The following is a 57671-nucleotide window of genomic DNA, read 5'->3' on the forward strand; positions in this document are numbered from 1 at the left end:
GTCCGAGATGGACGGGGTATCAACATATCTGGCGTTGACTTTTGGCACGCTGTTGAGTTCTCAAGGAACGGACGCTTCCTTTGAAACCGTTTCACCGGTCTCTCCGGGCGCTTCCCTTCGGTGTTTCCAACCTTACCAGATCCGTTTTCCGTTCCGTTTCCGGTCCGAATTCCGTTTCCGGTGGCCGTTGGAGGGCCTTCCCTTTCGGTGTCCCCGACTTTATCAGAATTTCTCTGAGTCGATTTCCACCCCCGCCGGTGGGCTCCTCCGGAGACCGTTGCGTCCTCGGGGTTCCCCTCTGGCGGAGCCGTAAACGTACTGGAGCGGGGCTCCTCGATGCAAATCGAGGAGCCCCGCCGGGTGTTCAGCGCCGGTGTGGTGCTGAGGAGGTGTCAGGCCAGACGTCAGACCTCGACGACCACAGGAAGGATCATCGGGCGCCGTCGGTAGCTGTCGGAGACCCACTTACCGACCGCGCGCCGTGCCAACTGCTGGAGCTGATGCGCGTCCACGACCCCGTCGGAGGCCGACTTCACCAGGGCATCCTCGATCTTCGGGATGACCGCGGTGAAGGCCGAGTCCTCGATCCCGGAGCCCCTTGCGTGGATGTGCGGGCCACCCACGACCTTGCCGGTCGAACTGTCGACCACCACGAAGATCGAGATGATGCCCTCCTCGCCGAGGATGCGGCGGTCCTTGAGCGAGGATTCCGTGACATCGCCGACCGAGAGGCCGTCCACGTACACGTATCCCGCCTGCACCTTGCCGACGATCTTGGCGATGCCGTCCACAAGGTCGACCACGACACCGTCCTCGGCGATGACGCAACGGTTCTTCGGAACCCCGGTCAGCGCGCCCAGCTCGGCGTTGGCGCGCAGATGGCGCCATTCGCCGTGCACCGGCATCAGGTTCTTGGGCTTGCAGATGTTGTAGAAGTACAGCAGCTCGCCGGCCGAGGCGTGGCCGGAGACATGGACCTTGGCGTTGCCCTTGTGGACGACCGTGGCGCCCCATCGCGTCAGTCCGTTGATGACCCGGTAGACCGCGTTCTCATTGCCGGGGATCAGCGACGAGGCAAGGATCACCGTGTCGCCCTGGACGATCCGGATCTGGTGATCGCGGTTGGCCATCCGGGACAGCGCGGCCATCGGCTCGCCCTGGGAGCCCGTGCAGACGAGCACCACTTCGTCGTCCGGCAGGTCGTCGAGGGTCTTCACATCCACCACGAGACCGGCCGGCACCCGCAGATAGCCGAGGTCACGTGCGATGCCCATGTTGCGGACCATCGAGCGGCCGACGAAGGCGACCCTGCGTCCGTGCTCATGCGCCGCGTCGAGGATTTGCTGGATGCGGTGCACATGGCTGGCGAAGCTGGCGACGATGATGCGCTTCTGCGCGTTGCCGAAGACCTGGCGCAGTACGCCGGAGATATCGCGCTCGGGCGGTACGAACCCGGGGACCTCTGCGTTGGTGGAGTCCACCAGGAGCAGATCGATGCCCTCCTCGCCGAGCTTGGCGAAGGCGGGCAGATCCGTGAGGCGGCCGTCCAGCGGCAGCTGGTCCATCTTGAAGTCGCCGGTATGCACCGCCATGCCGGCCGGGGTGCGGATGGCGACCGCGAGAGCGTCCGGGATGGAGTGGTTGACCGCGATGAACTCGCACTCGAAGGGGCCGATCCGCTCGCGGTGCCCCTCCTCGACCTCGAGGGTGTACGGGCGGATCCGATGCTCCTGCAGCTTCGCCTCGATCAGGGCGAGGGTCAGCTTGGAGCCGATCAGCGGGATGTCGGGCTTCTCGCGCAGCAAGAAGGGGACGCCGCCGATGTGGTCCTCGTGCCCGTGGGTCAGGACGATGCCGTCGATGTCGTCGAGGCGGTCCCGGATGGATGTGAAGTCCGGCAGGATCAGGTCGACTCCGGGCTGCTCCTCCTCGGGGAAGAGCACCCCGCAGTCGACGATCAGCAGCCGGCCACCGTACTCGAAGACCGTCATGTTCCGGCCGATCTCGCCGAGGCCGCCGAGCGGGGTGACACGCAGGCCGCCCTCGGGGAGCTTCGGCGGAGGGCCAAGCTCAGGATGCGGATGACTCAAAAGACTCTCCTCACCACACGCGCCACATGCCCCCTGGGCACATGGCGCGCGTGACATTCGTGCACTTGCTGATGTGTCTGTATGCAGTTGTGAAGTATGAAGGTGCGACCAATCGCCTCTTTGCTTAGAGCTGTACCCCGCCCGCGGCGAGATCGCGCTTCAGCTGTTCCGTTTCCTCGGCGGTCAGCTCGACCAGCGGCAGGCGCAGCGGCCCGGCGGGCTGGCCCTGAAGGGCGAGCGCGGCCTTGACCGTGATCACTCCCTGGGTGCGGAACATGCCGGTGAAGACCGGCAGCAGCTTCTGGTGGATCTCCGTTGCCTTCGCGACGTCGCCCGCGAGGTGGGCCTCCAGCATCGCCCGCAGCTCGGGACTGACCAGGTGGCCGACCACGGAGACGAAGCCGACCGCGCCGACCGACAGCAGCGGCAGGTTCAGCATGTCGTCGCCGGAGTACCAGGCGAGGCGCGAGCGGGCGATGGCCCAGCTGGCGCGTCCGAGGTCGCCCTTGGCGTCCTTGTTGGCGACGATGCGCGGGTGCTCGGCGAGCCGGACGATGGTCTCGGTGCCGATCGGGACACCGCTGCGGCCCGGGATGTCGTAGAGCATGACCGGCAGGCCGGTGGCGTCTGCGATGGCGGTGAAGTGCCGGAGGAGACCTTCCTGCGGAGGCTTGCTGTAGTACGGCGTGACCGCCAGCAGCCCATGGGCACCGGCCTGCTCGGCCGCGCGGGCGAGCTCGACGCTGTGCCGGGTGTCATTGGTACCGGCTCCGGCCACGACGTGGGCGCGGTCCCCGACCGCCTCCACCACGGCGCGTACGAGCTGGGCTTTCTCCGCATCGCTGGTGGTCGGGGACTCGCCGGTGGTGCCGTTGACGATCAGGCCGTCATTGCCGGCGTCCACCAGATGAACGGCGAGTCGCTGGGCGCCGTCGAGATCGAGTGCGCCGTCAGCGGTGAATGGCGTGACCATGGCGGTCAGCACCCGCCCGAAAGGGGTCTGCGATGTGGATGTCGGTGCCATGGGGCCCACGCTACTCGTAGCGTGCCTCACGGCGCTCGCTCGGGGCGGCGGACGGAGCGAAGAGATGGGACCCGGCACTGCCTGCTCGGGGGTTCAAGCAGTGCCGGGCCCGTTTGTTCAGCCTAGATGAACTTCTCGAAACGCCGCAATACGGACACTTCGCCCGGTGATCCGTCCGGGGAGCGGGCCCGGCCGGGGCTACGGGGCCACTCGGCCGTTGGCGTTGAAGGCCGCGTGGGTGAGCGGCATCAGCCGCGACCAGGCCGCCTCCATCTTCTCCCCCACCATCTCGATCTCCCGCTGCGGGAACGAGGGCACCGCGGCCTGCTCGTGCTGGGTACGCAGGCCGAGGAAGTGCATCAGCGAGCGGGCGTTGCAGGTCGCGTACATCGAGGAGAACAGGCCGACCGGCAGCACCGAACGGGCCACCTCGCGGGCCACTCCGGCGGCCAGCATCTCCTGGTACGCCTCGTACGCATGGCGGTACGCGTCCTCCATCACCCGGCCGGTCAGCTCGTGCTGCGCCGCGGTGCCCTCGACGAACTCGTACTTCCCCGGGCGGCCCTGCTGGACCAGCTTGCGCGCCTCCCCCGGCACGTAGAACACCGGCTCCAGGCGACGGTAGCGACCGGACTCCTCGTTGTACGACCAGCCCACGCGGTGCCGCATGAACTCGCGGAAGACGAAGATCGGGGCGCTGATGAAGAAGGTCATCGAGTTGTGCTCGAACGGGCTGCCGTGGCGGTCCCGCATCAGGAAGTTGATCAGCCCCTTGGAGCGCTCCGGGTCCTTGTTGATCTCCTCGAGGGACTGCTCGCCCGCGGTCGACACCCGCGCGGCCCACAGCACATCGGAGTCGGCAGCGCTGTGCTTGACCAGCTCGACGGTCACATCACTGCGGAAGCCGGCCTTCTCGGTCTCGGCGGGGATCTCGGTCACGCGCGGGTCCTTCCGTGGTGCATCGCTCGGGGCGGCGCCCAGCTTACGGGCCACCGCCGACAGTCCCGCTCCGCCAAACTTTCTGACAGAAAGTGGACGGATCAGGGCACCCAATCGCTCATTCACACGTCCTACACATTGAAGTACTCACGTTCGAGGTTCCAAGGAGAGCCCGCAGATGTCCCGCCGGCGAGAGCCCGTGCCGTTCGCCTTCGTCGCCGAAGCCGACCGTTTCCGCAGCAATGTCACCCCACCGTCCCGCCCCCGCGCCACACCGTCCCAGATAGCCGGGCGGACTCTGATCGGACTCACGATCATCGCGGGGTTCATCGGCTCGCTGATGTTCGGGATGCCCGCCCTCGACAGCCAGTCGCACCCCACCCAACAGATCCAGCGGCCCGAGGCGTCCGACGGACGCTGACCGGCGCTGGGATAGCCTCACCCAGCACAGGCCCATCCGGACATGTGTGTGAGTGAGGACCTTCCGTGCCCCTGCCCTTCCTGACCGCCGACCGCGCCCACGATGAAGACGCGGCGGCCGGAGCGGACCCGCTCGGCTACGAAGACCGGGACCGCTGGCGCCGTCCTTACCGACCGGGGCCCTGGAGGGTCGGGGGCGCCGCTCTTCTGCTCCTGCTCGCCTCGTACGTCCTCTTCTCCGCCATGATCATCGCGATGGCGGGATCGCTGCCCGCGGCGGGCATCTGCGCCGCCGTCGGGGCGCTGATGATCGTGACAGCCGTAAGGCTGGTGCGCATCGGCGTCGAGGTGAGCGCTCAGGGGCTGCGCCGGATCGGCCTCGTCCGCAGCACCACCGTGCGATGGCAGGACATCGCCGCGATACGCACGGTCCAGCAGCCGGTCCGGTGGCTGGGCCTGCCGCGGACCGTCCAGGGCCAGGCGGTGCTGCTCGAACCGGTGCGCGGCGGAGCGCCGGACACCGTGTTCACCACCCATGGCGCCGACTTCCTGGGCCATGCGAAGAGCTTCGAGCGGGCCGCCGACGCGATCGAGGGCTGGGCCGCCGCCCACCGCTGAGCCGTACCGCCGCGGGCGGCCCCGGGGTCAGCCCCCGGCCGCCCGCACCGGCTTGCCGTCGTGCAGGGCGATGGCGCGCTGCATCGCCTTACGGGCGCGAGCGGTGTCCCGGGCGTCGTGGTACGCCACGGCGAGCCGGAACCAGGACCGCCAGTCGTCCGGCGACTGCTCCGTCTCGGCCCGGCGCTTGGCGAAGACGGCGTCCGCCGAGTCCCGGTCGATCCGCCCGCCGGGCGTCCGTACCAGCTCGTCGACCGGAAGGCCGCCCTCCGCCTCCAGCTCCCGGGCGAGCTGGTCCGCGCTCCGCGCGAACTGCGTGGTCTGCCACAGGAACCAGACGCCGATGAGGGGCATCACCAGCACCGCCAGGCCGAAGACGATCGTGACCGGGGTGCCCTCCCGGATCAGCAGCACCCCGCGGTCGCCGACCAGCACGAAGTAGACGACCAGGACGGCCGCGAGAGCGAAATACGTGATCTTTGCGCGCACCGCTGTGCCCTCAGTCCAGATCCAGGAAGTGTTCCAGGCCGAAGGTCAGGCCGGGGGTGGTCACCACGCGGCGGACGCCGAGCAGGATGCCGGGCATGAAGCTGCTGTGGTGGGTGGAGTCATGGCGAATGGTGAGCGTTTCGCCCTCGCCGCCCAGCAGGACCTCCTGATGGGCGAGGAGCCCCCGCAGCCGCACCGAGTGCACCGGCACCCCGTCCACGTCGGCGCCCCGCGCGCCGTCGAGCGCCGTGGTGGTGGCGTCCGGCTGCGGGGCGCAGCCGGCCTCCCGCCGGGCCTCGGCGATGAGCTGCGCGGTGCGCGCGGCCGTGCCGGAGGGAGCGTCCACCTTGTTGGGGTGGTGCAGCTCGATGACCTCGACCGATTCGAAGAACCGGGCGGCCTGGCGGGCGAACCGCATGGTCAGCACGGCACCGATGGAGAAGTTCGGCGCGATGAGCACGCCGGTGGTCGGCGAGGCGTCGAGCCAGCCGCCCAGCCGCGCGAGGCGCTCGTCCGTCCAGCCGGTGGTGCCGACGACGCCGTGGATGCCGTGGCGGACGCAGAACTCGAGGTTGTCCATCACCGAGGCCGGTTCGGTGAGCTCGACCGCCACCTCGGCGCCCGTCTCGACCAGGGTCTCGAGCCCGTTTCACCGGTCTCTCCGGGCGCTTCCCTTCGGTGTTTCCAACCTTACCAGATCCGTTTTCCGTTCCGTTTCCGGTCCGAATTCCGTTTCCGGTGGCCGTTGGAGGGCCTTCCCTTTCGGTGTCCCCGACTTTATCAGAATTTCTCTGAGTCGATTTCCACCCCCGCCGGTGGGCTCCTCCGGAGACCGTTGCGTCCTCGGGGTTCCCCTCTGGCGGAGCCGTAAACGTACTGGAGCGGGGCTCCTCGATGCAAATCGAGGAGCCCCGCCGGGTGTTCAGCGCCGGTGTGGTGCTGAGGAGGTGTCAGGCCAGACGTCAGACCTCGACGACCACAGGAAGGATCATCGGGCGCCGTCGGTAGCTGTCGGAGACCCACTTACCGACCGCGCGCCGTGCCAACTGCTGGAGCTGATGCGCGTCCACGACCCCGTCGGAGGCCGACTTCACCAGGGCATCCTCGATCTTCGGGATGACCGCGGTGAAGGCCGAGTCCTCGATCCCGGAGCCCCTTGCGTGGATGTGCGGGCCACCCACGACCTTGCCGGTCGAACTGTCGACCACCACGAAGATCGAGATGATGCCCTCCTCGCCGAGGATGCGGCGGTCCTTGAGCGAGGATTCCGTGACATCGCCGACCGAGAGGCCGTCCACGTACACGTATCCCGCCTGCACCTTGCCGACGATCTTGGCGATGCCGTCCACAAGGTCGACCACGACACCGTCCTCGGCGATGACGCAACGGTTCTTCGGAACCCCGGTCAGCGCGCCCAGCTCGGCGTTGGCGCGCAGATGGCGCCATTCGCCGTGCACCGGCATCAGGTTCTTGGGCTTGCAGATGTTGTAGAAGTACAGCAGCTCGCCGGCCGAGGCGTGGCCGGAGACATGGACCTTGGCGTTGCCCTTGTGGACGACCGTGGCGCCCCATCGCGTCAGTCCGTTGATGACCCGGTAGACCGCGTTCTCATTGCCGGGGATCAGCGACGAGGCAAGGATCACCGTGTCGCCCTGGACGATCCGGATCTGGTGATCGCGGTTGGCCATCCGGGACAGCGCGGCCATCGGCTCGCCCTGGGAGCCCGTGCAGACGAGCACCACTTCGTCGTCCGGCAGGTCGTCGAGGGTCTTCACATCCACCACGAGACCGGCCGGCACCCGCAGATAGCCGAGGTCACGTGCGATGCCCATGTTGCGGACCATCGAGCGGCCGACGAAGGCGACCCTGCGTCCGTGCTCATGCGCCGCGTCGAGGATTTGCTGGATGCGGTGCACATGGCTGGCGAAGCTGGCGACGATGATGCGCTTCTGCGCGTTGCCGAAGACCTGGCGCAGTACGCCGGAGATATCGCGCTCGGGCGGTACGAACCCGGGGACCTCTGCGTTGGTGGAGTCCACCAGGAGCAGATCGATGCCCTCCTCGCCGAGCTTGGCGAAGGCGGGCAGATCCGTGAGGCGGCCGTCCAGCGGCAGCTGGTCCATCTTGAAGTCGCCGGTATGCACCGCCATGCCGGCCGGGGTGCGGATGGCGACCGCGAGAGCGTCCGGGATGGAGTGGTTGACCGCGATGAACTCGCACTCGAAGGGGCCGATCCGCTCGCGGTGCCCCTCCTCGACCTCGAGGGTGTACGGGCGGATCCGATGCTCCTGCAGCTTCGCCTCGATCAGGGCGAGGGTCAGCTTGGAGCCGATCAGCGGGATGTCGGGCTTCTCGCGCAGCAAGAAGGGGACGCCGCCGATGTGGTCCTCGTGCCCGTGGGTCAGGACGATGCCGTCGATGTCGTCGAGGCGGTCCCGGATGGATGTGAAGTCCGGCAGGATCAGGTCGACTCCGGGCTGCTCCTCCTCGGGGAAGAGCACCCCGCAGTCGACGATCAGCAGCCGGCCACCGTACTCGAAGACCGTCATGTTCCGGCCGATCTCGCCGAGGCCGCCGAGCGGGGTGACACGCAGGCCGCCCTCGGGGAGCTTCGGCGGAGGGCCAAGCTCAGGATGCGGATGACTCAAAAGACTCTCCTCACCACACGCGCCACATGCCCCCTGGGCACATGGCGCGCGTGACATTCGTGCACTTGCTGATGTGTCTGTATGCAGTTGTGAAGTATGAAGGTGCGACCAATCGCCTCTTTGCTTAGAGCTGTACCCCGCCCGCGGCGAGATCGCGCTTCAGCTGTTCCGTTTCCTCGGCGGTCAGCTCGACCAGCGGCAGGCGCAGCGGCCCGGCGGGCTGGCCCTGAAGGGCGAGCGCGGCCTTGACCGTGATCACTCCCTGGGTGCGGAACATGCCGGTGAAGACCGGCAGCAGCTTCTGGTGGATCTCCGTTGCCTTCGCGACGTCGCCCGCGAGGTGGGCCTCCAGCATCGCCCGCAGCTCGGGACTGACCAGGTGGCCGACCACGGAGACGAAGCCGACCGCGCCGACCGACAGCAGCGGCAGGTTCAGCATGTCGTCGCCGGAGTACCAGGCGAGGCGCGAGCGGGCGATGGCCCAGCTGGCGCGTCCGAGGTCGCCCTTGGCGTCCTTGTTGGCGACGATGCGCGGGTGCTCGGCGAGCCGGACGATGGTCTCGGTGCCGATCGGGACACCGCTGCGGCCCGGGATGTCGTAGAGCATGACCGGCAGGCCGGTGGCGTCTGCGATGGCGGTGAAGTGCCGGAGGAGACCTTCCTGCGGAGGCTTGCTGTAGTACGGCGTGACCGCCAGCAGCCCATGGGCACCGGCCTGCTCGGCCGCGCGGGCGAGCTCGACGCTGTGCCGGGTGTCATTGGTACCGGCTCCGGCCACGACGTGGGCGCGGTCCCCGACCGCCTCCACCACGGCGCGTACGAGCTGGGCTTTCTCCGCATCGCTGGTGGTCGGGGACTCGCCGGTGGTGCCGTTGACGATCAGGCCGTCATTGCCGGCGTCCACCAGATGAACGGCGAGTCGCTGGGCGCCGTCGAGATCGAGTGCGCCGTCAGCGGTGAATGGCGTGACCATGGCGGTCAGCACCCGCCCGAAAGGGGTCTGCGATGTGGATGTCGGTGCCATGGGGCCCACGCTACTCGTAGCGTGCCTCACGGCGCTCGCTCGGGGCGGCGGACGGAGCGAAGAGATGGGACCCGGCACTGCCTGCTCGGGGGTTCAAGCAGTGCCGGGCCCGTTTGTTCAGCCTAGATGAACTTCTCGAAACGCCGCAATACGGACACTTCGCCCGGTGATCCGTCCGGGGAGCGGGCCCGGCCGGGGCTACGGGGCCACTCGGCCGTTGGCGTTGAAGGCCGCGTGGGTGAGCGGCATCAGCCGCGACCAGGCCGCCTCCATCTTCTCCCCCACCATCTCGATCTCCCGCTGCGGGAACGAGGGCACCGCGGCCTGCTCGTGCTGGGTACGCAGGCCGAGGAAGTGCATCAGCGAGCGGGCGTTGCAGGTCGCGTACATCGAGGAGAACAGGCCGACCGGCAGCACCGAACGGGCCACCTCGCGGGCCACTCCGGCGGCCAGCATCTCCTGGTACGCCTCGTACGCATGGCGGTACGCGTCCTCCATCACCCGGCCGGTCAGCTCGTGCTGCGCCGCGGTGCCCTCGACGAACTCGTACTTCCCCGGGCGGCCCTGCTGGACCAGCTTGCGCGCCTCCCCCGGCACGTAGAACACCGGCTCCAGGCGACGGTAGCGACCGGACTCCTCGTTGTACGACCAGCCCACGCGGTGCCGCATGAACTCGCGGAAGACGAAGATCGGGGCGCTGATGAAGAAGGTCATCGAGTTGTGCTCGAACGGGCTGCCGTGGCGGTCCCGCATCAGGAAGTTGATCAGCCCCTTGGAGCGCTCCGGGTCCTTGTTGATCTCCTCGAGGGACTGCTCGCCCGCGGTCGACACCCGCGCGGCCCACAGCACATCGGAGTCGGCAGCGCTGTGCTTGACCAGCTCGACGGTCACATCACTGCGGAAGCCGGCCTTCTCGGTCTCGGCGGGGATCTCGGTCACGCGCGGGTCCTTCCGTGGTGCATCGCTCGGGGCGGCGCCCAGCTTACGGGCCACCGCCGACAGTCCCGCTCCGCCAAACTTTCTGACAGAAAGTGGACGGATCAGGGCACCCAATCGCTCATTCACACGTCCTACACATTGAAGTACTCACGTTCGAGGTTCCAAGGAGAGCCCGCAGATGTCCCGCCGGCGAGAGCCCGTGCCGTTCGCCTTCGTCGCCGAAGCCGACCGTTTCCGCAGCAATGTCACCCCACCGTCCCGCCCCCGCGCCACACCGTCCCAGATAGCCGGGCGGACTCTGATCGGACTCACGATCATCGCGGGGTTCATCGGCTCGCTGATGTTCGGGATGCCCGCCCTCGACAGCCAGTCGCACCCCACCCAACAGATCCAGCGGCCCGAGGCGTCCGACGGACGCTGACCGGCGCTGGGATAGCCTCACCCAGCACAGGCCCATCCGGACATGTGTGTGAGTGAGGACCTTCCGTGCCCCTGCCCTTCCTGACCGCCGACCGCGCCCACGATGAAGACGCGGCGGCCGGAGCGGACCCGCTCGGCTACGAAGACCGGGACCGCTGGCGCCGTCCTTACCGACCGGGGCCCTGGAGGGTCGGGGGCGCCGCTCTTCTGCTCCTGCTCGCCTCGTACGTCCTCTTCTCCGCCATGATCATCGCGATGGCGGGATCGCTGCCCGCGGCGGGCATCTGCGCCGCCGTCGGGGCGCTGATGATCGTGACAGCCGTAAGGCTGGTGCGCATCGGCGTCGAGGTGAGCGCTCAGGGGCTGCGCCGGATCGGCCTCGTCCGCAGCACCACCGTGCGATGGCAGGACATCGCCGCGATACGCACGGTCCAGCAGCCGGTCCGGTGGCTGGGCCTGCCGCGGACCGTCCAGGGCCAGGCGGTGCTGCTCGAACCGGTGCGCGGCGGAGCGCCGGACACCGTGTTCACCACCCATGGCGCCGACTTCCTGGGCCATGCGAAGAGCTTCGAGCGGGCCGCCGACGCGATCGAGGGCTGGGCCGCCGCCCACCGCTGAGCCGTACCGCCGCGGGCGGCCCCGGGGTCAGCCCCCGGCCGCCCGCACCGGCTTGCCGTCGTGCAGGGCGATGGCGCGCTGCATCGCCTTACGGGCGCGAGCGGTGTCCCGGGCGTCGTGGTACGCCACGGCGAGCCGGAACCAGGACCGCCAGTCGTCCGGCGACTGCTCCGTCTCGGCCCGGCGCTTGGCGAAGACGGCGTCCGCCGAGTCCCGGTCGATCCGCCCGCCGGGCGTCCGTACCAGCTCGTCGACCGGAAGGCCGCCCTCCGCCTCCAGCTCCCGGGCGAGCTGGTCCGCGCTCCGCGCGAACTGCGTGGTCTGCCACAGGAACCAGACGCCGATGAGGGGCATCACCAGCACCGCCAGGCCGAAGACGATCGTGACCGGGGTGCCCTCCCGGATCAGCAGCACCCCGCGGTCGCCGACCAGCACGAAGTAGACGACCAGGACGGCCGCGAGAGCGAAATACGTGATCTTTGCGCGCACCGCTGTGCCCTCAGTCCAGATCCAGGAAGTGTTCCAGGCCGAAGGTCAGGCCGGGGGTGGTCACCACGCGGCGGACGCCGAGCAGGATGCCGGGCATGAAGCTGCTGTGGTGGGTGGAGTCATGGCGAATGGTGAGCGTTTCGCCCTCGCCGCCCAGCAGGACCTCCTGATGGGCGAGGAGCCCCCGCAGCCGCACCGAGTGCACCGGCACCCCGTCCACGTCGGCGCCCCGCGCGCCGTCGAGCGCCGTGGTGGTGGCGTCCGGCTGCGGGGCGCAGCCGGCCTCCCGCCGGGCCTCGGCGATGAGCTGCGCGGTGCGCGCGGCCGTGCCGGAGGGAGCGTCCACCTTGTTGGGGTGGTGCAGCTCGATGACCTCGACCGATTCGAAGAACCGGGCGGCCTGGCGGGCGAACCGCATGGTCAGCACGGCACCGATGGAGAAGTTCGGCGCGATGAGCACGCCGGTGGTCGGCGAGGCGTCGAGCCAGCCGCCCAGCCGCGCGAGGCGCTCGTCCGTCCAGCCGGTGGTGCCGACGACGCCGTGGATGCCGTGGCGGACGCAGAACTCGAGGTTGTCCATCACCGAGGCCGGTTCGGTGAGCTCGACCGCCACCTCGGCGCCCGTCTCGACCAGGGTCTCGAGCCCGTCGCCCCGCCCCAGCGCGGCGACCAGCTCCAGGTCCTCGGCGGCCTCCACGGCTCGTACGGCCTCGGCGCCGATCCGGCCCTTGGCGCCGAGGACGGCCACACGCAGCTTGCTCATCGATCCTGTTTCCTTCGATCCGGGAGGCTTCGGCACGGGCTAGGCGACGGCCTCGTCCAGACGGGCCGCCTGCTTGTCCTTCAGCGGGCCGATGACGGACAGCGAAGGACGCTGTCCCAGTACATCGCGCGCCACCTCGCGCACCTCGTCCGGGGTGACCGCCGCGATCCGCTCGAGCATGTCGTCCACCGACATCTGCTCGCCCCAGCACAGCTCGCTCTTGCCGATCCGGTTCATCAGCGCGCCGGTGTCCTCCAGGCCCAGCACGGTGGAGCCGGCGAGCTGGCCGACGGCGCGCCGCAGCTCCTCGTCGCTCAGGCCGTTCTCCGCGACCTGGGTGAGCTCGTCGCGGCAGATCTTGAGGACGTCGTGCACCTGGTTCGGACGGCAGCCGGCATAGACGCCGAAGAGTCCGCAGTCGGCGAAGCTGGAGGTGTAGGAGTAGACGCTGTAGGCGAGCCCGCGCTTCTCCCGGACCTCCTGGAAGAGCCGGGAGCTCATACCGCCGCCGAGCGCGGTGTTGAGCACCCCGAGCGCCCAGCGGCGGTCGTCGGTGCGCGGGATGCCGGGCATGCCGAGGACGACATGGGCCTGCTCGGTCTTACGGTTCAGCAGCCCGACCTTGCCCGCCGTACGGATCGCACGGATGCCGGAGCGCGGGGCGACCGGGACCGCGTCGGTACGGGACAGGGCGCCCGCCCCGTCGAACGCCGCGTGCACCTGGCGCACCACGTCGTCGTGGTCCACATTGCCCGCGGCGGCGACGACCAGGTGTGTCGGGTCGTAGTGCTTCCGGTAGAAGCGGGCGATCTGGTCGCGGCCCAGGGCGTTGACGGTGTCGACGGTGCCCAGGACCGGGCGGCCGAGCGGGGTGTCGCCGAGCATGGTGTGGGCGAACAGGTCGTGCACACAGTCGCCCGGGTCGTCCTCGGTCATCGCGATCTCTTCGAGGACGACACCGCGCTCCGCGTCCACATCCGCCGCGCCGATCACCGAGCCGGTCAGCATGTCGCAGACGACGTCGATGGCCAGCGGCAGATCGGTGTCGAGCACCCGCGCGTAGTAGCAGGTGTACTCCTTGGCGGTGAACGCGTTCATCTCGCCGCCGACCTCGTCGATGGCGGCGGAGATGTCCAGCGCGCTGCGCCGCCGGGTGCCCTTGAAGAGCAGATGCTCCAGATAGTGGGTGGCCCCGCCGAGCGTCGGGGTCTCGTCGCGCGAGCCGACGTGCGCCCAGATGCCGAAGGTCGCCGAGCGCACGGACGGGAGGGTCTCGGTGACGACGCGCAAGCCCCCGGGGAGGGTCGTCCTGCGGACCGTGCCGATGCCGTTCTCGCCCTCGAGAAGCGTTTGGGTACGGGCGACGGCCCGCGCCTCCGAGGAGGTGCGGGCCGTCGTCTCGTCGTCGCGGGACGTCACTTGGCGGCTTCGTCCTTCGTCTGGGGCTGCGCTTCGGCGCTCGCCTCGTCCGCATCCGCGTCCGAGCCCTCTTCGTCCTCGAGGACCGGGATGAGGGAGAGCTTGCCGCGCTGGTCGATCTCGGCGATCTCGACCTGGACCTTGGCGCCGACCTTCAGCACGTCCTCGACGTTCTCCACGCGCTTGCCACCGGCCAGCTTGCGGATCTGCGAGATGTGCAGCAGGCCGTCCTTGCCCGGGAGCAGGGAGACGAAGGCACCGAAGGTGGTGGTCTTCACGACCGTGCCCAGGTAGCGCTCGCCGACCTCCGGCATGGTCGGGTTGGCGATGCCGTTGATGGTCGCGCGGGCGGCCTCGGCGGCCGGGCCGTCGGCGGCACCGATGTAGATGGTGCCGTCGTCCTCGATGGTGATGTCGGCGCCGGTGTCCTCCTGGATCTGGTTGATCATCTTGCCCTTGGGGCCGATGACCTCACCGATCTTGTCGACCGGGATCTTGACGGTGATGATCCGCGGCGCGTTGGGGGACATCTCGTCCGGGACGTCGATGGCCTCGTTCATCACATCGAGGATGTGCAGCCGGGCGTCGCGGGCCTGCTTGAGGGCCGCGGCCAGCACGGACGCCGGAATGCCGTCCAGCTTGGTGTCCAGCTGCAGCGCGGTGACGAACTGCTTGGTGCCGGCGACCTTGAAGTCCATGTCGCCGAACGCGTCCTCCGCACCGAGGATGTCGGTGAGGGTGACGTAGTGGGTCTCGCCGTCGATCTCCTGGGAGATCAGGCCCATGGCGATGCCCGCGACCGGCGCCTTCAGCGGCACACCGGCGTTGAGCAGCGACATCGTCGAGGCGCAGACCGACCCCATGGAGGTCGAGCCATTGGAACTCAGCGCCTCGGAGACCTGGCGGATGGCGTACGGGAACTCCTCGCGCGTCGGCAGCACCGGCAGCAGCGCCCGCTCGGCCAGAGCGCCATGGCCGATCTCGCGGCGCTTGGGGGAGCCGACGCGGCCGGTCTCACCGGTGGAGTACGGCGGGAAGTTGTAGTTGTGCATGTAGCGCTTGCGCGTCTCGGGCGCGAGCGTGTCCAGCTGCTGCTCCATGCGGAGCATGTTCAGCGTGGTGACGCCCAGGATCTGGGTCTCGCCGCGCTCGAACAGCGCTGAACCGTGGACCCGCGGAATCGCCTCGACCTCGGCGGCGAGCGTACGGATGTCCGTGACGCCACGGCCGTCGATGCGCTTCTTCTCCTTGATGACGCGCTCGCGCACCACGGTCTTGGTCAGCGCGCGGTACGCCGCGGAGATCTCCTTCTCGCGCCCCTCGAACTGCGGCAGCAGCTTCTCGGCGGCCACGCTCTTGACGCGGTCCAGCTCGGTCTCGCGCTCCTGCTTGCCCGCGATGGTCAGCGCCTGGGCCAGGTCGTCGCGGACGGCGGTGGTGAGCGCCTCCAGGACGTCGTCCTGGTAGTCGAGGAAGATCGGGAACTCGGCGGTCGGCTTGGCGGCCTTGGCGGCGAGGTCCGCCTGCGCCTTGCACAGGACCTTGATGAAGGGCTTGGACGCCTCCAGGCCGGCGGCGACGATCTCCTCGGTGGGAGCCTCGGCGCCGTCCTTCACCAGCTGGATGGTCTGCTGGGTGGCCTCGGCCTCGACCATCATGATCGCGACATCGCCGTCTTCCAGCACCCGGCCGGCGACGACCATGTCGAAGACGGCCTCCTCCAGCTCGGAGTGGGTCGGGAAGGCCACCCACTGGCCCTTGATCAGGGCGACGCGGGTACCGCCGATGGGGCCGGAGAAGGGCAGCCCGGCCAGCTGCGTGGAGCAGGAGGCGGCGTTGATCGCGACCACGTCGTAGAGGTGGTCGGGGTTGAGCGCCATGATCGTCTCGACGACCTGGATCTCGTTGCGCAGGCCCTTCTTGAAGGACGGGCGCAGCGGGCGGTCGATCAGACGGCAGGTGAGGATCGCGTCCTCGGAGGGGCGGCCCTCACGACGGAAGAACGAGCCGGGGATGCGCCCCGCCGCGTACATCCGCTCCTCGACGTCGACCGTGAGCGGGAAGAAGTCGAGCTGGTCCTTGGGGTTCTTGGAAACGGTGGTGGCCGACAGCACCATGGTGTCGTCGTCCAGGTAGGCCACGGCCGAACCGGCGGCCTGACGGGCCAGGCGGCCCGTCTCGAAACGGATGGTGCGGGTGCCGAAGGTGCCGTTGTCGATGACTGCTTCGGCGTAGTGGGTCTCGTTCTCCACCAGGGAAATCTCCTCTTCTGCGTCCCTCGTCCGTGTGACGGGGGACGGTGGTGGAGCAGCGCCCCTGGCCTTGCGGGCCGGCGGCCGGGCCGGTCTTCGATCGAAGCCACCGGAATTGCCAGTTCCGGGAGCCACTACCGAGGACCGGCTCCTGTGGCGCCGGTGCGGCGGGAATGAGGCGCTCCTCCTCGTTCGTTATGGCGTTGTTGGGACCAGACTACAAAGCTTCGGCCGTCATCACGACGGCTGTGCTCTCCGGCCCCTACGGTACGTAGCGAGCACGCTACGCACCGGTGCGAAGGCCGTACGGGTCACCTTTGGCTGAAACCGTACGGCGCCGTGTATGGCAAAGGGAGCGGCCCCCATAGCGGGAACCGCTCCCTCCTTGGCGTCTTACTTGGCGCCCGCCGCACCCCGGCGGATACCCAGGCGCTCGACCAGCGCACGGAAGCGCGTGATGTCCTTCTTCGCCAGGTACTGCAGCAGCCGGCGGCGCTGGCCGACCAGGAGCAGCAGACCACGGCGGGAGTGGTGGTCGTGCTTGTGGGTCTTGAGGTGCTCGGTGAGGTCGGAGATGCGGCGCGTGAGCAGCGCGACCTGGACCTCGGGGGAGCCGGTGTCGCCCTCCTTGGTGGCGAACTCGGTCATGATCTGCTTCTTGGTAACGGCGTCGAGCGACACTCGGTACTCCTTGCTTTCGTATCAGCCGCCGAGTGCCCCTGGTCGTTGTCTCAGGGGATCTTCCGTGACTCGGGAGGCGGGGTCCGCTGGGCGCTGTCTCCCGAGACTCGGAGCCTCCGGGGACGCGTACGCAAACGGCCAGCACACAGACTACCAGCGTCTTGGCGGGGGGTGGGCGGGGGCTGGTGGGGGTGGCCGGGTGGGGGCGCTGGTGGGGCCGGGGGCGGTGGGGCTAGAAGACGGGCATGGCGGTCAGGGTGCCGGACTGCAGTGCGAACACGCGGTTCCCGGCTGCCGTGAGCCGCCAGCCTCCCTCGGCCCCCGGGGCGTACGGCCAAGCGATGCTTCCGCTGCGGACATCGACCGCCACCACGCCCTGGTCCCCGCGCATGTCGACGGCCGCCCACACACTGCCACCCTCGGCGACGGGGGCGTCAAGGGGACGGTCGCCGGCCGCGAACGGCAGCGTCCACATCTCCGCCCCGTCATCCGCACGCCGCGCCGAGAGGTCGTTTCCGTCCACGGCGTACACAACGCCCTTCCGAACGGCCGGCGCGCTCCAGCCGCTCCCGCTCTGTCCGGCGCGGGCCCACTCCTCCTCACCGCTCGCCAGGGCGAGTGCCCTCAGGTTCTTCCCGCCGAGGTGGACGACGCCGTCCGCGACGGCGGGAGCGAGTGCGGTGGTGGACCCCTGCTCGTGCGGGCCCCAGGCGGTCCTGCCCGTGCGGGTGTCGAGGGCGGACACGCTGCCGTCGGATCCGTGGATCACCAGGCGGCCCTCGGCGACCGCCGCTTCGGCCGGCGCCTTGGCGGATGTCCTTACGGGCGCCGGGACCGTCCACAGAGTGCTGTGCGAGGTGAGGTCTACGGCACGTATCCCACCGCCGCGTGTGGCGAGGTACGCCGCGCCCTCGTCGGCGCCGAGCAGCACCGCCACGTCGGCACCCGGCGCCGACCACCGCTTCCTGCCGTCCTTGGTGCCCAGCGCGAGCAGCGCCCCCTTGGTGTCGGCCGTAAGGATGACGTCGTCGGACGCGGCGAGCACGCGGGCGGTGGCAGCGCCAGTGCGTTCGGAGGTCCACCGCCGCTTCCCCCTCCGCACGTCGTACGCGCGAAGAGCACCGCTCGGGGTCGCGACGACCACGAGGTCGTGGACGGGCAGCGGAGCGGGCAGATCGGTACCGGACGGCTCTGCGACGCGCACCGGACCCCACAGCGGCTGTGGGGCTGTTCCTTCGTCATAGCGCGCCAGCGGCTCGGCCTCCCAGGGCCGCCCGCCGGCCTCCGCCTCGTCGCCGCGCAGCAGCCACCACGCGACGCCTCCGCCACCCGCCGCGAGCACGGTGCCGCCCGCGGCGAGCGTGCCGATGAGCCGCCGCCGGGAGGGGCCCGTCCGGTCGCCGGGCAGCGCGGCCATGCGCCGGGCATCCACCTCGCGCCGTGCGATGTCCTGCGCGAGCGGTCCGCTCCTCCAGGCCCGGTCCGCGCCCCGGGGCGGCGCCAGCGCCTGGCCGAGCCAGTCGAGGCCGGGGCGGCCCCCGGGATCCTTGGACAGACAGGGCTCGACCAGAGGCCGCAGCGCGCCGGGCACCGAGCCCAACTCCGGCTCGCCGTGCACCACCTGGTACTGCACGGCGGCTACATGGCCGCCCTCGTAGACCGGCCGTCCACCCGCCGCGTAGGCGAGGACCACCCCGAGGGAGAACACATCACCCGCGGGGCCGGTCCGCTGCCCCAGGACCTGCTCGGGCGCGGCGTAGCCGGGGGTGGCGACGGTCTGTCCCGTGGTGGTCAGGGTCAGCCCGTGCTCGGGCCGGGCGATCCCGAAGTCGATGATCCTCGGGCCGCGCGAGGTCAGCACGATGTTGGACGGTTTGAGGTCGCGGTGGACCAGCCCGGCACCGTGGATGTCGTGGAGCGTGCGGACCAGCGCGGCTCCCAACGCCCTTACGGCAGGCTCCTCCAGGGCGCCGTACCGCTCGACGGCCTGGTCGAGCGTGGGCCCGGCGAGGAACTCCGTGGCGATCCACGGCCGCCCGCCCTCGGTCTGCGCCGCGAGCACCCGCGCCACACCGTCGCCCCGCACGGCCTGCGCCGCGTGCGCCTCGCGCACGAAACGCTGGGCCATGTGGGGGTCGTGAGCCACTTCGGGCCGCAGTACCTTCACGGCGGCCGTCCGGCCCTGTCCGTCCCGCCCGAGGTAGACCTGGCCCATGCCGCCCGCGCCCAGAACGCCGATGAGGCGGTACGGGCCCAGGCGCAGCGGATCGCCGGTGCCGAGGGGTTTCATGACGAAGGGTCTCCTGGTCGATGGGGGCTGGTCGGGATCAACGAGGCCGCGGGACGGCCGGGCGGGCCGAGTGCCAGGTCATTCCAGCGGGATGGCGCATACGGTCTTGCCGCTGGTGATGACGACCAGGCCCGCGCGGCGGTGCGCCTGCATCACGGAGGCGGATACGCCGTCCTTGTCACCGGAAGGGCCCTGGAAGGTCCACGCCGCGCGATGGGTGCGGAGGTCGACAGCCCTGGCCCATCGGTCCTTCTCCGGCGAACCGTAGAAGTACTTCTCACCGACGACCGGGGTGGATTCATAGGCCTCGGAGGCGGTCGCCTGGTCGGCTGCCGCGCTCTCCTGCCACAGGAGCCGCCCGCTCTTCGCGTCCAGGGCGATAAGGCCGTTCCTCCGCTCGACGCTGTAGACCACGCCATCCTTGACGACCGGCGGGCCGTAGTGCTCCATGCTCGGGTCGTAGCTCTCCCCGGATGTCCGTTCGGCGCCGAACCGCCATGCGGTCGCGCCGTCGGTGGTGCGCAGTGCGAGAAGCTCCCGCCCACCGGTGAACAGGCGATCTTCAGTGACGGCGAAGCACCTGTCCAGGGCGATCACCGCGTCCGATCCGAGCGGAATCCGCTTCGACCAGCGCTGGTCCCCGCCGCGTGGGTCGATGGAGATGGCCTGCTCCCCCGAGAAGCGCAGGAGTGAGGCACCGGCGGGTACCGCGGCGATGGGGTCGCTGGTAGCCGCGGCGATGGCTCGGCTCCACAGTCGTTTCCCGGTGCGCAGACTGATGGCCTGCCGCTTCTCGCCGCCTTTCGCGTATCCCTCGGCGAACAAGGTGCCGTCCATCACGGCGAGAAGTTTCGGTTCGAGGCCCAACGCGCCGGTACGAGCGATCGGGGTTTGGAGATTGCCCGTCTCGAGGTTGACGGGAGCGATCGTGGTGGCGCCGCTCCGGTCGTCCGCCTCGCAGGCGAGGAGCCGGTCCCCGTCGACGACGACGGGGACGGTCCGGTCGCTCTCGCCCCGCTTTTCGCCCGTCTTCGCGTCCACGCAAAGGAACCCGTTGTCGTGGACGATCACGACATGGTCCCCGACGATCAGGGACTTGACGTCCGTGGTCGCCCCGGGGACCGACATCTTCCACACCAGACGTGGCCCCGCACCGGCAGGGCGCCGGGTGGAGCGGGGCGTCGCGGACGTACCGCCGTCGGACCCGTCCGGCCCGAACCAGGCCCAAGCCCCGGCCGCCCCGCCGGCCACGAGCGCACCGCCACCCACCGCTGCGATCAGCTTCCGCCGGGAGAGCGCGGCTCCCACCCGCCGCAGCCCGGCGGTTTCGGTACGGGGCTCTGCCCGGGGAGCCGGGAGCCTGCCGGGCTGGACCTCCCATACGGCCGTGCAGCGCCGCGCGATCTCCGCGAGGACCGGATCCGGCAGATCGTCCGCGAACCGCCGCAGGTCATCGGCGTACTCGGTGCCCGCGCCGAGCCGCTCTCCCAGCTCCAGCGTGCCGGGCCGCGCTCCGGGATCCTTGGCGAGACACAGCGCCAGCGTCGCCCTCAGCCCCTCCGGCAGCCCGGACAGGTCGGGCTCGGCGTACCGCACCCGGTAGAGCAGATCCGCGGGCTGTCCGCTGCCGAAGGGCGGGCGGCCGGTGGCCGCGAAGACGAGCACTCCGGCGAGGGCGAACACATCGCCCGCGGCGGCGTGTTCGCCACCGGCCACCTGTTCGGGCGACATATAGGCGGGTGTTCCGGCCGCCGCGCCCGTACGGGTCAGCCGGTCGTCGCCCGCCGCGCGGGCGATGCCGAAGTCGATGACCTTGGGGCCGAGGGCGGTCAGCAGGATGTTGGAGGGCTTGAGGTCGCGGTGGACCACATCGGACCGGTGGAGTTGGGCGAGCGCGTCGCACAGGGCGGCTCCCAGCGCCCGTACGGCCCGTTCGGGCAGGGCACCGCAGAGCGCGACCGCGTCGTCCAGCGGCGGGCCGAGGACGTATTCGGTGGCGAGCCAGGGCGTCGGGGCAAGGGGATCGGCGTCGATGACCTGTGCGCCGTACTGTCCGCCGATGACGCGTGCCGCGTCGGTCTCCAGCTGGAACCGGGCACGGAATTCGGCCTGCCCGGCGTACTGGGTGTGCACGGTCTTGAGGGCGACCATCCGTCCCTTGGGCGAGCGGCCGAGATAGACGGTGCCCATTCCGCCGCCGCCGAGCCGGGCGAGAAGGGTGTACGAACCGAGGGCTTGCGGATCGTCGTGGGTGAGAGGAGAGACCATCGGTATCCGTATCAGTCCACTGGCAGTGCGTAGAGGATGGTGCCGTTCAGGACGAGGACGATTCCGGGTGCGACGCCCACGACCTGGCCCGGGACCGCGGCTTGTTGGCCCCTTCCGGCGAGCGCCGACCGCCACCGCAGCGAACCGTCCGCCGCGTCCAGGGCCTCGATCTCCGAATCGGTCACCTGGAAGACCGTGGCGCCCGAGTGGCTCACCGCGGTATCGCCCCTCGTCCACGAGGACTCCAGGGGAGCGGCACTTCCGCGCCGCCACCTCGCGCTGCCGCTGCGGGCATCGACGGCATAGGTGGTGGCGCGGGAATCGGTGGCGTAAACCGACCGCCCCTGAGCGGCCGGAGCGCCGGACACCCTGCCCTTGGTCGCGATCCGCCAACGTTCTTCACCGTCGGAGATGTGGTACGCCCTCAGCACATGGTCGTCGCAGGAGACCAGGAGATCTCCCGGAGCCACCAGACGCTGCTCGGCGCTCTCGTCCTTCATCCCACGGAACTTTCGGGTCCACAGCTTCCGGCCGCTACGGCGGTCGAGTGCCAGGTACGAGGAGGTGTCCTCGGCGGCGTCGTCCCCCTGGCTCGGCAGCAGCAGCATGGTGCTGAGCCACAGCGCGGTGGTCGTGCCGTCTCCCCGATAGGGAGCGGGAAGCGGCGTGTGCCATATCTCCTTGCGCCGCACGGAGTCGTAGCAGACCACCGCATGGTCCCCGCTCTCCGCTCCCCCACTGGCATACCTTCTGGTCAGGAACCAGCAGATGTTCTTGACGGCCCCGAGGAATTGGTAGATCGCCGGGCCTTCCACTCCGTCGTACCGCCGCTCCACCCCCTTGATGCGGCCCGTGGCGAGCGAGACCACGGAGAAGGCCGAGGTGTCCGGGGAGACGAATGTCCCGTTGCCGAGCAACGTGAGGGCGGACATGGGATAGAGATCGTCGCGCGACCAGATCTTCTTGCCGGTCCGGAGATTCAGCGCGGTCACGGCGTCGGTGGTCGAGACAAGGGCGGTCCTGCCGCGCCAGAGCAGCGGCGTCTGCTGTGGCTCGCTCCCGATGTCATGGCGCCACAGCGGAGCGGGCGCGATCCCTCGCCGGTCGGACGTCCCGCGGGATCCCGGACCCTCGCCGACCGCCCGCCAACCGGCCACTCCGCCCGCCCCGAGCGCGAGGCCGACCGCTCCGGAGAGGCCACCGACGACCAGGGCGCGCCGGGAGCGACCCGGCGGCGCGGTGGCAGCCGCCTCCTCGACGGGCGCGGGGGGCCTCACGGGAACCTCCGCCGGATACGCGGCGGCCTGCCTGGCAAGGGCCGTCGCCACGGCGTCGGGCAGACGGCCGACCGTTTCGGGGGCCGATGCCGCCCGGAGCTCCCGGGCCACCGCGTCCGGCCGGGGCCGCTGCCCGGGCTCTTGGGCGAGACAGGCCGCGAGCAGCTCTCTCAGCGGTTCCGGCAGTGCCGCGCGCGTCTGCTCGGCCACGTCCGGGCGGCCGGTCGCGGCGTAGCAGAGCACGGCGCCCAGTGCGTAGACGTCCCCGGCCGGGCTGGGCCGTTCACCCGCTCGCTGTTCCGGCGGCAGGCTGAAGGCGTCGGCCCCGAGCGGCGCGCCGTGGTCCGGGCCGTGCGGCGTCGCCGCTCGCACCAGTCCGTACCCGGTCAGCCGGGGCCCGTCGGCCATGACGAGCGTGGCCTGCGGCGATATCCCGGCGTGCACGAGGCCGCTCGCATGCCAGTGCGCGACGGCGTGAGCGAGCACCGCGCCGAGCGCGCGCACCGTGGGTTCGGGAAGGGGGCCGTCGCAGGCGGCCAGCGCGGCGGGAAGCGGCAGGGCGGGGAAGCAGGTGTACGCGACCCAGGGGAGATCCGCGTCGGGGCCGGCGACATCGATCACGGGAGCCGCCCAAGGCCCGGTCAGACGACGGGAGTTCTCGGCCTCCGACCGGAACCGCACCCGGTATCCGGAGTCGTCGGCGAGGGCTTTGTGCGGCAGCATCAGCACGGCCGTGCGGCCGGTGCGCTCGTCCCGGACGATACGGCGGCGCGCGTCGTCGGCGTGCCCACCGGCGTCCAGCGTGCCGATGACGCGGTACGGGCCGAGCCGGGTCGGTTCGGCCTCTCGCTGCGGTTCCATTCACTCCTCCCTGGCGCCCTGGCTCAGCTCAACGGCAAGGCGTAGACGCTTCTCCCGCTGACGACGACGGCCAGGTCGTCCGTCACGGCCACCCTGCGCCGAGCCACGACGGACCCCTTGTCCGCCGCGCCGAGGTCCATGAAGCGCCAGCGCAGGGCGCCGTCCTCCGCGTCGAAAGCGTCGACTTCCACGTCATTCGCCGTGAGCACCGTGCGCCCGGACGGATCCACGGCCGTGTCGGGTGTGCGGGCCCCGGACAGCGTCTTCATCGCGAAGGCGTAGGTGCGCTGCCATCGCACCTCTCCAGTGGCCGTGGACAGCGCGTGGACCGCGTAGCCTCCGTCGGAGGCGTAAACGACGTCGTCGTGCACGACCGGAGCGCCGAAGTCAGCGGTACGCCCGGCTCCGGCCTCGCCCTTGGCCCGCACGCTCCACTCGGGCCCGCCACCGTGCGCCAGGCCGTATCCGCGCAGGGTGGTGCTGACAGCGGCGATGAGGGTGCTGCGGCCGTCGGTGGTCACCGGCCGTCCGCCGGTCACGCCCTCATAGGACCGCTTCCACTGCCGCGTCCCCCGCTCCCGGTCGAAGGCCAGGAACGTGTCGCCCCGCACGACGAGGGCGTCCTGCGTCAGATACCCCTCGTTGAAGCCGCCGGGCAGGGGACTGCGCCAGAGTTCTTCCCGCCCGGTCAGGTCGTAGGCGATCACGACACCGTCGTCGGCTGAGCCGCTCCCCTGGCCACCAGCAGCGAGCCAGACGGTCCCGCCTTCGGCCGCCAGCAGAGCGGCGTACGGAGTGTGGCCATCCGGCCGGAAGCTCTTCGGCCACCACTGGATGTCGCCGGTGCCGGCGGACAGCGCGGCGAGTCCGTCACCCGGGACCAGGATCGAATCCTTACCGACGGACAGAAGCCGTCCCTTGGGCCGGATTTGGTCCTGCGCCCAGAGTCGCTTGCCCGTATGGAGGTCGACTCCGGTGACGGCCGTATCGTTCGCGACGACGGCTACCTTGTCCGCCCAGATGAGCGGGGGGTGTGTCGGTGGCCCGCCGGTCAGGTCATGGCGCCACAGCGGTGTGGGCGGGGCGCCGACGAGCCGACGGCGGGAGTGAGTGGCCGCTGCCAGTCGCTCAGCCGTGGTGGGCGGTGGCGGGTCCTCGTCAGTCGCCATCCACGTCGCAGCACCGCCGAGCGTGATACCGGCCGTGCCACCGGCCGCCCCGATGAGCAGGGTTCGCCTGGACGGGCGTGCGGCGTCCTGTCGAGACGGACTCCTGGCAGCGGTCACGCCGCCGGACAGGCGGGTCGGCGCGTGCGGGGCGCCGGGCGTGTCCCCCCGGCCCGCGGCGATGGGCTCGGACGCGCCGGGCGCCTCCCCCGGGGCCGGTGCCCCCACCTCGAGCGGCGCGTCCGCCGTCGACTCCGCTTCCGCCGGCTCGACCTCCGCCGCCAGCGTCGCCGAGGACTGCTCGGCCAGTGCGACGACCACCGGTGCCGGCAGCCAGCCGGGGCTCAGCAACGCCGCCGCCCCACAGGTGCCCCCGTCCAGCGCGGTCGAACCGGGCCCGCCGGACGGCACCGGCGCGGGCGGACGCGCGGGCCCGCCGTCGAAGACCGTGGGCGTGGGTCCTGAGGGGACCGCCGTCACGCCTGCCGGCGGCGGGAGCCGCACCCCGCGGGTCAGCCCGTCCGCCAACGCCGCCGCCGTCGGCCGGTCCGCCGGGTCCGGAGCGAGACACGGGAGCACGATGCTCCTCAGCTCCTGCGGCAGATCGCCCGCGTCGGGCAGCCGCCGCCCGGTCACCGCGTACGCCAGGACCGCGCCCAGCGAGTAGACGTCCCCCAGCGGCCGCGGGCGCCCACCCGCCGCCTGCTCCGGAGGCAGGACGTCCGCGGCCGGCCCGGAAAGGCCCACCCGCTTCTGCCCGTCCGGCCCCGCTGTCCGTACCGCGCCGAAGCCTCCCAGCCACGGCCCGTCACCCGCCACGAACACGGTCCCCGGCGTGATCCCCGCGTGGGTGAGGCCCGCCCCGTGGATCTCTGCCAGCGTCTCGGCCAGAGCCGCCCCCACCGCACGTACTGTCCGGATCGGAAGCGGCCCTCCACACACCTGCAACACGCCCGGCAGGGGCAGCATCGGGCGGTACGGAAACGCGCTCCAGGGGAGGTCCGACGCGCTGCCCGAGATCTCTACGGGGGTGAGACAGGCAAGCGGCCGAGCGCCGCCGAGCCGCCGTGCGTTCTCCGCCTCCGTCAGAAAGCGGCCCCAATACGCCGCGTCGTCGGCGAACTCGGCAGACGGCGTGCTGATCAGCACCGTGCGGACCCCACCGGCACTGCGAGCGAGGAAGAGGCGGGCGACCGCCTGGGGGTCGTCATCACCAGGAGCCAGCCTGGCGATGAGGTGATAAGGCCCAAGCCGCCGCGGGTCGTCCTCGCTCAGCGGTTCCATGTCCCCCCACCCCCACGGTATGCAGAGCACCTCCGTCAGCCGCCGGGGCATGCCTTCGGAAACGACTCCACCGACATAGCTGTTGGAGGCGGTGAAGGTCAGGTGGCGGTCCGGTCGCTTCCAGTAACTTCCTGCGCCGATACCGCAGATGCCACAGGTGCTCCGTAGCGTGTGCCCCGCCACCCTACCTACTCCGGCCACAGCCGCCACAAGGCAGATTCTCGCCGCAGACGTCGTCGCCTCCGGCTCCTGCCCGGCTGGTCCGACAGCACTCTAAGCACCAACCACCTGGCCTGCGGCCGAGTCGGACTCGCGCGAGCTCCGCAGCGCGAAGCAAGATCGTCAAGGACAACCTCAGAGGTCTTCGTCCGGACGAACGGTTCGGAGTTCTCGTTCCATGCGGCGCTCCAGCCCGGAAGTCCTTCCCCAGGGCGTCATGCGTACCTGCGACTCGGGCCACGAGAACGGCACATAGAAGGGCCGTAAACGGACACACCCCCTGGTAGCTTCACGCCTTGCAGCAATCACCAGACTCGCTGGCGGTGTTCAGCCGTGGGGGTAAATGTGTCATTCGAGGATGAATGGGCCCAGATCAGATCCGAGGCCGCATAGCGACAGGAAACGCGCATGCGCCTCAATCAGCTCGACGGCCCAGGTGGTGCCGCCCCGAGTCCTGCGGATCAAAAGGGGGACTTGAGCGTCAAGGCGAAGGACTTGGCGGCAATCGGTGACGCGGCATTCAAGCTCTACCAGCGGCTCGACAAGGACGGCGATCACGCCCAGACCACCAGCGCCACGGCCGCCAAAGACCTCAAGGACGACTTCGAAATCGGCGGAGCGCTAAGCGACGTCGTCGAAACCTGGCGCACTCAAGTCAACTCGCTACTTGCCGCTTGCGCCCATATCTCCAATCATCTGGGATTACACCAAGAAGGCGGATGCAGGCGACGAACATTACATCGCCGCCTCGTTCAGCTATGAGACTCTCGACGAGAACTTCCGCTAGGAGCGCAGACCATGAAGTTTGAAGCCCTCCTCCATGGAAATTTCTCGTCCCTCGGCACAGCAGTGACCGACTGGACCGAAATGATCAACAAGCTCGAGTCACTTAAGTGGGACGCCGAGGAGGCATTACAAGGGCGCGCCAAGAAAGCTGACTGGGCGGGCGAGAATGCGACCGTCACACGCGAGTTCGTCACCAAGACCTCACATGCACTACGGGACCGGGCCGAACGAGGAAAAATACCGAGGGCGACCTCCTTACAAGAAGGACTGACCACCAGTGCACGCTCCTCTGATGTCCTCACAAGAACCTCGGCTGAAGCCACTGGCGCGCGGTACTCTTCTCATCGCTTCGGTCTCTCTCCTCGTACTCACCAGTGCGTGCTCAAACTCAGACGGCGACCAGAAGAAGGCGAACGAGGAGAATCCAAAGGGTCTTTCGGCCACGAAGGTATGTGACGCGTCGATAACTGGACAGGCAGCACAGGACCTACGCAAGCTCACCGGCGCGGACGCCTTCGAACAGACCGACGAGGTTACGCTCGAGAGTGTTGCCGAGAAACTCAAGTCATCGTCGAGCATTGTTCGAAGCGCCTGTGAGATCTACCTTCCGGACGCGGATAGCCCAGCAATACAGATCGACTTCTCGCGTCGCACCGAGTATCCGACACGTAGCAGCTTCGAGTCGAGCAACGCGAATGAATGGATCGTCTTCCCCATCGGGCGGCATGCCCGTGCGTCGGGGAGCGGGGCGGATATTTACTTCTCTTGCCCCGCCAAGAACAAGGACGTTCCGGACCTGGTCCACGGTAATCTGCGCAGCTCGAAGTCGTCACTTTCCAAGAAGGACACTGACCACGCAAGAATATCGATTCTGAATTCCGTATCGCGGAGTCTCGCAGATTCCCTGGGCTGCTCGGAGAAGTCGCAGCTACCGGAGAAAGTGCCGGTCTCGTCGGAGCGCTGGACGAAACATTGAGGACGCTTCGAGGAAGCCGTCCTCTGTGTGATTAAAAGTGGACGATCGGGGACACCAACGGGCTCAGCGGTACTGATGCCCGTTCAGGTATCCCCCGCAAGAGCCGCGCCCAGCGCGCGGCCGGGCCCCATCGAACCGACAGACGCGCGGTGGACACGCCTCAGCCACTGGTCAGGCTCCGTGCCGAGCTGTAGACGTCCAGCACGGCGAGACACAGGGGTACCAGAGAGAGCAGGAACGCGCTCTCGGCCAGGTCGGACAGACGTCCCCAGAAGGGTGACAGGCCCTTCTTCGGAATGACCAGAGCGACGCCGATGATCAAGCCTGCGCCCACGGTCACGGACACGGCGAGCCAGATCGTCCGGATGTCCAGCGGCCCACGGTCGTTCTCGGTCAGGAGCTTGAGGACCGCGTCGGCCGGCGGGTTCAGCGACAGCCCGAGTACGAGCAGGGCGAGGGCGAGCAGACCCGCGCCGAAGACGGCGGCAACCTGGGCGGTGTACCGGAAGAGGCGGGCACGCAGCAGCATCGCCAGACCGGCCGCGAGCGCGAGAAGCTGCGCCCACACGCCCTCGGAGAAACCCAGGACCGCGGCGGCACCCACGACGACGGCCGAGCAGCCGCCGACCATGCCCAGCAGCATCTCGTGACCGCGCCGGGTCTGGGCGGCGATGCGGTGGATGTCGAGGGGCTCGGCGTCGGGGCCGGCGTCGAGGTCATCGGCCGACGAGCGGGGCGCGGCGTAGCCGATGGGCAGACGGGCGACACGCGCCGACAGCCCCGGCAGGAAGGCGATCACTCCGATCGCGACGACGGCGCACACGGCGGCAGTCTCGGTGGCGCCGGCGTCGGTGAGGATCTCGCAGAAGGTGGCCAGGGTCCCGACACTCGCCGCGAACACGGCCGCGACGAAAGGAGCGTCGCCACTGGGCATGACGATAACCAGGACGGCCGAGCCGACGAGCACGGTGACGCAGCCGAGCAGGAACTGGAGCCGCCCGACGCCCTCTCCCGCGTCCAGGGCCATGACCCCCGACCCGGCGATCATGAGATGAGGAAGGGCGGCCATGCCGAGGGCGATCGCGGAGGCGCGGTCCTCGTACACCCGTGCCCGCACGCCGGCGAGGGCGGTCAACAGCACGCCGACGGCGGCGGCGATGATGCCCGGGAGGCCGTGCATGTCGTGCTTGACGGGATCGGCGAACCAGAGCACGAAGCCCATGAGGATCAGGAGCAGCGCCCCTCCGAGCAGCCCCGCGGCCCGCAGGAACCGGTCGTTCCACAGCGTGCGGTCGCGTGTGACCGCGGAGGCGATCGCATCGGACACATCGTCATAGACGGCGGGCGGCAGCGACTCGGCGAAGGGCCGCAGAGCCAGCAGTTCCCCGTCCAGGATCTGCTGGGCCAGGAGAGAGCGGCTGCTGTCCAGGACGGTGCCGTCGCGTCGTACCAGGTGATACCCGGTGGGAGCACCGGTCGGCTGCGTCTGCCCCGTCAGGCGCAGGATCTCCGGGTAAACGTCGGCGACAGGGATGTCCTCCGGGAGAGCGACATCGATCCGGCTGTCGGGCGCGACGACGGTCACCCTGCAGAAACCGGTTGTTGCGGACGTACTCACGTGTAAGGCCCCCTGGTTCGGTCTGCGACATCGCCGGTGTCATGCGCGCGGCGGCCACCCTACCGGGGCTCTGGAGCTGATACGTCGATAGGATCGCTGACTCGCGGAGGGAGGCCGTCGCCACGGGGGTGCCGGACGAGAACTGTCCCTCCGTGTGGAGGGATGAGGGATCCGGTGAGCCAGGTCGTCGTCAAGCGCCAGCCAAGGGCTCTGCCGCCCGAGGTGCCGACCGAGGAACTCCGCCTCGAACCACCCCCGGAACTGCCGCGCGGGCAGCAAGAAGGCATGCTCATGCAGCTGTTGCCGACGCTCGGCATGGGTTCGTCGATGGTCTACTTCTTCATGCCGGGTGCCGCCCCGATGATGAAGATCATGGGCGTCATGATGATGTTCTCCACGCTCGCCATGACCATCGCCATGGTCATGCGGCATCGGCAGGGCTCTCAGGGCCAGCGGGCGGACATGCGTCGCGATTACCTCAAGTACCTCGCGCAGACGCGCCGGACCGTGCGGCGCACGGCCCAGCGGCAGCGCGACGCCCAGTTCTATCTGCACCCCGCCCCGGAGCAGCTCTGGTCGATCGTCGCCGAGGGCAGCCGGGTGTGGGAACGGCGGCTGACCGACCACGACTTCGTGCAGGTGCGGCTCGGGCTCGGAACGCAGCAGCTCTCCACGCCCCTGATCGCCCCCGAGACCGCCACCGTGGACGAGCTGGAGCCGCTGACGGCAGGCGCGATGCAGCGTTTTCTCGCGACCCAGGGGTCACTGGCCAACCTGCCCATGGCGGTGTCGCTGCGCGCCTTCTACCACATGACCGTGTCCGGAGCTCCGGAGCAGGTGAACGGGATCGCCAGGGCACTGATCGCCCAACTGGCCACCCTGCACTCGCCGGAGGACCTCGTCATCGCGACGGTCGCCTCGCGCGGCGCGGCGGAGCAGTGGGAGTGGACGAAGTGGCTCCCCCATGCGCAGGTGCCGGGGTCCTTCGACGGCGCGGGCTCGCGGCGGCTGTTCGGCGACTCCCTGGCCGAGGTGGAGGAGCTGCTGAGGGGGCGGCTGGAAGGCCGTACCCGCTTCAGCAGGGACGGGCAGCCGCTCCTCGACCAGCCCCATCTGGTGCTCGTGCTCGACGGCGCGATGGTGCCGCCGGACTCGGCGTTCGCGGCGGCCGAGGGGCTGCAGGGCGTCACCGTCATCGAGGTCGTGGCGGGCGAACTCGACGAGCCGCGCGGCGGTCTGTCGATCGTCGTACGGCCGGGCAGGCTGCAGTTGGAGTCGCAGGTCGCCGGATACGACGGCACACCCGACTCGCTGTCCGTGGAGGCGGCGGAGGCGCTCGCGCGGCAGCTCGCGCCGCTGCGCATGGGCGGGGACGACGACGATGAGCCGCTGCTGGCCAACCTCGACTTCACCGAGCTGCTGGGGCTGGGCGACGCCGGTTCGGTGGACGTCTCCCGCACCTGGCGGCCCCGCTCGCTGGCCGAGCGGCTGCGGGTGCCGATCGGGGTCTCGGAGGACGGCTCCCCGGTCATGCTGGACCTGAAGGAGGCGGCGCAGGAGGGTATGGGCCCGCACGGTCTGTGCGTCGGCGCGACGGGCTCGGGCAAGTCGGAGCTGCTGCGGACACTGGTGCTGGGGCTGGCGGTCACGCATTCGTCCGAGACCCTCAACTTCGTCCTCGCGGACTTCAAGGGCGGCGCCACCTTCGCGGGCATGTCGGAGCTGCCGCACGTGGCCGCGGTCATCACCAACCTCGCCGACGACCTGACGCTGGTCGACCGCATGCGCGACTCGATCACCGGTGAGCTGCAGCGTCGTCAGGAGCTGCTGCGTTCGGCGGGCAATTACGCGAACATGCACGACTACGAGAAGGCGCGGGCGGCCGGAGCCCCGCTGGAACCCCTGGCATCACTCGTTCTGGTGATCGACGAGTTCAGCGAGCTGTTGACGGCGAAGCCGGACTTCATCGAGATGTTCATCCAGATCGGCCGAATCGGCCGTTCGCTGGGTGTGCATCTGCTGCTCGCCTCGCAGCGGCTGGAGGAGGGCCGCCTGCGCGGCCTGGAGACGTACCTCTCCTATCGCATCGGTCTGCGCACCTTCTCCGCCGCCGAGTCCCGTACCGCCCTGGGCGTGCCGGACGCCTACCACCTTCCCCCCGTGCCCGGCTCCGGCTATCTCAAGTTCGGCACCGACGAGATGACCCGCTTCAAGGCCGCGTACGTCTCCGGCACGTACCGCACGGCCCCCGCGCAATTCGACAGCGCGTCCCTGCCCGTCGAGCGCCGGCCGGTGCTGTTCACGGCCGCCCCGGTCCCGGTGACCTACGCCGCCCCGGATCCGGCGAGGCTGAACGCCCCGGCCCAGCCCGAGGACGACGCACTGGCCGAGACGGTCCTGGACGTCATCGTGAGCCGCCTGGAAGGCCAGGGGCAGCCCGCCCACCAGGTCTGGCTGCCTCCCCTGGACGAGGCGCCGTCCATGGACGAGCTGCTGCCGCCGCTGGCCCCTACCCGGGAGCGGGGTCTGCAGTCGGCGGACTACGCCAGGCCGGGCGGGCTTGTCGTTCCTCTGGGCCTCATCGACAAGCCGTTCGAGCAGCGGCGCGACATTCTCTACCGCGACTTCTCCGGCGCCGCGGGCCACATGCTGGTGGTGGGCGGCCCGCAGTCCGGCAAGTCCACTCTGATGCGCGCCTTGGTCACGGGCTTCGCCCTCACCCACACCCCCGCCGAGGTGCAGTTCTACGCACTCGACTTCGGTGGCGGCGGTATGAGTGCCATCGCGGATCTGCCGCATGTGGGCGGGGTCGCCTCCCGTCTGGACCCGGAGAAGGTGCGACGGACCGTCGCGGAGGTCTCCGGGGTTCTCGCCCGGCGTGAGGAGTACTTCCGCGCCAAGAACATCGACTCCATCGGCACCTACCGGCGCCAGCGGGCGGCAGGGCAACACGCCGATCAGGGCTGGGGCGATGTCTTTCTCATCGTCGACGGCTGGGGCAACTTCAAGGCCGAGTACGACATGCTGGAAGGCATCGTGACCGACATCGCCGGCCGAGGGCTCGGCTACGGCGTCCATGTCGTCATCACCGCCTCCCGCAACATGGAGGTCCGCGCGTCGCTGAAGGACCAGCTGCTCAACCGGCTGGAGCTGCGTCTCGGTGACACGATGGACTCGGAGTTCGACCGCAAGGTCGCCGCGAACGTCCCGGTCGGCGTCCCCGGCCGCGGGCAACTCCCGGAAAAGCTTCACTTCATGGGCGCTCAGCCGCGTATCGACAAGGGCCACGACCCCAACAGCATGACGGAGGCCACGACCGAATTGGTCCGCGCGGTCAGCGCCGCCTGGTCCGGCCCGCCCGCCCCGCGCGTGCGGTTGCTCCCGCGTAAGCTCCGCGCGGACGAGCTGCCCAAGGGCTTCGAATACCCACAGCACGGCATTGCGATCGGCATCGACGAGACAAACCTGGAGCCGGTATTCATCGATTTCGACACCGACCCGTTCTTCGTCATCTTCGGTGAAAGCGAGTCGGGCAAGACATCGCTCATCCGTCTGATCGCCAAGCAGATCATCGAGCGGTACGGTCCGGATGAAGCGAAGATCGTGGTCGGCGACTACCGCCGCTCCCTGCTCGGGGTCATCCCGGACAGCCATCTCCTCGAGTACGCTCCGATCGCGTCCGCACTCGAACTCCATGCCAGTGCGCTGAACGGCCTGATGGAGCGACGCGCCCCCAAGCCGGACATCACCCCGCAGCAGCTCCGCGACCGCAGCTGGTGGAGCGGCCCCCAGTTCTTCGTCATCATCGACGACTACGAGCTGGTCTCCACCAGCAGCGGCAACCCGCTGGCAGTCCTCACCGAGAACCTGCCCTTCGCCCGCGACGTCGGCATGCGCTTCATCATCGCCCGCAATTCCGCAGGCTCCTCCCGTTCGATGTTCGAGTCCTTTATGCAACGCGTAAAGGAACTCGGCGCCCAGGGCATGGTGCTGTCCGGCGACCCCGGCGAGGGCGACGTCTTCGGCGGGGTCCGCCCGCGGCCCATGCCGCCGGGTCGTGGCTTCTTCGTCTCGCGTAAGCGTGGAGTGCCGCTGACCCAGGTGGGGTGGCTGCCGGAGCAGTAGCACTGAACATAGTGGGCGAGACCCCACGCAGTTGCTAGCTTTTGGGGCACAACTGCCGTGCAGACCACGCGGCTTCATGCATTTTGGGGGAAGTATGACGTTCGACGCCGAGTGGTCCCAGCTTCGGGCCGCAGCCGCGGACAAACAGTCGACACGTATGCGCCTCAACCACGCGGACAGCGGAGGCGCGGCCAGTACGTCCTCTCAGGGCGATCTGGTCGTGAACCAGGACGACCTGGGCCGGGTGGGCCATGAGGCGTACACACTGCACGGCCGTCTCAAGAAAGCCGGCGATATTACCCGCGGCGCCAAAGACGACGGGTCAACCTCCAAGGCGGCGACTGTCCTCTCCTCACACCACTTCACCATGGGCGATGCCCTGACGACGACAGCGATGGTGTGGAACGATCAGCTCAAGACGCTCCTCCAGGCGTGCGCTCATATCTCGAACCACCTCGACTACACAAAAAAGTCGCATACCAATGAGGATGCGAAGATCGCTGCGTCCATGGCACGGAGGGACAGCAGCGCCATGCCGGTCTCCGAAATCTCCAAGTACTGCAAGTAAAGGGGACTTGCCATGGCACGCCTGACCTTCGACGACATCTATCACGTCTCCTTCAGCAGTCTCGGAGCCGCGGCCGACGACTGGAAGGAGATGGTGGACCAGCTCGATACGCTGGCCACCGACGCCGTTGACGGCATGGTGAAGCAGGCCGACGCCGCCCGCTGGGCAGGCGCCAATTCCGACGTCACCAAACCGTTCGTACGCAAGACGGCCAAGGAGTTCGGCGACGCCCACACCGAAGCCAAGGGCATCTGGAGCATGCTCCGGGACGCGCACTCGGACCTCGTCTCGGTCCAGTCGGACATCAAGAAACTCGTAGATGTCGAGGCCAAGAGCAAGAACGTCCGGGTCACAGGCTTGGACGACGGCACGGTGTACTGCGTTTATCTCCATCAGCGCGGAGACAGCGACCAGCGCACACAGAAGCAACTCGACTATCTGGACGACCTGGCGAGCCGGATCAACAACCTCATCGCCAAGGCGGACGAAATCGACAACTCCGTGGCAGGCGCCCTGAAGAAGATCCACGGCAGCGACAGCCACAACTTCGGCCACGCGAAGTACGACTCACTGGATGACGTCCAGGCCGAGCGAGCGGTTCAGCTGGCTAAGAAGAGCCTCGCCAAGTACAAGCAGGGCGAGGAGCTCAGCACCAAGGAGCTCGCAGAGCTCAAGCAACTGCTCTCGGACAACGCCAAGGATCGTGAGTTCTCGGTCGACTTCTACAAGGCTCTGGGGCCCAAGGACGCGCTCCGTTTCGAGGCGCAAATCGCCATCGACGCCTCGGCGGAGGGAGACAAGACCCAGCTCAAGCTGGCACACAGCATTCAAACAAGCATGGGTGTAGCCCTGGCGACCGCTACCGACCCGCCCACTGGCAAGGACAACCCCGACACCGCGTTCCGCGAGAACAAGGACTACCTCGGTAAGGCGTGGCAGTCAGAGCTCAAACGGGTCGGCCGAAACAAACTTGAGCTGGGCATAGGGTTCGACCACGCCGAGCCCGTCGGATATCAGGCCCTCTCGTCCTTGCTGCGACACGGAAACTACGACAAGAGCTTCCTCGTCCCCGTTGCCGAGGACATGGTCACCATCGAACGAAAAGGTGGCGGCTGGCCCATTCCCGACCAGTTCAACGGCGAGAATCACTTCGGCCTCAACCTCGACAAAAAGGGCGGCCCCGGTTGGGATCCGATGACGGGGGTCCTGGAAGCCTTCGGGCACAGCCCTGAGGCATCCACCGCATTCTTCAACGGCTCCACCGGCGAAGGCGCCGACGACGGCCTCAAGAAGCTAAGCAACCTTGACTACTTCCTGGGCGACAAGGACGGGAAGGGCGGCCGCGAATGGCCCGCGGACAAGACAAGCGGCTACGTCCTGCCGGACGAAAAGAGTAAGACGTTCGGGAAGGATGCACTAGGACACGCTCTTGAGTCCGCCACGACCGGCCGGGCATATGACAGCGACGGCCCCTCGGTGAAGCACACTCAGGAACGGGCGGATCTCTTCCACACAGTAGTGGAAAGAATCGGATCGAACCCAGACCTCGTCAAGGCGGATGGCAGTCTCGCACCAATCGCCGACAGTCTCGGCCATATGTCGGCTGATTACATGCACGACATTCAGAGGGCGTTCGCCGGCGGCGACCAAATTGGCTACATCGGGCACTTCGGCGCTGATGCATATCTTGGTGACTTGAATCGAGAGGGCGACGAGCTCAAACAATTCCTGCAGGCGACGGCCGAAGACCCCGACGCCTATGCATCCATCACGCACGCCCAGCAGGCCGTGACCACCGAAATTATCCGGGATGCCATGGCGAACCCTGGTGACGAAACGCTCTCCGCCGTCGCCACACGCGCTTCTGCTCCTGGAGGGGAGATTTCTGGTATTACTTCCGCGGGCCGGGCGGACGCGATAGCTGCAGCTGACGACAGCGTGGAAAAGATCAATGAATACAACAAGAAGCTGGAGACTGGAGATAAATGGGTATCGCGCGTCGTGGAGATGGGCGTAGGAAGGATACCCGTAGGCGGCGATATCGTCGGTTGGGCAGTTGAAGACATCCAGGAAGCTGCCCTCAATCATTACACCAAGGACCCCCAGGAAGCAGCTGACCAGATAGTGGAAAACCGAGAGAACTATCTGAACGGTGAGCGCGAAGCGGCCGCCCAGGCCGCAAAACAGGCGGTTCTCGACGCAGCCCAGCAGGCAGGACTCTCCACCGATCAAGGAAGTCCAGCTGCCGGTGCGGCCGATGACGTCTATCGGGAGACCAATTACGCCCATTCGGACGGCCGGTCCCGATGAACGAGATCCCCTTCTCACCGAAAGGCTCAAGGTGCTGAGCTCAACACGCAGTCGAATTATTGCAGCCGCAGCGGCGCTGCTTCTCATCGGCGCGGGTACCTGGTGGGCCGTTGGCGCATCACAGTCGAGCGATGAAGCCATCAAAATCCCGGAAAAGGTCTGCGACGAGCGAGTATCTGGCAAGGCCATCCCAAACCTCCTCCCCAAGAAGGGGGATGAATTCAAGGAGGAGACGTATCAGTTCGACATGCGGAGGAACTACGGACACTGCAAGCTACAGGCCGGAGGAGAAGATGTGGGATCCTCCTACATCTACCGATCAGGCGGAAAATACCCACGCAAAAGCATCCAGAGCCAGGGGATCCCGATAAGTCTGGGTGAGGCATATGGCTACATTAGCAAGCGCAATGGAGCCATTTCGCTGTACATACCGTGCGGCACCAACTCGGAGAAAGATACGGGGGCCAGACTGATCATCTCTGTTGGTGCCAGCATGGTTGAACAGGCTACGGAATTGCAGCAGCTGAACGAGTCGACCAAAGAAATACGTCCGCTCGCTACATTTGCTGCACAGGCGGCACGTGACATGTCTCGAGGATGGTTCAAGTGCCCGGGGTCCGAGAGCCTTCCAGACGGTCCTGTAGTCATTCATTGGCATGGCTAGCTATTCTTGTAGCTATATGCGCTCCGCAATGCAGCACGTCTTCACCACCAGCGTTCGCAAGGGCCACCCGAACGCGGACGGCGAGCTCACGCTCTTGGGAACCGAATAGCCTCGCTCGAAGCTATTGAAGATACTTCCCTGCGAGGATGGAGATAGGGCCCGCTCGTGACCCATGGGAGTGGCTCGACCTACCAAATAGGTCTCCTGCTTTGCATATGAGCTCGCCTAGGTCCCCCACCGGGGATTTCTACGCGCCCCCCGGGCACGGTCAAACAACGCGAAACATCATGGGCGCTCAGCCCCGTAGCGACAAGGTCATGATCGCGTCGGCATGAGGCGAGGCGACGGTTCAACTGGTCGACGCTCTCAGCCTCCTTGGCCCGGCCCGGCCGCTCCGCGCGCGTGCGGACTCCTTTAGAGGGGACGTCTTCGGCGGCGTCGGCCCTCGTCCGATGCCGCCCGGCCGCGGTTCTCCATCTCCCGAAGGCGTGGGATGCCGCTGACCGAGTTGGGGTGGCTGCCGGAGCAGTAAAGCGGATGCGCAAGGGGCTGCGAGCCGCACAGCCCCCTGCTAGCTTGACGTGGACATCAAGCGAGTTCGCTTTGCGACTTCAATCACCGGGGGAATCATGGCATTCGAGGACGAATGGGCTGATATCAAGGCCGAAGCCGCAAAGCAGCAGGAATCCCATATGCGGCTCAACCAGCTCGACGACGGCAACGGCGGCCGGGGTATTCCGCAGAAGAAGCTGAAGGTCACCGCTTCCGTACTGCGGAACAAGGCCGGCAAAGTCGACCACGTGAGCACCGGCTTCGCCAAAGCGGACAACGAGACCATGACCGAGACCGGTCAGGTGAAAGCGAGCCTCAAGGGCTTCGACTCCGCCGCAGCTTTCGCCACATTCCAGGAGCGGTGGCGGGACCAGATGCGGTACGCCCAGGGGCTCCTGTCGCAGGGCCTGGCGGGGCCGCTGAGGGACGCCGCCACGCACTTCGAGGTGACCGACAAGGGCGTCGGCGAGGGGCTTGACCGAGGGAAGAAGCCGGGCGGCGGCCAGGACAAGGTCGCCAGGTAGCACCTGCCCCTCCCCCGGAACGACGGTCCCAGCTCAAGGCGGAAACACACATGGTCACATATCACTCGCTCATCACCGTCGACCTCACCCCACTCTCCGAAGCGGTCGGCAAGTGGCGCACCCTGCCGGGGAAGTTCCGGCAGGTCGGCACGAATCTGCGCACGGAGGTGGAGACGCCCCTGACCAACTCGGATTGGGAGGGCGAGGCGGCGGAGGCCGCTTTCACGAGGATCCAAAAAGCGGCGAAAGAAATCGAATTGGCCGCTTGCGAGGCCGAGGACGTCCATAGCCTCCTGCACGACGCGCACAAAGCGTTCAAAGAGGCCAAGAAGAAGCTCCTGGAATACAAGAAGGACGTCGAGGACTCGAAGCAACTGGCGATCGACGACACCGGGCACGTCTCCTACAAGCCGACGAACCTTGATGACCTTACGCCGGCGGAACAGGGGATGCAGGCGAAGAACTACCGCGACGTGGTGGCGGACTACAACCGGTACATCAACGAGATCGTCGCCAACGCCACCACGACCGACGAGATCCTGGCCTGGGCGCTGACACAGGACGGCAACGGACGGAAAGAGGGGTTCTCGGCCGACGGGTACACCAGCACCAAGGACGCCAAAGCCGGTCGCGAGCAGGCACGCAAGGACCTCAAAGAGGTCGAGGAGCTGGCGAAGTCCAAGAAGAACCTCAGCGCAACCGAGATCGCGCGGGCGAACACGCTCCTCTCCCGACACGAGGGTGACCCCTACTTCTCCGAGAAGTTCGCCACCGACCTCGGCCCGAAGGGAACCCTCGAATTCTGGCAGCACGTCACGACCGGCCAGCAATTCGGCGACGAACGCACCAAGAACCTGGAGAAGCTCCAGAGATCTCTCGGCTACACCCTCGCCACCGCCTCTCACTCCAACAGCGATGAGATGAAGCAGTGGAAGAAGGACATCATCAACCTGGGGCCCCGGCGTGTCATGGACACCGACTGGGAGGCCGGGACGAGTACTCCTGGGTCCTACGGCTTTCAGGTGATGAGCAGCCTGCTGCGCTACGGCGAGTACGACAAGGACTTCCTCGTCGACTACGGCAAGGGCTATCCCGATCCGCACAGCAAGGACGGCCGCACCGGCGGCCTGTTCGAGTTCGACCGCAAGCACAAGGACGACCTGAAGGATCTCTACTGGCCCGATGGGTACGAGACGTACGTCAACTTCGGCGAGGACAATGACCACGGAGTCGACCCCATGGCCGGCTACATGGAGTCGCTGGGGCACAATCCCGAAGCGGCGCAGACGATTTTCCACCGCAACCGCTTTGAGCAGGATGCGAGCGTCCCACCGAACGACGACCTCATGTATCTGCTCAAGGAACGCAAGTGGCTGAACGGGAACTTCTACGCCGACGACGGTAAGGGTTTCGGCTACGACGAACTGGGGCATGCCTTCGAGGCCGCCGCGCTGGGGCATCCGTACGACCAGCCCGAGCTGGGCCTCCACCGCAACCCCGCCAGTGTCAATGTCGCAACACAGCTGATCAGTGTGGTCGGCGACAACTCCGGCATCCTCGCGGACAAGCAAGGCCTCAGTGACAGCTTGGCCCGCGTGGGCGCCGGCTACATCGACAATCTGGACTGGGCCACCGCCAACCACGGCGATGCCGAATCGGGGGCGAAAACCCGCGACGCGGCTTTCGGCGCGCTCGGCCCATCCGACATCTCCGTCGCCAATGAGACAGCCAAGAACTTCCTGTCGGCGGTCGGCAGAGATGACAGCGGCTATCAGATTCTCTCCGCAGCCCAGCACGACTTCACCACGGACGTGCTCAAGGCCCACCCGAAGGCCGACGACTCGCTCACCCTGGCTCTGGGCACCGGCGCCGAGACGCAGGGCATCCTGGACGAGGCCCGTTCGGACGCCATCATGAGCGACGCGAACGACAGCAAAGAGGAGAAGGCGAGGAAGTTGTCGGAAGCGGGAGAATGGCAGAAGTACCGGACAAGCACCGGGATCAGCACCGTCACCAGCCTTGTCACCGTCCCGTTCGAGGCGGCGCGGGCGACGCCCTTCGTCACGCCCTTCGTCGACGCCGCCACCGGTGCCATCGATACCCAGACCGGCATCAACATCGACCGGGAAATCGAGAAACAGCAGAAGGAGTTCGACGCGAAGGTCGACGCGGACGCTCACAACATGCAGAAGAAGTTCGTCGAAACGAGCCAGCGTCGTTCGGTCAACCCGCTCGATGCCTATATCGCCGGCCATCCTGAACTCGACGACAGCGCTTGGTACAACCAGGCCAGCGAGCGCGTAAAGGCCGGCTACATACGTGGCGTCGGTGACGCCCAGCTGACCGGGAGCGGCAGTTGATGGAGTCGACAGGAGAGATCGTGCATCGTAATTTTCGCCTGACTCTGGGGCGACTGGCAGCCCTCGTCTGCGCGTCTGTCGTCGCCGTCACGGGCTGTGGCGGCGGCGACGAATCCGGGGCTCCGAAGCCGACCTCGAAGCCGACCGCCAACTCCGGGCTCGTACCTGTCGCCCAAGCCTGCGATGGCCTGTTCGACGAGGCCATCGCGAAGGAGGCCCGGGAGCCGAACGGGCCCGGCAAGGTCTATCCGGTCAAGACCGAGAGCACCGGTCACGTGGCGAAGGCGCTGCAGGAGGAGTCGGCCAGGAGAAGTACGCCCGAGGACCTCTGCACCTTGACGGACAAGGCTGAGGGGAAGGAGCTGCTCGCCATCACCGTGGCGTGGACTCCCCACTCACCCCCGTCGGGCCAGTCAGTGCGCTACACGACCACCGTCGGTCCGGAGGACGCCGGCAGGCTCCTCGTCACGTGTGACATCGGCAGCGGCGGCGGGACGGAATCGGGAGGCGATCGTTCCCTGGAGTTCGCCATGCGCGACTACTTCACCATCAGCGACCACTCCCACGCCAAGCTGCTCATCGCCTCGGCGAAGCAGATAACGTCGCAGTTGAAGTGCCGGGAAGCTCCCGAATACCCGGATCCAAAGGTTGTGGCACCGCCACCGAAGCGGGGGCTGCGGTAAAACGCAAACATGGGGGTGGGGCCCCCCCCCCCGCGGGGGGGGGGGCCCCACCCCCATGTGCTTGCGACCGGACTCTCAGATGCTGATGTCCTGGAACAGCTGGGCCGACTTCTTGTCGGTCGCGTGGTAGTCCATGCTGCCGGTCCTGACCTTGGTCGCCACCTCTTTGAGCGTGCTCTCGATGTGGTTGGCGCGCGTCTTGAACTGCCTCTCGGCGGCCAGCATCATCTGGTGAGCCTCGCCCTCCCAACCGTCGGTCACGGCCTTGACCGAGGCGATGATGGCCTCGATCTGCTGGCTCACCACCCTGGCGCCGCGCTCGAGGTCACCGGCGGTGTCCTCGAGCGAGTTGTATGTGACCTTGATGTCCATCCCGTCACCGGACACTTATGCTCCACCCCTCGTGGTGTCTTGATGGTTGTCGATCATTTTTGTCCCAGCGCCTTGATGGCTTCCCTAGACGACTAGAACTGGTCGACCTTGCTGTGGGCCAGGCCATCCGCACCACTGCCGAGGTGCCCGCCGGCCGCGCTGCCATTGACGTCAACGCTGCGGAGCTGGGATGCGATCTCAGTGTCGTTGGCACCACCGGAACGGTGCGTGAGCTGCACCGCCTCGTGGATGTTGACGATCAGCTGACGCAGAGCCTCGTGGTCCTCGTTGAGGCTCATCTGCGCCCTCCTGAACGCGCTTCCGCCCTGACCGGTCCACGCCGCCTCCACCGTGTCGATGGCGTTGATCAGCGTGCGCAGGTTCTGCGAGAGGTCCTCGCTGACGCGGCCGAGGTCGCCCTCGAACTTCCTGAAATGTGCGTCGCTAATCCGCTGCGAGCCCGACATCTTTCCACCTTCCCCCATGATGTGTTGGTGAGCCGAGCTGGGGATTCTTCGTCAGCTCACCACTCTGTGGAGTTTCCTACCGGACATGGCAGGAAGCGTCTAGCTGTAGTTGGTGCTGGTGCTGCTTACGGCCTGGCCATCGTTCCACCACGACGTCGCACGATGGTGAAGGCGACCGCGGCCCCGGCGACAACGACAACGCCCGCGCCCAAGGCGACCCAGAGCGTGGTATTACCGCCGTCGTCCTTTGCTTTGGCCTCAGCCACGGGCTTCTTAGCGGCTTGCTCATCCGATGCGGGGGGCTGTGAGGCGTCCCCCGCAGCCTTAGACGCCGATTCGGAGGGCTTTGGTTTCGTAGCTCCTTCACGAGCGAGCAACGGATTGGTGTTGGCCGGCCCCGGATCCCCTTCGCCATCAAGAAGCACCTTGCGAGGGCGGACCGAGCCGTACCCGAGGTAACTGCTCGGGATGTCACCGGTCTTGGGCTTCGCGGCGGTCTGCATCATGACGCGCAGGACCTGGTTGTTGGTCCACTTAGGGTGCTTGGACCAGATCAGGGCGGCGGAGGCGGAGGTGATGGCGGTTGCTTGGCTGGTCCCATGCGAAGTGCAGACATTACTTCCGCAGTGAATGGGGATTTCGTCCCCGATGGCTACCAGCCCCACTTGATCGCCAGACGTTGAGAACTCAGCCACCTTCCCTGCACGATTGATGGCACCCACACCTACGACACCAGGCAGTGAAGACGGGTACTCGGGATGGTTCTCTTTATCTCCGCTGTTCCCCGTCGCAGCGAATATCAAGGCACCTTTGTTGATCGCGTACTCTACGGCAGCTCGAGCCTTGGTGAAGTACATGGAACTCGTGCCTCCTGTCCCGAGAGAGATATTCAGGACTCGTGCACCGTGATCAACCGCATACCTTATAGCCCTGGAAATTAGCGGGTCAGCGGCATCCGTCCTGCCATCGACAATGGCTTTGATGGGAAGGATCTTGGATTCCGGTGCCAGCCCCTGGACGCCACCGCCGCTCCCCGTCCCGGCGATGAGAGCGGCCATGTTAGTTCCATGTCCGTTCTCATCTTTATGCACATCTGTCGGTGAGTTAGAGGCATCTGTACCCGACAGCACTTGCCCCCGTAGCTCGGGCAGCGATGCCTTGACACCTGTGTCGATGACAGCGACGGTGACCCCCTTGCCCTTACTCACCTTCCACATGTCGTCCGCCTGCATGTCTTTCAGGTACCACTGCTGCGAGCTGATGTCCTGTGCGGCTGCCGCGGGCGCGATACCACCCACCGCCATGAGCCCGGCTCCGAGTGTTGCCAGAGCCGACAGGGAACGCCGCCGCGCTCCGTACTTCAGGAATGGCATAGGTGAGTGCTCTCCTCGGCATTGCACAGGATCTGTCCGATCTAGTCGATGACCGGCGGGACCGTGTTCCGCCGTCCACCCGACCAGCTCTCTTCGTCTTCCTGAAGGTAATCGGGCCTGGAGCCGGAGGCTTCCGAGTCCTTCGGTGCTCCCCTGCCGGAGCGCGGCGTCGACTCAGGCGCCTGGTCGTCCCTGACAAGCCCGGATCCTCCCGGGGTGAAGTCCGACTGCGATCCGCGCGCAGAACGCGTACCGCTGACGGGACCTCCCGATTCCGACGAAAGCCGCTGGCCCTGGCCGCCATTGCTCCCAGGCGCGTGCGTACCGCCCTCGGCGGACGCACCGCCCGCGCCCAGAGGACCACGCCTTGGAGGGATACCGTGTTCGTCTCCGACGACCGTCCCGCGGGGCAAACGTTGCCCATTCAGGTTGTTCGGCCCTCGCGGGCTGTCCACGGTCCCACCCGGCTCCGAGGCGAGCCGTCGGCCCGGCCCGGCGTTCGCCGACGGAGGCGTTCCTCTGCCGAAACCGTGCGTGGCGGGTCCCACCGGCCCGCGCCTCATCAGCCCTTGCTCTTCTCCGATGACCCTGCCCCGGGGAATCCGCGGAGCGTTGGTTTGCCCCGGTGGGCGAGCTTGGGTCCCCCCGTGAATGCCATCAGGCAAGCCGGTCCGAGGAATGCCCGTCGGCCGGGGCTGCTTCACGGCGCCTTGGTAAGGGCCAAGCGGCTCTCGCGCAGGGTTACCCCCTCCCCGCATGGGCGGCGGGGCACTTGGCAGGAGCGGCCTGGGTCCGTTTGGCACCACAGGGTTTACGTGCTGCTCGGGCGCATTCTGCGGCGGCGAAGCAGGAAGCCTGCTTTGATCGATGGCGTCAGGTGAAGGTGGCGTCATCGTGGAGTCGATGCTGGTCCTGGCGTCCGGCACAACATTCGGCACGACGTCCACGTCCGAGTCGCCGTGTCCTGTGGGGATGGCTGCTGGCTGATGCGCAGTAGCAGCGTCCGGACTCCCACCGAGATGAGGAGCAGCGGATAGCGGCGTACCTACATCGGTTTGAGGCGTCCCCGAGGAGCCGGAGGCAGGCGGGTCGTAACGCGGGGCGAACCCGGGCGGCAAGGGCGGAAAGTTCGGCTCCTCGAGAGCCTTGATCTCCGTGTAAGCCGTCTCGTAATACGAGTCCAGCTTGTCCATCTGCTGGAGCGCCTCTAGGTGGTGCTTATCCGCGACCACCTTCTCCGCATCGCTCTTGTGCTTCTTGTCGTCGGCCACCGTCGGGGCCGGCATCGCTGCCTTGACCTCGGTCAGGCCCTGGCCCGCAGTGGACATGTGTACGCCGACGAGCAAGGTGTAGTCGGCCATCTTGTGAGTCTGCTTGGCCACCTCGCGACCCCAGTTCCGGAATGCGTCGGCGCCGTCCCCCTCCCAGTGCACCCGCTCGGCGTGGGCCTTCAGCTCGTCCGCGATGGCGTTGATGTCGTCGAAGGCAGCCATCAAAGCGGTCCCGACGTCGGTCAGCGCGGCTGGCTTCGCGGTCGCGACCATGTTGTAGAGCTCGTCGTGCGACCGCTTCTCGAACTTCCCTCCGGCCATCTACCTTCTCCCCCTCACAGCGCGTCGCCCCCGACCTCTTTGCTGCCGTGGTTCTCAGTCTGACCAGCGTGCTTCTCGGTGGGCTCGCGGTAGTACTTCCGCGTGTGTGCCTGGATCTCCCGCATGCGACGGGCCTGTTCGGCGTCCATGCCGTCGTATCCACGCTCGGCGACGATCGCCATGAGGCCCATGGCCTCAATCTGGTCGCCGAAGGACTTGCACAGGGTCTCCAGCCGCGCGTGGACCTTCTCGTAGAGGTTGGCCAGGTCGTCAGAAGAGGTGAACCCGGAGCCCGAACCGTACGCGTCCCGCGTGATGGACTGTTGCGAGATCGTCTTGCGCGATGCCGGGGACTTCTCAAGGTCGGTCAGGACCTTGTCCAGCCGCGTCTTGAACTTGGCAAGCGTCTCGGCTTCCTTGACCAGCTTCTTACCGAACGGCGTCTGTGGCTCAGACCCCGGCTCTATGGGCCTCACGCTGTCCCTCCCCGTATGACACCAACGATGTCCTAAGCCACTCTATCCGTCAGCCTTGGACGCCCCAACTACCCCGTAGCTGTGGGACGTCGACGGTTCAGTAACGGTCCCCTCCCCCAAACGGCGCATACGAGGCACACGTCGCATCCGGCGACACTATCGACTTCACCACAGACGCACATGAGTACGCATACCTATTTCCCTGGACGACAGCACCGGCGTCCGCTTCGCTCTCGACAAGACGAGACGCACGCCCATCGGTACCGGGTGTGGGACCTGGCACGGCCGGTTCCTGAACACAAGTGCCGCAACCATGCAGCAGGGGGCACGGGGCCTGTGCATGGCGGGAGGTGGTCCGGCCCGCCGAGATCAACATCTGCCCCGCCCCGTGCAGGTGAATCGGCGTCGAGGGTCCGGACGCCCGTCCCCGCGTGTCCGGGCTCCCGGACACGCTCACCGCCGTCTACTGGTCGTTGGGCTTGTAAGCCTTGTCGACGTAGCAGGGCGATGCCAGCGAGATCGAGATACTGTCGCGCATCTTCTTCTCCCACTTCGATGGGTTCGGGTAGGTGGAAGGAAGACTCAATTCGATCGTCACCGTGTGGTGCTCCTTCTTGTCCTCCACCTCAAGTCGAAGCTGACGTGCCTTGGAGTTGGCCTCTCCGTAGCGATAGACCTTCCAGCCATGCTTCGGAAGTTCGCGATGAAGCCTGTCCATGGCTTCCTTCAGAGCATCCGCGGACGGCCCCACCACCGACCACCAATGGTTCACACGGTAGCCGTGATCAACGTCCTTGCAGGGGCTGGCGTGTGGAGCAGCCGGGGAAACGTCGCCTCGCAGTTCAGAGAGGTCGAGGATCTTGCTGGATTGCCGCCTGACCAAGTCCTTTGCATCTTCCAGGCTCATGCGCTGTGGCGTGTAATCCAGACCATCGTCGTCTTTTGTCACCGTTGAGCATCCTGTCGCGGCGATGAGGGCAGACATGGCGAGGCCGACACGCCAGGCGAATCGGCGTTGTGCGGAATCTGTCACTTGCGTGTCACTTCCCCATACCTTCCGACCACAACCTTTGCCTGGTTCTGAAGACTCTCCGAGTCTTCATCCCAGTAACCACTGTGCCCCGATGTGTCGGTATCGACGATGTTACCCCCGAAATCGGGATCAGTTGGCTCGCGCGGATCAATTCGAATCACGCCGAGCCTGATTCCGTTTTCGTCCGTTGGGTTCAGATCGGCTGGTCCGGACATTCCGTCCCCATCGAGCCATGGGATGATGTCGGGCATCTCGAAGTGGACGTCTTTTTTGGCATGTCCCCAGGCGCCCACTTCAGGAACCGGATCACTGGAAGGCCACGGGATCTCACTCTTCCCGGCGTCGGCTGCCCAGACATGGTCCTCGCCCACATCGAGATCTGAAGCGTGACCGACCTGCATACCAGGGCTGCCCGCCACAAAGATGTCATCCGCCGCCAGCTGTCCCTGGCGGGCAGCAGATCCGATAACGGTGCTCCCATAGCTGTGCCCCTCGACAGTCAAATGCCCGGGGTCTCCATCATGAGAAGCACGGAGACCGCTGACAAAGTCGTTCAACTTCGGTCCGCCCTCGTCAGCATAGCCACTCTTGGGGGAGTCGGTTACGATATTTTGCGGGGCATCGTAACCGAGCCAGGTAATAGTGGAGACATCCTGCCCCTGCGCTATGCCGTCACTGGCTCGCCACAGCTTTTCCATTCGCCCGACATCTCCCCCTATTTTCTCAAGGCTCGACGTGGTCCCTGGGACGTAGACTGCCGTATGATCTGCCTTGTCGGGGTTACCGTTGGCTACGATGGCATGGCCATTACCCTTGGTATCAAAGCCGAGCAAGTATGCCTTGGGCAATGGTTTCTCTCCAGGGTGCTTGGGATCAGCCTGCCCCGTCCGGTCGAAGCGGTCCTGAATGGCGTCCATACCCTTCAGCGCCGCCTTCAACTCTCGCGCTTTGTCTCCGTACTTCTTGTCCCAAGCGACCCAGTCTCCGCTGTATGCGTTACCCGGAACAGCGTCACGTATGTCTACGTACTTGTTCGGCTCCTTGGGAATCGCCTGAAGTTGCATTGAGTATTCGCCACGCTTCTCCGCAAGCACAACGCGATTGGCTTCATCGCGAACATCTGCCGGAATGCCGTTAAGTGATCCGAGACTGTCCGGGTACACAGAGGCGTAAGTAGCTTTCTCATCATCGGAAAGCCCCCTCCACCACTTGGTGTTGTCCTCAGGGCTGCCGTGCTCGGGGGGACGCTTTATCTCGCCGAGGTAATCCTTCGCGCCATGACGGACTCCTGTGGCGTCCTCTTTCGCGTCGGCCCAATCCTCGGCGGCGACGGTCAGATCGTCGTCGGCCTTCAGCTTGCGCAGCTTGGGGGACCACTTCTCGTCGGCCTGAGTGGCGTCATAGACGGCTTGAGCGATGCGGTTGGCGATCCCCACCGCACGGCCGAAGTTCGGATTGGGGTGAATGTTCGCCGCCTGGCGCCTCAGGGCGTCGGCTGTGTCATTCGCGTCGCCGGTCGGGTCGATCGGCTGGTTCGTCGGCTTGCCCTTCGCGCTGCCATGGACCGTGCCGCCCTCCGGCACTTTGCCGTCGACCTTGTCACCGGCCGCCGGGTAGCTCACCGAGCCATCCGAGCCTACCGAGAACTTTTCTGCCTCGGCGTCCTCCACAGCGGCGTCGAGCTTGTCCTTGGCTGCTCGTAGTTCGTAGGCCAGAGAGTTGAGGGCAGTGGTGATGAGAGCGCACTCGACCTGGGTGTAGTGGAAGTTGGTCGCCAGCTTCCGGAGCTGCACCACGGCGGCGTCAACGGCCTCGCCCTCGAGCGTTTTCCGCATACCCGCGGCTATCTGCTGCTCGAGGTCGTCCTTGACCTGACTGGCCATGTCGCCGACGGTCCGATAGCCGCCCGCGGCATCCTCGAACTCCGACGGCTTGAGGGACTTGAGCGTCGCGTAATCCACCGCCGCTTCACCGACCCCGGCTGTCGCCGCCGACGGGCTTCGTGTCCTTGTACAGGACGTCCAGCCCGTCGAACGCGCACTTGGTGGCCTCGTCGTTCTTGTACTGGTGATCCCCGGCCCTTTCAAGCCGGTCCTGGATCGCGCCACACTTCCCGCTTACGCCCTTCAGGTAGCGCTTCCAGGAGCGGTAGAGCTCCCGTTGGGCCGCCGCGCTCTGGATGCCGCCACCGGAGTCGCTGCCCGCGCCCAGGCCGGTCTGCTCCTTCTCCAGCTTCGTCAGTGCCGTGGTGATGTCCCCCCGGAGTTTGCCGACTCCTCTGCCCGCTGTCGTCCAGGCGTTCTTGTTGGACTTCAAGTTGCCGGAGCCGCCCTGATCCCAGGCCGGCTTGTCGTTGGCGCTTGCGAGACTCATCCCGGTGTCACCGGACGCCTCGCGCTTCATCTGCGCCCATTCCGCCTCGAACGTCGACATACGCTCCCCCGCCTTGCATGATTCACAGCGACGTCAAATAGCTCAGTGTAGGAGAATGATCAGGCGCTTCCATGAGTACTCCTACTCAGCTACTCCGGAGCGACGGCGCCTCCGTTCGTTGAGGACCGCTGCCAGGCCCGCGATGCCCGCCACCACGACGGCCGCGGCTCCCACGGAGTACGTCGCGAGGCGTTCCCTTCGCTCCTCGGGGGTCTCGCCCAGGGGCATGGGGGCGGGGTCGGGCGCGGCGACGTCGTGGGCGGCGCCCTTGTCCAGGGTGACGTGGTCGATGCGGGTTTCGTCCTCGGTGAGGGCGCGGACGGGGTCGACGACGCCCCAGCCGATCAAGCGGTCGTGCTCGTTGACGGCTCGCTCGGCGGTCTGCTCGATCTGGGCGACCACCTCGTGCTGCTTCCAGTCCGGGTGCTTGGCGCGGATCAGGGCGGCGACGCCGGCCACGTAGGGCGCGGAAAAGCTGGTGCCGTTGTCCACGCATTGGCCTCCCTTGGGGACGGTGGAGACCATTTCGACGCCGGGGGCGGCAACATCGACGAAGTCGCCGGACTGGGAGAAGGCGGCGCGCTCGTTGTTGCGGTCCGAGGCGCCGACGGCGAGGACGCCGTCGTAAGCGGCCGGGTAGGTCTTCTTGACCTTGCCGTCGAGACCGTCGTTGCCGGCGGAGGCGACCACGACGACGTCCGCTTGCAGGGCGTTCTCAACGGCCTGCTGCAGCTTGCTGTTTGCCTGGAGCGGCTTGACGGTGTCCTGGGAGATATTGATGACGCGGGCTCCCGCGTCGACCGCCCAGTCGATGGCCGTGGCCATGGTGTCGGTGGTACCGGAGCCCTTTTCATCGTTCTGCCGGATCGGGATGATCTCGGCCTTCGGTGCGATACCGACGAACCCCGTGCCCGTGTGCGGGCGGGCGGCGATGATGCCGGCGACCTTGGTGCCGTGGCCGACCGAGTCGTCCGTCCCGTCGCCCTTCTTCCCCTTGGACAGACCCTTCTTGCCGCCCTTACGGACCTCCTTGCCGCTCTTGGCGTCGACGGCGTCCTTGAGCTGGGCATTGGTGTTGTCGACACCGGTGTCGATGACGGCGACCTTGACCGGACGGCCCTTCGGGTCCAGCCCCTTGGTGTCGTGCCACAGCTGGTCGAGCATGACGCGCTGAAGGGACCAGGGGGTGCCCTTGATCTGTTTGGCGGGATAACTGCATTCGCCGCTGCCCGCGAGGGACAGATTCGGCGCCGCGGAGGGCGATGTCGGTCCGACTGCCGCGGAGGGCGATGGTCCGGCTGCCGCGGTCAGCGCCGTGAGGGTCGTCGCCGCCGACAGGGCGAAGGGTTTGATGATGCGCCGCATGTGTTTCGGCTTCCTCATGTCCTATGAACCCTGGGGCTGCTTGGCGCTGTTGGCGTCGAGGCGTGGACCGGTGGGCAGGAATTCGGACCAGTCCGCGGGCACCGGAGTCGGGTTGACGTCCTGGTATCCGAGGCTGCGCTGGGCCTTGTTGACGTCCTGTTGCGTCTCAGTGGCCTTGTCCTTGCCGGAGCCGTCGTCGCCGATTTTCGATGTACCGGAATCGCTGTCGTTGTTGGACTGGACCGAGTAGCGAAGGCCGGTGTCGGTCACCAGGAAGACCGGTCCGTTCTTGATCTGGCGACCGCTCACCTGGCGGTAGAGCACTCCCGAGCCCGGAGTCACATAGGCGCTGGTGGCACCGTCCGGGATGGTGGCAGGGAAGTCCCTGCCAGCCCAAGTGGCCACCTTCGCACCGCTCTTGGCCGTCACGCCGTCCATGACGCTGCAGCTGGTGTCCCGGGCTCCGCTGCCCAGTGCGGGATCGACGGAGTTGGCCTGGTTCGGGATTTCGCTGGGCCAGCGGTACTTGCCGTAGAACTCATTCTCGGCGTCCGGGGTGAACGACGGGGCCGCCACTCGCTTGGCCGTACTCGCCTCATTGATGGAGGTCTTGCTTCTGAGCAGGAGCTTGGCGACGAACTCCGAGACGCGTTGGACCTTTCCCTGCAGCACCACGTACTTCTGGGTGCCGGCTCCGGTGGGCGCTTCGAGCACCATGCCGACCCGGTTCGCCTCGCCGAGGCTCGACACCCCGGCGTCATCGCCGATCCCACCGGGAACCTGCGGAAAGTCGATCGGTGCCCCGTCCCTGAAAGTGGCCAGCCAGTCCCTGGTGACGTGCTGCGGCCGAGCCCCGTCGTGAAAGATCGAACGCAGCAGGAGATTGCTGTCCTCGGCGGACTTGGCCTTCCAGTCCGGGCCGCCGATCAAATACTTGACGCCCCGCGGGTCTACGAGATAACGAGCGCCGTCCTGGCCCTGCACATAGAGGGCCTGACCACCGTGGAGCACCTGGGAGCCCCGCATCTTCTTCAGCTTCGGGTCCCGTTCGGAAAAGAGGAAGACGGCCTTCTGAGTGGTCTTCCCATTGCCGCCCGGCTGTTCGCAAACCGCCCACGTCATGCGCTTCTTCGCCTCGTCCGCACTGGGGATGCGGTCAGGCGCGTACGGAATGCCGATCGTGGGGCCACGCGGGATGTGGCCGTTGTCGAGCTCCGACTCCTTCACCTTGATGATGCTGGACTTCTCGGGGTCGAGGAGAAGCTTGGCGGAGGCGAGATTCAGCACGGGGTGGAGTTGGGGCTTGCCGCCGGTCTTCAGGATCACGTATCGAGTGGTGGAGTCACTGCCGACGATCACATGCGATTCCGGCGTGTCCCACCCCTTGGGGGCGACGGGCTTGAACATGCCCCAGGCGCCGAAGCCGGCGAGAATCAGGGCCCCGACCACGACCCCGGGAAGGACCGCGCGCAGCGGACGCGGCGCGCCCTCCTCCGTGCCACTCGGCGTGGGCTGCAAGAACGCGGCGACTGTCCGCTTCTTCGCATAGATATAGGCGTTGAGTTCATCCCGCCGTGATGCCATTTTTAGCCGCTTCTCCCCGCTTTTCGGCCTCGGTAGTCAGGTAGCCTGCCGTCGGTCCTGGTGTCGTACCGACCCTCTACTATGCCGGTAGTGAACTGGCTCATGCCGCCCGGGGACACTGACCGGCTGGCGGTCGACGACCGGGCCGTTCGGGCCGGTTTCGGATATGAGGGGGCTGACGGGGATGGCTGCCGCAACGCGCGCACGTACGGCGAGGAGCGCGTCCGGCCGAGGAGCACCGAGCGGACCGCGTCCGCCCGCGCCCGCTGACGCTCCCCCGACAGCGGCCCCCATCGCTTCCGCCAGCCCACGCACGACGTCCCGGCCCGGCAGCATCGGCCCCCTGCGGCTGCAGCAATTCGTGCTGGTCGAAGTGGCCGCGGCGATCGTGCTGGCCGCAGGGGTCGTCAACAAGCTCTTGCTCGTGCCGGCCGGAGTCGTGGGCGTCGTCCTGGTTCTGCTGGCCGTGGTCACGCGTCATCAGCAGCCGATTCCGGAATGGCTGGGCACCGCGCTCGCGCTGCGCAGGCGCCAGCGGCAAGCGGCGAAGTCGATCGACGCGGGCGCGGACCACGTGTTCACGCCGGCCCTGGAGTGCGAACCGGCTCTGCGCACCTATACGTTCACCGATCGTGAGCGGCGCATGGTCGGCCTGGTGGGCGACGGCACCTTCCTGACCGCCATCCTGCAGGTGGACGCGACGGACTCGCCGCTGCGCCCTCACCGTATGCAGCGTCCGCTCCCGCTTTCGCTGCTGCGTGACGCCATGGACGTCGACGGCATCGTCCTGGAGTCAGTCCAGGTGGTGCAGCATGCGCTGGCGGCGCCCGCACCCCATCTGTCGGCGCAGACGGTGCCCGTGCGCAACTATGGGCCGCTTCAGGAGCAGACGGGCGCACCCGCGGTTCGTCTGACGTGGGTGGCGTTGAAGTTCAACCCGGAGCTCTGTCCGGAGGCCGTCGCGGCCAGGGGCGGGGGCCTCGATGGTGCGCAGCGGTGTGTGCTGCGGGCCGCGGATCAGCTGTCGAGCAGACTGCAGGGCGCGGGTTTCGGCGTGACGCTCCTGACGGAGGAAGGCGTGACAGCGGCGATCGCCACCGCCGCGAGCGTCAACCCACGAGCGACGGCGCAGGCCCGGCAGACCAACACGCTCAGCCGGCGCACGGTGGAGAGCACACGGGCCTGGCGTTGCGACGACCGCTGGCACACCACCTACTGGGTGAGCCGGTGGCCGCAGTTGGGGCCGGGCGCCACGCCCCTTCCCCAGCTGGCCGCGCTGCTGACCTCGCTGCCCGCGCTCGCGACCACGTTCAGCCTCACCTTGCGACGAGGCGGGACGCAGGGCGGCCGGCCCGCCCCCACGGTGAGCGGGCATCTCCGGATCACGGGTCATAGCGCGGACGACCTGGTCGGGATGAGGCGGGAGCTCCAGCGCACCGCCCGTGGGGTACGGGTGGGGCTCGCACGGCTGGACCGCGAGCAGGTACCCGGCGTACTCGCCACTCTGCCCCTGGGAGGGACCCGCTGATGGCCATGCCGACGACCGTCTCAGGCGGCCCTTCCTACTCCCCGGCCTCCACACCTGGCCCCATGCCTGGTCAGACGGATGAGCCGGGAACTCCCGCCCCCCGCAGGCCGCGACGGGGTTTCGGGCTGATCGGACCGCGGCGCCAAGGGCACGAACTCCCCCCGGAGCAGTTCGACGCACTGGCGCTGCCGATCGGCGACGACGGGGTGATGATCGGCGTCGGCGCGCGGGATCAACCCGCCGTACTGGGCCTGCACCGTCCTACGCCCTTCAATGTCGTCCTGGTCGGCGGGGTGTGGACAGCGCAGGTGATCGGGTTGCGAGCGGTCGCCACGGGCGCGCGGGTCACCGTGGAGACCGGCCGTCAGCAGATGTGGGCGTCATTGGCGCAGGCCGCGAACGGCGGGTACCAGAGCATGACGCTCCACGACGTGGGACGTGTGCCGCCACAAGGGCCGTCGATCGGCAGCCCCGTCCTGGTGATCCGTGACGCGGGCATGCGGCCGCCGCGCGGGCGGGTTTCCTCGGCGCCATGGCAGTCCGTGCTGACGCTTCTGCCCTATATGAGCCCGGTCGCGCCCCGGCTCATGGAGAACGCGGACCTGGTGGGCGTCCAGCGGGTGTCCCCCGAGGAGGCCGTCCAGGTCGGGCGGATCATGGGGCTGCCGTCCATGGATGTCGAGTCACTGTCCACGCTCCCGGACGGGGTCACTCTTTGGTGTGATCGCCAGACCCGGCTCTATGTGGCGACACATCCGACGGACGTCGAGTCGGGCCTGTTGGGCGGGGCTCGCCGCATGGACTGACGGTGTTCGATTGCCGCCGCGCACACCGTGGATGAGACTGTCAGCCAAGCACCAGGCGGGCTAGTTTCCGCGGTACCCGAAGGGATTCTCCACCGATGGCCGACGCCAAAGAGAAGGAAGAGCTGTACGCCCTCGACATCTCCGATGTCGAGTGGCTGAGCGCACCTGGCAGCACCTCCGAGGACCGGGTGGAGATCGCCTACCTGCCGAATGGGGCAGTGGCCATGCGGAATTCCACCGACCCCGAGACCGTGCTGCGCTACACGGAGGCCGAATGGCGTGCCTTCGTCCTGGGCGCGCGGGACGGCGAATTCGATCTGACCTGAGAAGCGCGGGCGCGGGGGCGGACACCGGTCGGTGTCCGCCCCCGCGGTCGTTCTCCCGCTCGCCTGCCGCTCAGGGCCCGAAGGCCAGGAGGAGTTTTTCGGGGGTGGTGTCTTTGCCGGTGACGCGGTTGGTGGCGATGTAGAAATTGCCGTTGCGGTAGGTGTGAGTGGCGGAGTAGAAGTCGCGCTCGGTGCTTTGGGTGGCCTGGGGCAGGCGTAGCAGGGTTTTCGGCTTGCCGCCGTCGGGGGCGATGCGGACGATCTGGCCGGGCTCGCTGTACGAGGGCTTTTCGTAGGCGATGAGGGTCTTGCCATCCATGTTCAGTGGGAGCAGGAGCCGTTCGGCCACCTTGACGGCCCATTTGCGTTTGCCGGTGTCGAGGTCGAAGGCGTGGATCTCGCTCGTCGAGCCGGTGCCCTGGTCCTGGGTCATCTCGGTCGGCAGGTAGAAGGTGTCGGCGGAGACGGCGACGCCCTCGCAGTTGCCCATGTTCGTGCCGAAGATGTCCGTGCCGCACTCCGGCTGGTAGGAGTGCTTGCCCAGTGCGAGGGTCGAGCGTTCCTCGCCGTTGTCAGAGATGGCCAGGATGCCGCCGGACTGTCGGTTCTGGTCGGTGAGGGCCACTACGGCGGGGCTGCTGGAGAAGATGTTGTTGACCTTGTAGCCCTTACGGACGTTGTAGGTCCACTTGATCGAGCCGCTGGGGGTGAGTTGCTGCAGCCTCGCGGTGCCATTGGTGCAGGAGTAGGCGCGTAGCAGGACCTTGCCGCCCGCGTAGCCGTCAATGGAGCAGCCCGCACTCGGCTTTTCGGATGAGACTTCCTTGCCGTCGCTGACCTTGATGACGGCGGAGCCGCCGAACCAGGCCATGCCGACGAGGTCGCCGCTCTGCGCCATGCCCACGCTGGTGTAGCCGCTGCCCAGGGAGCCGGCCTCGGGGGCGTGGTGGTCCCAGAGCTTGACGCCCTTGTTCAGGTCGATCAGGGCGAGTTGGCTGCACGAGTCCTTTCCATGGCCCTCATAGGCGACCACGACCTTGCCATCGGTCGTGGAGTGGGGAGCGGCGCAGACCGCCTTGGGGAGTGAGAGGGTCCACTTGCTGCCCCCCTCGTCCTGGTACGCGACGATCTTGTTCTCGACCGCCTTGACGACATAGCCCTTCATCGCCCAGAAGCCGGGCACTTCCAGGTTCTTCTTGCTGAGCTCGGGCGCGGGCGTCTGGTAGAGGACCTTCGCCTCGCCCGCCCGGCGCTGGTCGTTGGGATCGCTTTCGCCGCTGCCGCGGCCGCCGGTGTTGTCGCCGTTGCCGGTCGGCCTGGGGGTCGGGTCCTGTGTCCGCGGTCGGTCCGGAGTGGTCGTCGTGGGGCCGGCGGTGGGCTTCTTACCGTCGTCATCGCCTCCTACCGCGGCGTACACCCCGCCCCCCGCCGCGAGCAGTACCGCCGCCACCACCGCGCCGATGACGAGGGCTTTGCGCTGACGGGCCGGGCCGCCGCCGCTGGGCGGATGCGCGCCGTACGGCCGGCCGGGCGGCGGGGAGTGCGGGCCGCCGTACCCCGGCTGACTCGCGTACGGGCTCTGGGCGTACGGGTGCGCGGGGTCCGGGCCGGGGGGACCGGGCGCGCCGGGCGGTGGTGGAGGCGGGCTCGACGGCAGGACGCCGGTGTCCCATATCTGGGGCGGGGTGTGGCCCGTCGACGGAGCCGATGGGGGTCTCGGGGGTGCGGCGGGCGGCACGGGTGGCACCTGAGGTCTCCGCGGCGAGCCGAAGCCGCCCTGGCCGGGCTCCTGGGGCACCTGAGGCCGCTGAGGCTCCTCGGGCTCCGGGGGCGGGCCGAAGCCGCCGGAGGGCGGCTGGTTGGGGGGCTGGGGCGGCTGCGACATCTGCGCCTACCTCTCACGCGAGTCCACCGACCGGTCGGCCTCCTCTCCGCGATCCGGTCGGCGGCACCGGCCGGAAAGGGGCGACGTGGTCGCAGGTCCCACTGTGCAACGGCATTCGAGCGGGGATTCTTTGTACCACCGGACGCTTGGACTTCCCCCCGTGGTTGCCGGGTACGTACCGCCGTAAGGCACGGTGAGGTCTCGGACTGCCTTGAGTGCGCGGACAGGCCTGCCCGCGTGGCGCTCATGGTGATTAGTCTTGGGGTACCCGGTGGAGAACCTGTTCAGGGATCCCCGGCGTCACAAAAGGGGAAAGCCGAACGGTCGGACGACAGTAGCGATCGGCAACAGATCGGCCTCGCCAAGATTTTCAAGGGTGTTCGACCACACCAGGAGGCATTGTGAGTAGCGATCGGGACGAGATCCGCACGGGCGGAAACACACCCGGCGATGATCGGTCCGACGCGGAGACCGAGCACACGGGCGAGTTCACCATCGACTACACCCCGCCCGCCTGGTACACGCAGAACGCTTCGTCGTCGTCCTCGCCGGCCTCCACGGCCCCCGCGTCGACCGGCGGTTCCGGAGGAATCGGGACGGGCACCGGTGCGGGAGCGCCGAGTCCGCCGCCTCCGCCGCCCACGGGTAATCCTGTGTCCGTGCCGGGGGCGCCGGAGCCGAGCGGCTTTCCGGGTGCTTGGCCGTCGCCGACCGCGCCGCCCTCCGCCGATGCCGCTTCGGACGCCTCCGAGGTGGAGGAGGTCCCCGCGCGGAGGGAGGACGAGGCACGGTCTGGAGCGGAGGCGGAAGGGTCGGACGCGGGCATCCGCATGCCGCCTTTGCCCGACTCCGAGCCGGATTGGGGCAGTGTGCCCGCGGCTGACGCCGTGACGGGTGGTGCCGCGTCGGACAACGCCGAGTCCGAACCCGCGCCCCGAGAATCTTCCGTCGGGGCTTCCGATGTCGAGGCGGAGTTCTCTGCCGCGGCTCCCGCGCCGGCTCCCTTCACCGCTTCCGCTCCCGTCGATGACGACTTCAACCTGGCACCCGCCGCGGCCCCACGGGAC

General features: G+C 67.7%; 46 protein-coding genes and 1 pseudogene (1 of these 47 running past the window's edge). 18 read left to right on the plus strand and 29 right to left on the minus strand.

The window, feature by feature from the left end:
* Positions 1 to 404: 404 nt before the first annotated feature.
* The 3 genes from J5X86_RS43945 to thyX (J5X86_RS43955) all read right to left on the minus strand — a co-directional run bounded on the left by J5X86_RS43945 (position 405) and on the right by thyX (J5X86_RS43955) (position 4053).
* Complete coding sequence (locus J5X86_RS43945) at positions 405 to 2090, minus strand: ribonuclease J (RefSeq protein WP_208522226.1); 1686 nt, start codon at positions 2088 to 2090, stop codon at positions 405 to 407.
* A gap of 124 nt (positions 2091 to 2214) precedes the next feature.
* On the minus strand, positions 2215 to 3114 hold the full coding sequence (dapA, locus tag J5X86_RS43950; RefSeq protein ID WP_208522227.1) for a 4-hydroxy-tetrahydrodipicolinate synthase: 900 nt from the start codon (positions 3112 to 3114) through the stop codon (positions 2215 to 2217).
* Positions 3115 to 3312: 198 nt separating this feature from the next.
* On the minus strand, positions 3313 to 4053 hold the full coding sequence (gene thyX, locus J5X86_RS43955; protein WP_208522228.1) for an FAD-dependent thymidylate synthase: 741 nt from the start codon (positions 4051 to 4053) through the stop codon (positions 3313 to 3315).
* A gap of 178 nt (positions 4054 to 4231) precedes the next feature.
* On the opposite strand from thyX (J5X86_RS43955), the gene J5X86_RS43960 reads away from it, so the two are divergent.
* Both J5X86_RS43960 and J5X86_RS43965 read left to right on the plus strand, forming a co-directional pair.
* Positions 4232 to 4474 (plus strand): hypothetical protein, encoded by a 243-nt coding sequence (locus J5X86_RS43960; RefSeq protein WP_208522229.1) that lies wholly within the window; start codon positions 4232 to 4234, stop codon positions 4472 to 4474.
* A gap of 65 nt (positions 4475 to 4539) precedes the next feature.
* The gene (locus J5X86_RS43965; RefSeq protein WP_208522230.1) at positions 4540 to 5091 is read left to right on the plus strand and encodes a PH domain-containing protein; all 552 of its coding nucleotides are present in this window, start codon (positions 4540 to 4542) and stop codon (positions 5089 to 5091) included.
* A gap of 27 nt (positions 5092 to 5118) precedes the next feature.
* On the opposite strand, the gene J5X86_RS43970 is transcribed toward J5X86_RS43965, so the two are convergent.
* The 5 genes and pseudogenes from J5X86_RS43970 to thyX (J5X86_RS43990) all read right to left on the minus strand — a co-directional run bounded on the left by J5X86_RS43970 (position 5119) and on the right by thyX (J5X86_RS43990) (position 10191).
* Positions 5119 to 5580, minus strand: a complete 462-nt coding sequence (locus tag J5X86_RS43970) for a tetratricopeptide repeat protein (protein WP_208522231.1) — start codon at positions 5578 to 5580, stop codon at positions 5119 to 5121.
* A gap of 10 nt (positions 5581 to 5590) precedes the next feature.
* Positions 5591 to 6229, minus strand: a pseudogene (gene dapB, locus J5X86_RS43975) (4-hydroxy-tetrahydrodipicolinate reductase); the annotation flags it as partial.
* A 313-nt stretch (positions 6230 to 6542) separates the two neighbouring features.
* A complete protein-coding gene (locus J5X86_RS43980) occupies positions 6543 to 8228 on the minus strand; it encodes a ribonuclease J (RefSeq protein WP_208522226.1) in 1686 nt (561 codons plus the stop codon).
* A gap of 124 nt (positions 8229 to 8352) precedes the next feature.
* Entirely contained in the window at positions 8353 to 9252 is a 900-nt protein-coding gene (gene dapA, locus J5X86_RS43985) for a 4-hydroxy-tetrahydrodipicolinate synthase (RefSeq protein ID WP_208522227.1), read from the minus strand.
* Between the two features lie 198 nt (positions 9253 to 9450).
* Positions 9451 to 10191, minus strand: a complete 741-nt coding sequence (gene thyX / locus J5X86_RS43990) for an FAD-dependent thymidylate synthase (RefSeq protein WP_208522228.1) — start codon at positions 10189 to 10191, stop codon at positions 9451 to 9453.
* Positions 10192 to 10369: 178 nt separating this feature from the next.
* On the opposite strand from thyX (J5X86_RS43990), the gene J5X86_RS43995 reads away from it, so the two are divergent.
* Both J5X86_RS43995 and J5X86_RS44000 read left to right on the plus strand, forming a co-directional pair.
* Positions 10370 to 10612 carry a hypothetical protein gene (locus tag J5X86_RS43995; RefSeq protein WP_208522229.1) on the plus strand — a complete coding sequence of 81 codons (243 nt, stop codon included), beginning with the start codon at positions 10370 to 10372 and terminating at the stop codon, positions 10610 to 10612.
* A gap of 65 nt (positions 10613 to 10677) precedes the next feature.
* Positions 10678 to 11229, plus strand: coding sequence for a PH domain-containing protein (locus tag J5X86_RS44000; RefSeq protein WP_208522230.1), 552 nt, complete (start codon positions 10678 to 10680; stop codon positions 11227 to 11229).
* Between the two features lie 27 nt (positions 11230 to 11256).
* On the opposite strand, the gene J5X86_RS44005 is transcribed toward J5X86_RS44000, so the two are convergent.
* From J5X86_RS44005 to J5X86_RS44045, 9 genes are all read right to left on the minus strand, one after another.
* Positions 11257 to 11718 (minus strand): tetratricopeptide repeat protein, encoded by a 462-nt coding sequence (locus J5X86_RS44005; protein ID WP_208522231.1) that lies wholly within the window; start codon positions 11716 to 11718, stop codon positions 11257 to 11259.
* 10 nt (positions 11719 to 11728) lie between these two features.
* Positions 11729 to 12481, minus strand: coding sequence for a 4-hydroxy-tetrahydrodipicolinate reductase (dapB, locus tag J5X86_RS44010; RefSeq protein ID WP_078644119.1), 753 nt, complete (start codon positions 12479 to 12481; stop codon positions 11729 to 11731).
* 39 nt (positions 12482 to 12520) lie between these two features.
* The gene (locus J5X86_RS44015) at positions 12521 to 13900 is read right to left on the minus strand and encodes a pitrilysin family protein (RefSeq protein WP_208522232.1); all 1380 of its coding nucleotides are present in this window, start codon (positions 13898 to 13900) and stop codon (positions 12521 to 12523) included.
* Positions 13897 to 16152, minus strand: a complete 2256-nt coding sequence (locus J5X86_RS44020) for a polyribonucleotide nucleotidyltransferase (RefSeq protein WP_208522233.1) — start codon at positions 16150 to 16152, stop codon at positions 13897 to 13899. The genes J5X86_RS44015 and J5X86_RS44020 overlap by 4 nt, the downstream gene beginning before the upstream one ends.
* Before the next feature lie 393 nt (positions 16153 to 16545).
* Positions 16546 to 16833: a 30S ribosomal protein S15 gene (gene rpsO / locus J5X86_RS44025; protein ID WP_014055308.1), complete on the minus strand. Its 288-nt coding sequence runs from the start codon at positions 16831 to 16833 to the stop codon at positions 16546 to 16548.
* 232 nt (positions 16834 to 17065) lie between these two features.
* Positions 17066 to 19123, minus strand: coding sequence for a PQQ-binding-like beta-propeller repeat protein (locus J5X86_RS44030; RefSeq protein WP_208522234.1), 2058 nt, complete (start codon positions 19121 to 19123; stop codon positions 17066 to 17068).
* A 78-nt stretch (positions 19124 to 19201) separates the two neighbouring features.
* Positions 19202 to 21391: a PQQ-binding-like beta-propeller repeat protein gene (locus J5X86_RS44035; protein WP_208522235.1), complete on the minus strand. Its 2190-nt coding sequence runs from the start codon at positions 21389 to 21391 to the stop codon at positions 19202 to 19204.
* 11 nt (positions 21392 to 21402) lie between these two features.
* Positions 21403 to 23529, minus strand: a complete 2127-nt coding sequence (locus J5X86_RS44040) for a PQQ-binding-like beta-propeller repeat protein (protein WP_208522236.1) — start codon at positions 23527 to 23529, stop codon at positions 21403 to 21405.
* A gap of 23 nt (positions 23530 to 23552) precedes the next feature.
* Positions 23553 to 25979 (minus strand): PQQ-binding-like beta-propeller repeat protein, encoded by a 2427-nt coding sequence (locus J5X86_RS44045; protein WP_208522237.1) that lies wholly within the window; start codon positions 25977 to 25979, stop codon positions 23553 to 23555.
* 627 nt (positions 25980 to 26606) lie between these two features.
* Here J5X86_RS44045 and J5X86_RS44050 point away from each other — a divergent pair.
* Positions 26607 to 26960, plus strand: coding sequence for a hypothetical protein (locus J5X86_RS44050; protein ID WP_243983049.1), 354 nt, complete (start codon positions 26607 to 26609; stop codon positions 26958 to 26960).
* Positions 26961 to 27276: 316 nt separating this feature from the next.
* The gene (locus J5X86_RS44055) at positions 27277 to 27960 is read left to right on the plus strand and encodes a hypothetical protein (RefSeq protein ID WP_208522238.1); all 684 of its coding nucleotides are present in this window, start codon (positions 27277 to 27279) and stop codon (positions 27958 to 27960) included.
* Between the two features lie 160 nt (positions 27961 to 28120).
* Here the strand turns inward: J5X86_RS44055 and eccD are convergent, their stop codons facing one another.
* On the minus strand, positions 28121 to 29578 hold the full coding sequence (gene eccD / locus J5X86_RS44060; RefSeq protein ID WP_208522239.1) for a type VII secretion integral membrane protein EccD: 1458 nt from the start codon (positions 29576 to 29578) through the stop codon (positions 28121 to 28123).
* A 174-nt stretch (positions 29579 to 29752) separates the two neighbouring features.
* Between eccD and eccCa the strand changes: the two genes are divergently transcribed.
* The 7 genes from eccCa to J5X86_RS44095 all read left to right on the plus strand — a co-directional run bounded on the left by eccCa (position 29753) and on the right by J5X86_RS44095 (position 41364).
* Positions 29753 to 33703 (plus strand): type VII secretion protein EccCa, encoded by a 3951-nt coding sequence (gene eccCa, locus J5X86_RS44065; RefSeq protein WP_208522240.1) that lies wholly within the window; start codon positions 29753 to 29755, stop codon positions 33701 to 33703.
* 94 nt (positions 33704 to 33797) lie between these two features.
* Positions 33798 to 34271, plus strand: coding sequence for a hypothetical protein (locus tag J5X86_RS44070; protein ID WP_208522241.1), 474 nt, complete (start codon positions 33798 to 33800; stop codon positions 34269 to 34271).
* A 12-nt stretch (positions 34272 to 34283) separates the two neighbouring features.
* Positions 34284 to 36581, plus strand: a complete 2298-nt coding sequence (locus J5X86_RS44075) for a hypothetical protein (protein ID WP_208522242.1) — start codon at positions 34284 to 34286, stop codon at positions 36579 to 36581.
* Positions 36582 to 36612: 31 nt separating this feature from the next.
* Positions 36613 to 37245: a hypothetical protein gene (locus J5X86_RS44080; protein ID WP_208522243.1), complete on the plus strand. Its 633-nt coding sequence runs from the start codon at positions 36613 to 36615 to the stop codon at positions 37243 to 37245.
* Positions 37246 to 37826: 581 nt separating this feature from the next.
* Positions 37827 to 38321: a type VII secretion target gene (locus J5X86_RS44085; RefSeq protein WP_308124910.1), complete on the plus strand. Its 495-nt coding sequence runs from the start codon at positions 37827 to 37829 to the stop codon at positions 38319 to 38321.
* Between the two features lie 50 nt (positions 38322 to 38371).
* Positions 38372 to 40681 carry a hypothetical protein gene (locus J5X86_RS44090; RefSeq protein ID WP_208522244.1) on the plus strand — a complete coding sequence of 770 codons (2310 nt, stop codon included), beginning with the start codon at positions 38372 to 38374 and terminating at the stop codon, positions 40679 to 40681.
* Positions 40681 to 41364, plus strand: coding sequence for a hypothetical protein (locus J5X86_RS44095; RefSeq protein WP_208522245.1), 684 nt, complete (start codon positions 40681 to 40683; stop codon positions 41362 to 41364). The genes J5X86_RS44090 and J5X86_RS44095 overlap by 1 nt, the downstream gene beginning before the upstream one ends.
* Positions 41365 to 41439: 75 nt before the next feature.
* Here J5X86_RS44095 and J5X86_RS44100 read toward each other — a convergent pair whose 3' ends face one another.
* The 10 genes from J5X86_RS44100 to eccB all read right to left on the minus strand — a co-directional run bounded on the left by J5X86_RS44100 (position 41440) and on the right by eccB (position 52059).
* Positions 41440 to 41751, minus strand: coding sequence for a WXG100 family type VII secretion target (locus tag J5X86_RS44100; RefSeq protein ID WP_208522246.1), 312 nt, complete (start codon positions 41749 to 41751; stop codon positions 41440 to 41442).
* A gap of 77 nt (positions 41752 to 41828) precedes the next feature.
* Positions 41829 to 42203 carry a WXG100 family type VII secretion target gene (locus tag J5X86_RS44105; protein ID WP_078644099.1) on the minus strand — a complete coding sequence of 125 codons (375 nt, stop codon included), beginning with the start codon at positions 42201 to 42203 and terminating at the stop codon, positions 41829 to 41831.
* Between the two features lie 125 nt (positions 42204 to 42328).
* Entirely contained in the window at positions 42329 to 43576 is a 1248-nt protein-coding gene (locus J5X86_RS44110; protein WP_208522247.1) for a S8 family serine peptidase, read from the minus strand.
* 41 nt (positions 43577 to 43617) lie between these two features.
* Positions 43618 to 45168, minus strand: coding sequence for a WXG100 family type VII secretion target (locus J5X86_RS44115; protein WP_208522248.1), 1551 nt, complete (start codon positions 45166 to 45168; stop codon positions 43618 to 43620).
* Between the two features lie 14 nt (positions 45169 to 45182).
* A complete protein-coding gene (locus J5X86_RS44120) occupies positions 45183 to 45644 on the minus strand; it encodes a hypothetical protein (RefSeq protein WP_078644096.1) in 462 nt (153 codons plus the stop codon).
* 463 nt (positions 45645 to 46107) lie between these two features.
* Positions 46108 to 46677, minus strand: a complete 570-nt coding sequence (locus J5X86_RS44125) for a hypothetical protein (RefSeq protein ID WP_208522249.1) — start codon at positions 46675 to 46677, stop codon at positions 46108 to 46110.
* A complete protein-coding gene (locus J5X86_RS52675; protein WP_208522250.1) occupies positions 46674 to 48638 on the minus strand; it encodes an alpha/beta hydrolase in 1965 nt (654 codons plus the stop codon). The genes J5X86_RS44125 and J5X86_RS52675 overlap by 4 nt, the downstream gene beginning before the upstream one ends.
* 7 nt (positions 48639 to 48645) lie before the next feature.
* Positions 48646 to 49110: a hypothetical protein gene (locus J5X86_RS44135; protein ID WP_208522251.1), complete on the minus strand. Its 465-nt coding sequence runs from the start codon at positions 49108 to 49110 to the stop codon at positions 48646 to 48648.
* Between the two features lie 81 nt (positions 49111 to 49191).
* A complete protein-coding gene (gene mycP, locus J5X86_RS44140) occupies positions 49192 to 50475 on the minus strand; it encodes a type VII secretion-associated serine protease mycosin (protein WP_208522252.1) in 1284 nt (427 codons plus the stop codon).
* 21 nt (positions 50476 to 50496) lie between these two features.
* The gene (gene eccB / locus J5X86_RS44145; RefSeq protein ID WP_208522253.1) at positions 50497 to 52059 is read right to left on the minus strand and encodes a type VII secretion protein EccB; all 1563 of its coding nucleotides are present in this window, start codon (positions 52057 to 52059) and stop codon (positions 50497 to 50499) included.
* Positions 52060 to 52149: 90 nt separating this feature from the next.
* Here eccB and J5X86_RS44150 point away from each other — a divergent pair, with 90 nt between their 5' ends.
* From J5X86_RS44150 to J5X86_RS44165, 4 genes are all read left to right on the plus strand, one after another.
* Entirely contained in the window at positions 52150 to 52329 is a 180-nt protein-coding gene (locus J5X86_RS44150) for a hypothetical protein (RefSeq protein WP_208522254.1), read from the plus strand.
* The gene (gene eccE / locus J5X86_RS44155) at positions 52244 to 53587 is read left to right on the plus strand and encodes a type VII secretion protein EccE (RefSeq protein WP_243983051.1); all 1344 of its coding nucleotides are present in this window, start codon (positions 52244 to 52246) and stop codon (positions 53585 to 53587) included. Before J5X86_RS44150 ends, eccE begins: the two co-directional genes overlap by 86 nt.
* Positions 53587 to 54393, plus strand: coding sequence for a hypothetical protein (locus J5X86_RS44160; RefSeq protein ID WP_208522256.1), 807 nt, complete (start codon positions 53587 to 53589; stop codon positions 54391 to 54393). Before eccE ends, J5X86_RS44160 begins: the two co-directional genes overlap by 1 nt.
* Positions 54394 to 54488: 95 nt before the next feature.
* The gene (locus J5X86_RS44165; RefSeq protein WP_093465055.1) at positions 54489 to 54719 is read left to right on the plus strand and encodes a DUF397 domain-containing protein; all 231 of its coding nucleotides are present in this window, start codon (positions 54489 to 54491) and stop codon (positions 54717 to 54719) included.
* Positions 54720 to 54789: 70 nt separating this feature from the next.
* On the opposite strand, the gene J5X86_RS44170 is transcribed toward J5X86_RS44165, so the two are convergent.
* Positions 54790 to 56604, minus strand: a complete 1815-nt coding sequence (locus J5X86_RS44170; RefSeq protein ID WP_208522257.1) for a PQQ-binding-like beta-propeller repeat protein — start codon at positions 56602 to 56604, stop codon at positions 54790 to 54792.
* Positions 56605 to 57005: 401 nt separating this feature from the next.
* Between J5X86_RS44170 and J5X86_RS44175 the strand changes: the two genes are divergently transcribed.
* Positions 57006 to 57671, plus strand: the 5' end (the start) of a protein-coding gene (locus tag J5X86_RS44175; RefSeq protein WP_208522258.1) for an SCO5717 family growth-regulating ATPase. Its footprint extends 2595 nt past the window's final position; 666 of the gene's 3261 nt are visible here — the first part of the coding sequence; it begins with the start codon at positions 57006 to 57008; its stop codon lies beyond the right edge, outside the window.

It is taken from the genome of Streptomyces sp. NEAU-YJ-81 (genome assembly GCF_017592595.1).
In the GTDB taxonomy this organism is placed as follows: domain Bacteria; phylum Actinomycetota; class Actinomycetes; order Streptomycetales; family Streptomycetaceae; genus Streptomyces; species Streptomyces hygroscopicus_B.

What these genes read in the sequence shown, in the direction of transcription:
- J5X86_RS44115 (WP_208522248.1), bottom strand. Translation starts at nt 45,168, where the DNA reads ATGGCCGGAGGGAAGTTCGAGAAGCGGTCGCACGACGAGCTCTACAAC.
- dapA (WP_208522227.1), bottom strand. Translation starts at nt 9,252, where the DNA reads ATGGCACCGACATCCACATCGCAGACCCCTTTCGGGCGGGTGCTGACC.
- J5X86_RS44110 (WP_208522247.1), bottom strand. Translation starts at nt 43,576, where the DNA reads ATGCCATTCCTGAAGTACGGAGCGCGGCGGCGTTCCCTGTCGGCTCTG.
- J5X86_RS44105 (WP_078644099.1), bottom strand. Translation starts at nt 42,203, where the DNA reads ATGTCGGGCTCGCAGCGGATTAGCGACGCACATTTCAGGAAGTTCGAG.
- J5X86_RS44135 (WP_208522251.1), bottom strand. Translation starts at nt 49,110, where the DNA reads ATGTCGACGTTCGAGGCGGAATGGGCGCAGATGAAGCGCGAGGCGTCC.
- J5X86_RS44075 (WP_208522242.1), top strand. Translation starts at nt 34,284, where the DNA reads ATGGCACGCCTGACCTTCGACGACATCTATCACGTCTCCTTCAGCAGT.
- eccB (WP_208522253.1), bottom strand. Translation starts at nt 52,059, where the DNA reads ATGGCATCACGGCGGGATGAACTCAACGCCTATATCTATGCGAAGAAG.
- J5X86_RS44040 (WP_208522236.1), bottom strand. Translation starts at nt 23,529, where the DNA reads ATGGAACCGCAGCGAGAGGCCGAACCGACCCGGCTCGGCCCGTACCGC.
- J5X86_RS44030 (WP_208522234.1), bottom strand. Translation starts at nt 19,123, where the DNA reads ATGAAACCCCTCGGCACCGGCGATCCGCTGCGCCTGGGCCCGTACCGC.
- J5X86_RS44095 (WP_208522245.1), top strand. Translation starts at nt 40,681, where the DNA reads ATGGAGTCGACAGGAGAGATCGTGCATCGTAATTTTCGCCTGACTCTG.
- J5X86_RS44035 (WP_208522235.1), bottom strand. Translation starts at nt 21,391, where the DNA reads ATGGTCTCTCCTCTCACCCACGACGATCCGCAAGCCCTCGGTTCGTAC.
- J5X86_RS44090 (WP_208522244.1), top strand. Translation starts at nt 38,372, where the DNA reads ATGGTCACATATCACTCGCTCATCACCGTCGACCTCACCCCACTCTCC.
- J5X86_RS44165 (WP_093465055.1), top strand. Translation starts at nt 54,489, where the DNA reads ATGGCCGACGCCAAAGAGAAGGAAGAGCTGTACGCCCTCGACATCTCC.
- J5X86_RS44055 (WP_208522238.1), top strand. Translation starts at nt 27,277, where the DNA reads ATGTCCTCACAAGAACCTCGGCTGAAGCCACTGGCGCGCGGTACTCTT.
- J5X86_RS44045 (WP_208522237.1), bottom strand. Translation starts at nt 25,979, where the DNA reads ATGGAACCGCTGAGCGAGGACGACCCGCGGCGGCTTGGGCCTTATCAC.
- dapB (WP_078644119.1), bottom strand. Translation starts at nt 12,481, where the DNA reads ATGAGCAAGCTGCGTGTGGCCGTCCTCGGCGCCAAGGGCCGGATCGGC.
- J5X86_RS44050 (WP_243983049.1), top strand. Translation starts at nt 26,607, where the DNA reads ATGCGCCTCAATCAGCTCGACGGCCCAGGTGGTGCCGCCCCGAGTCCT.
- eccE (WP_243983051.1), top strand. Translation starts at nt 52,244, where the DNA reads ATGGCTGCCGCAACGCGCGCACGTACGGCGAGGAGCGCGTCCGGCCGA.
- J5X86_RS44170 (WP_208522257.1), bottom strand. Translation starts at nt 56,604, where the DNA reads ATGTCGCAGCCGCCCCAGCCCCCCAACCAGCCGCCCTCCGGCGGCTTC.
- J5X86_RS44160 (WP_208522256.1), top strand. Translation starts at nt 53,587, where the DNA reads ATGGCCATGCCGACGACCGTCTCAGGCGGCCCTTCCTACTCCCCGGCC.
- J5X86_RS43995 (WP_208522229.1), top strand. Translation starts at nt 10,370, where the DNA reads ATGTCCCGCCGGCGAGAGCCCGTGCCGTTCGCCTTCGTCGCCGAAGCC.
- J5X86_RS43960 (WP_208522229.1), top strand. Translation starts at nt 4,232, where the DNA reads ATGTCCCGCCGGCGAGAGCCCGTGCCGTTCGCCTTCGTCGCCGAAGCC.
- J5X86_RS44070 (WP_208522241.1), top strand. Translation starts at nt 33,798, where the DNA reads ATGACGTTCGACGCCGAGTGGTCCCAGCTTCGGGCCGCAGCCGCGGAC.
- mycP (WP_208522252.1), bottom strand. Translation starts at nt 50,475, where the DNA reads ATGCGGCGCATCATCAAACCCTTCGCCCTGTCGGCGGCGACGACCCTC.
- dapA (WP_208522227.1), bottom strand. Translation starts at nt 3,114, where the DNA reads ATGGCACCGACATCCACATCGCAGACCCCTTTCGGGCGGGTGCTGACC.